This is a genomic window from Streptomyces sp. NPDC020996 (assembly GCF_040641355.1).
In the GTDB taxonomy this organism is placed as follows: Bacteria; Actinomycetota; Actinomycetes; order Streptomycetales; family Streptomycetaceae; genus Streptomyces.
Window position 1 is genome coordinate 1 of sequence record NZ_JBFADM010000070.1, and the last position, 43,391, is coordinate 43,391.

The 43,391-nt window shown below is 73.7% G+C and carries 41 protein-coding genes and 2 pseudogenes; 18 read left to right on the forward strand and 25 right to left on the reverse strand.

Annotated elements, in window-relative coordinates; all coding sequences use genetic code 11:
• Nucleotides 1–70: 70 nt before the first annotated feature.
• Together AB0G63_RS33155 and AB0G63_RS33160 are read left to right on the forward strand one after the other, a co-directional pair.
• Nucleotides 71–349, forward strand: a pseudogene (locus tag AB0G63_RS33155) (daunorubicin/doxorubicin resistance ABC transporter ATP-binding protein DrrA); the annotation flags it as partial.
• Nucleotides 346–1,179, forward strand: a complete 834-nt coding sequence (locus AB0G63_RS33160) for an ABC transporter permease (RefSeq protein ID WP_360758034.1) — start codon at nucleotides 346–348, stop codon at nucleotides 1,177–1,179. The pseudogene AB0G63_RS33155 and the gene AB0G63_RS33160, both read left to right, overlap by 4 nt.
• A gap of 34 nt (nucleotides 1,180–1,213) precedes the next feature.
• Here the strand turns inward: AB0G63_RS33160 and AB0G63_RS33165 are convergent, their stop codons facing one another.
• Entirely contained in the window at nucleotides 1,214–5,062 is a 3,849-nt protein-coding gene (locus AB0G63_RS33165) for a BTAD domain-containing putative transcriptional regulator (RefSeq protein WP_360758038.1), read from the reverse strand.
• Nucleotides 5,063–5,315: 253 nt separating this feature from the next.
• Here AB0G63_RS33165 and AB0G63_RS33170 point away from each other — a divergent pair, with 253 nt between their 5' ends.
• Nucleotides 5,316–6,086 carry a site-2 protease family protein gene (locus AB0G63_RS33170; RefSeq protein WP_360758041.1) on the forward strand — a complete coding sequence of 257 codons (771 nt, stop codon included), beginning with the start codon at nucleotides 5,316–5,318 and terminating at the stop codon, nucleotides 6,084–6,086.
• 73 nt (nucleotides 6,087–6,159) lie between these two features.
• On the opposite strand, the gene AB0G63_RS33175 is transcribed toward AB0G63_RS33170, so the two are convergent.
• Nucleotides 6,160–6,366, reverse strand: a complete 207-nt coding sequence (locus tag AB0G63_RS33175; RefSeq protein WP_360758044.1) for a hypothetical protein — start codon at nucleotides 6,364–6,366, stop codon at nucleotides 6,160–6,162.
• 62 nt (nucleotides 6,367–6,428) lie between these two features.
• Entirely contained in the window at nucleotides 6,429–7,145 is a 717-nt protein-coding gene (gene npdG / locus AB0G63_RS33180) for an NADPH-dependent F420 reductase (RefSeq protein ID WP_360758047.1), read from the reverse strand.
• A gap of 326 nt (nucleotides 7,146–7,471) precedes the next feature.
• Here npdG and AB0G63_RS33185 point away from each other — a divergent pair, with 326 nt between their 5' ends.
• Nucleotides 7,472–8,074 carry a hypothetical protein gene (locus AB0G63_RS33185; RefSeq protein ID WP_360758050.1) on the forward strand — a complete coding sequence of 201 codons (603 nt, stop codon included), beginning with the start codon at nucleotides 7,472–7,474 and terminating at the stop codon, nucleotides 8,072–8,074.
• A 104-nt stretch (nucleotides 8,075–8,178) separates the two neighbouring features.
• On the opposite strand, the gene AB0G63_RS33190 is transcribed toward AB0G63_RS33185, so the two are convergent.
• Nucleotides 8,179–8,793 carry a TetR family transcriptional regulator gene (locus AB0G63_RS33190; RefSeq protein WP_360758053.1) on the reverse strand — a complete coding sequence of 205 codons (615 nt, stop codon included), beginning with the start codon at nucleotides 8,791–8,793 and terminating at the stop codon, nucleotides 8,179–8,181.
• Nucleotides 8,794–8,930: 137 nt separating this feature from the next.
• Between AB0G63_RS33190 and AB0G63_RS33195 the strand changes: the two genes are divergently transcribed.
• On the forward strand, nucleotides 8,931–9,854 hold the full coding sequence (locus AB0G63_RS33195) for an SDR family oxidoreductase (protein ID WP_360758056.1): 924 nt from the start codon (nucleotides 8,931–8,933) through the stop codon (nucleotides 9,852–9,854).
• 122 nt (nucleotides 9,855–9,976) lie between these two features.
• Complete coding sequence (locus AB0G63_RS33200) at nucleotides 9,977–10,960, forward strand: alpha/beta hydrolase (RefSeq protein ID WP_360758059.1); 984 nt, start codon at nucleotides 9,977–9,979, stop codon at nucleotides 10,958–10,960.
• Here AB0G63_RS33200 and AB0G63_RS33205 read toward each other — a convergent pair.
• Nucleotides 10,951–11,634: an XRE family transcriptional regulator gene (locus AB0G63_RS33205; RefSeq protein WP_360758062.1), complete on the reverse strand. Its 684-nt coding sequence runs from the start codon at nucleotides 11,632–11,634 to the stop codon at nucleotides 10,951–10,953. The two genes, AB0G63_RS33200 and AB0G63_RS33205, sit on opposite strands and share 10 nt — an antisense overlap.
• Nucleotides 11,635–11,902: 268 nt before the next feature.
• Here AB0G63_RS33205 and AB0G63_RS33210 point away from each other — a divergent pair, with 268 nt between their 5' ends.
• Nucleotides 11,903–12,535, forward strand: coding sequence for a methyltransferase domain-containing protein (locus AB0G63_RS33210; RefSeq protein ID WP_360758065.1), 633 nt, complete (start codon nucleotides 11,903–11,905; stop codon nucleotides 12,533–12,535).
• Nucleotides 12,536–12,665: 130 nt separating this feature from the next.
• Nucleotides 12,666–13,994 (forward strand): MFS transporter, encoded by a 1,329-nt coding sequence (locus AB0G63_RS33215; RefSeq protein WP_360758068.1) that lies wholly within the window; start codon nucleotides 12,666–12,668, stop codon nucleotides 13,992–13,994.
• A 53-nt stretch (nucleotides 13,995–14,047) separates the two neighbouring features.
• On the opposite strand, the gene AB0G63_RS33220 is transcribed toward AB0G63_RS33215, so the two are convergent.
• Nucleotides 14,048–14,281 (reverse strand): hypothetical protein, encoded by a 234-nt coding sequence (locus AB0G63_RS33220; protein WP_360758071.1) that lies wholly within the window; start codon nucleotides 14,279–14,281, stop codon nucleotides 14,048–14,050.
• A 58-nt stretch (nucleotides 14,282–14,339) separates the two neighbouring features.
• On the opposite strand from AB0G63_RS33220, the gene map reads away from it, so the two are divergent.
• Nucleotides 14,340–15,197, forward strand: coding sequence for a type I methionyl aminopeptidase (gene map, locus AB0G63_RS33225; protein ID WP_360758074.1), 858 nt, complete (start codon nucleotides 14,340–14,342; stop codon nucleotides 15,195–15,197).
• A gap of 76 nt (nucleotides 15,198–15,273) precedes the next feature.
• Here map and AB0G63_RS33230 read toward each other — a convergent pair whose 3' ends face one another.
• Both AB0G63_RS33230 and AB0G63_RS33235 read right to left on the reverse strand, forming a co-directional pair.
• Nucleotides 15,274–15,480, reverse strand: coding sequence for a hypothetical protein (locus AB0G63_RS33230; protein WP_360758075.1), 207 nt, complete (start codon nucleotides 15,478–15,480; stop codon nucleotides 15,274–15,276).
• A gap of 87 nt (nucleotides 15,481–15,567) precedes the next feature.
• On the reverse strand, nucleotides 15,568–16,212 hold the full coding sequence (locus AB0G63_RS33235) for a PhzF family phenazine biosynthesis protein (protein WP_360758076.1): 645 nt from the start codon (nucleotides 16,210–16,212) through the stop codon (nucleotides 15,568–15,570).
• 332 nt (nucleotides 16,213–16,544) lie between these two features.
• Between AB0G63_RS33235 and efeO the strand changes: the two genes are divergently transcribed.
• The 4 genes from efeO to AB0G63_RS33255 are packed head-to-tail and all read left to right on the forward strand — an operon-like array spanning nucleotide 16,545 to nucleotide 20,796.
• Nucleotides 16,545–17,681 (forward strand): iron uptake system protein EfeO, encoded by a 1,137-nt coding sequence (gene efeO / locus AB0G63_RS33240; RefSeq protein WP_360758079.1) that lies wholly within the window; start codon nucleotides 16,545–16,547, stop codon nucleotides 17,679–17,681.
• Nucleotides 17,682–17,690: 9 nt separating this feature from the next.
• Nucleotides 17,691–18,959 carry an iron uptake transporter deferrochelatase/peroxidase subunit gene (efeB, locus tag AB0G63_RS33245; RefSeq protein WP_360758081.1) on the forward strand — a complete coding sequence of 423 codons (1,269 nt, stop codon included), beginning with the start codon at nucleotides 17,691–17,693 and terminating at the stop codon, nucleotides 18,957–18,959.
• Between the two features lie 3 nt (nucleotides 18,960–18,962).
• Nucleotides 18,963–19,835: an iron uptake transporter permease EfeU gene (gene efeU, locus AB0G63_RS33250; protein ID WP_360758084.1), complete on the forward strand. Its 873-nt coding sequence runs from the start codon at nucleotides 18,963–18,965 to the stop codon at nucleotides 19,833–19,835.
• The gene (locus tag AB0G63_RS33255) at nucleotides 19,795–20,796 is read left to right on the forward strand and encodes a hypothetical protein (protein WP_360758085.1); all 1,002 of its coding nucleotides are present in this window, start codon (nucleotides 19,795–19,797) and stop codon (nucleotides 20,794–20,796) included. Before efeU ends, AB0G63_RS33255 begins: the two co-directional genes overlap by 41 nt.
• Before the next feature lie 7 nt (nucleotides 20,797–20,803).
• On the opposite strand, the gene AB0G63_RS33260 is transcribed toward AB0G63_RS33255, so the two are convergent.
• Both AB0G63_RS33260 and AB0G63_RS33265 read right to left on the reverse strand, forming a co-directional pair.
• Nucleotides 20,804–21,055, reverse strand: a complete 252-nt coding sequence (locus tag AB0G63_RS33260) for a hypothetical protein (RefSeq protein WP_360758088.1) — start codon at nucleotides 21,053–21,055, stop codon at nucleotides 20,804–20,806.
• Between the two features lie 146 nt (nucleotides 21,056–21,201).
• Nucleotides 21,202–21,939 (reverse strand): bifunctional DNA primase/polymerase, encoded by a 738-nt coding sequence (locus AB0G63_RS33265; RefSeq protein ID WP_360758091.1) that lies wholly within the window; start codon nucleotides 21,937–21,939, stop codon nucleotides 21,202–21,204.
• 204 nt (nucleotides 21,940–22,143) lie between these two features.
• On the opposite strand from AB0G63_RS33265, the gene AB0G63_RS33270 reads away from it, so the two are divergent.
• On the forward strand, nucleotides 22,144–22,458 hold the full coding sequence (locus tag AB0G63_RS33270) for a pentapeptide repeat-containing protein (protein WP_360758141.1): 315 nt from the start codon (nucleotides 22,144–22,146) through the stop codon (nucleotides 22,456–22,458).
• A gap of 616 nt (nucleotides 22,459–23,074) precedes the next feature.
• On the opposite strand, the gene AB0G63_RS33275 is transcribed toward AB0G63_RS33270, so the two are convergent.
• From AB0G63_RS33275 to AB0G63_RS33290, 4 genes are all read right to left on the reverse strand, one after another.
• Nucleotides 23,075–24,061, reverse strand: coding sequence for a small ribosomal subunit Rsm22 family protein (locus tag AB0G63_RS33275; RefSeq protein ID WP_360758094.1), 987 nt, complete (start codon nucleotides 24,059–24,061; stop codon nucleotides 23,075–23,077).
• 74 nt (nucleotides 24,062–24,135) lie between these two features.
• On the reverse strand, nucleotides 24,136–25,251 hold the full coding sequence (locus AB0G63_RS33280) for a serine hydrolase domain-containing protein (protein WP_360758144.1): 1,116 nt from the start codon (nucleotides 25,249–25,251) through the stop codon (nucleotides 24,136–24,138).
• Nucleotides 25,252–25,262: 11 nt separating this feature from the next.
• Nucleotides 25,263–26,702, reverse strand: coding sequence for a multidrug effflux MFS transporter (locus tag AB0G63_RS33285; protein ID WP_360758097.1), 1,440 nt, complete (start codon nucleotides 26,700–26,702; stop codon nucleotides 25,263–25,265).
• A gap of 427 nt (nucleotides 26,703–27,129) precedes the next feature.
• A complete protein-coding gene (locus tag AB0G63_RS33290; RefSeq protein ID WP_360758100.1) occupies nucleotides 27,130–28,287 on the reverse strand; it encodes a serine hydrolase in 1,158 nt (385 codons plus the stop codon).
• A 200-nt stretch (nucleotides 28,288–28,487) separates the two neighbouring features.
• Here AB0G63_RS33290 and AB0G63_RS33295 point away from each other — a divergent pair, with 200 nt between their 5' ends.
• Both AB0G63_RS33295 and AB0G63_RS33300 read left to right on the forward strand, forming a co-directional pair.
• Nucleotides 28,488–29,951 carry an ABC transporter permease gene (locus AB0G63_RS33295; RefSeq protein ID WP_360758103.1) on the forward strand — a complete coding sequence of 488 codons (1,464 nt, stop codon included), beginning with the start codon at nucleotides 28,488–28,490 and terminating at the stop codon, nucleotides 29,949–29,951.
• Nucleotides 29,952–30,039: 88 nt separating this feature from the next.
• Complete coding sequence (locus AB0G63_RS33300) at nucleotides 30,040–30,810, forward strand: ABC transporter ATP-binding protein (RefSeq protein ID WP_360758106.1); 771 nt, start codon at nucleotides 30,040–30,042, stop codon at nucleotides 30,808–30,810.
• A gap of 28 nt (nucleotides 30,811–30,838) precedes the next feature.
• Here the strand turns inward: AB0G63_RS33300 and AB0G63_RS33305 are convergent, their stop codons facing one another.
• Nucleotides 30,839–31,825 (reverse strand): aldo/keto reductase, encoded by a 987-nt coding sequence (locus tag AB0G63_RS33305; RefSeq protein ID WP_360758108.1) that lies wholly within the window; start codon nucleotides 31,823–31,825, stop codon nucleotides 30,839–30,841.
• A 210-nt stretch (nucleotides 31,826–32,035) separates the two neighbouring features.
• Between AB0G63_RS33305 and AB0G63_RS33310 the strand changes: the two genes are divergently transcribed.
• Both AB0G63_RS33310 and AB0G63_RS33315 read left to right on the forward strand, forming a co-directional pair.
• A complete protein-coding gene (locus AB0G63_RS33310; protein ID WP_360758111.1) occupies nucleotides 32,036–32,590 on the forward strand; it encodes a DoxX family protein in 555 nt (184 codons plus the stop codon).
• 111 nt (nucleotides 32,591–32,701) lie between these two features.
• Nucleotides 32,702–33,064, forward strand: a complete 363-nt coding sequence (locus AB0G63_RS33315; protein WP_360758113.1) for a MazG-like family protein — start codon at nucleotides 32,702–32,704, stop codon at nucleotides 33,062–33,064.
• A 92-nt stretch (nucleotides 33,065–33,156) separates the two neighbouring features.
• On the opposite strand, the gene AB0G63_RS33320 is transcribed toward AB0G63_RS33315, so the two are convergent.
• From AB0G63_RS33320 to AB0G63_RS33365, 10 genes and pseudogenes are all read right to left on the reverse strand, one after another.
• The gene (locus AB0G63_RS33320; protein ID WP_360758116.1) at nucleotides 33,157–34,752 is read right to left on the reverse strand and encodes a cation acetate symporter; all 1,596 of its coding nucleotides are present in this window, start codon (nucleotides 34,750–34,752) and stop codon (nucleotides 33,157–33,159) included.
• The gene (locus AB0G63_RS33325; RefSeq protein WP_360758118.1) at nucleotides 34,749–35,177 is read right to left on the reverse strand and encodes a DUF485 domain-containing protein; all 429 of its coding nucleotides are present in this window, start codon (nucleotides 35,175–35,177) and stop codon (nucleotides 34,749–34,751) included. The genes AB0G63_RS33320 and AB0G63_RS33325 overlap by 4 nt, the downstream gene beginning before the upstream one ends.
• Nucleotides 35,174–35,827 (reverse strand): adenylate kinase, encoded by a 654-nt coding sequence (locus AB0G63_RS33330; protein WP_360758121.1) that lies wholly within the window; start codon nucleotides 35,825–35,827, stop codon nucleotides 35,174–35,176. The genes AB0G63_RS33325 and AB0G63_RS33330 overlap by 4 nt, the downstream gene beginning before the upstream one ends.
• 21 nt (nucleotides 35,828–35,848) lie before the next feature.
• Complete coding sequence (gene acs / locus AB0G63_RS33335) at nucleotides 35,849–37,804, reverse strand: acetate--CoA ligase (RefSeq protein WP_360758124.1); 1,956 nt, start codon at nucleotides 37,802–37,804, stop codon at nucleotides 35,849–35,851.
• An 80-nt stretch (nucleotides 37,805–37,884) separates the two neighbouring features.
• Nucleotides 37,885–38,547: an acetate uptake transporter gene (locus AB0G63_RS33340; RefSeq protein ID WP_360758127.1), complete on the reverse strand. Its 663-nt coding sequence runs from the start codon at nucleotides 38,545–38,547 to the stop codon at nucleotides 37,885–37,887.
• 493 nt (nucleotides 38,548–39,040) lie between these two features.
• Nucleotides 39,041–40,609 carry a cation acetate symporter gene (locus AB0G63_RS33345; protein WP_360758129.1) on the reverse strand — a complete coding sequence of 523 codons (1,569 nt, stop codon included), beginning with the start codon at nucleotides 40,607–40,609 and terminating at the stop codon, nucleotides 39,041–39,043.
• Nucleotides 40,606–40,980: a hypothetical protein gene (locus AB0G63_RS33350; protein ID WP_360758132.1), complete on the reverse strand. Its 375-nt coding sequence runs from the start codon at nucleotides 40,978–40,980 to the stop codon at nucleotides 40,606–40,608. The genes AB0G63_RS33345 and AB0G63_RS33350 overlap by 4 nt, the downstream gene beginning before the upstream one ends.
• Nucleotides 40,973–41,851, reverse strand: coding sequence for a LytTR family DNA-binding domain-containing protein (locus AB0G63_RS33355; RefSeq protein ID WP_360758135.1), 879 nt, complete (start codon nucleotides 41,849–41,851; stop codon nucleotides 40,973–40,975). The genes AB0G63_RS33350 and AB0G63_RS33355 overlap by 8 nt, the downstream gene beginning before the upstream one ends.
• Before the next feature lie 81 nt (nucleotides 41,852–41,932).
• A complete protein-coding gene (locus AB0G63_RS33360) occupies nucleotides 41,933–43,141 on the reverse strand; it encodes a histidine kinase (protein WP_360758138.1) in 1,209 nt (402 codons plus the stop codon).
• 20 nt (nucleotides 43,142–43,161) lie between these two features.
• Nucleotides 43,162–43,391: pseudogene (locus AB0G63_RS33365) on the reverse strand (IS200/IS605 family accessory protein TnpB-related protein); the annotation flags it as partial.

Here is a 43,391-nt window from a genome sequence, read left to right on the forward strand (position 1 = left end):
CGCCCTCCGCCCCTCCGGCGCCCGGGGGGGGGCGCCCCCCCCCCCCGCCCCCCCCCCCCCCCCCCCGCGGCAGCTGCGGCCGCTCGCCGCCGCGCTGGACGGCCTCGGCATCACCGGGCTCGCGACGACGACCGTGGACACCGAGGCCGGAGCCGTGCTGGTGCCGGTCCTCAGCGACGAGCAGCTCACCGCCGTCGTGCAGGCCGTCACCGCGCGCGGCCTCACCCTCTCCTCCATCACCACCGAACTGCCCAGCCTGGACGAGGTGTTCCTGTCCCTCACCGGCCACCGCGCCAGTGCCCCGCAGGACGCCGTGCCCGCCGACACCCGTGAGGAGGTCGCCGTATGAGCACCGCAACCGCCACCGCGACCACGACCGCCACCCCCACCGCGACCGACGCGCGCATTCCGCTGCGCGGTCACCTGCGCCACACCGGCGCCCTGATCCGCCGCAACCTGCTGTGGATCCGGCAGGACCCTGAGTCGATGTTCGACGCCCTGCTGATGCCGGTCGTCTTCACCCTGCTGTTCGTCTACGTCTTCGGCGGCTCGATCGGGCAGGCCCTCGGCGGCGGGCAGGACGGGTACGTGCAGTACGTCATCCCCGGCATGCTGGCGATGACGAGCATGACGCTGGCCCAGGGCGTCGGCACCGGCTTCAACCAGGACTTCCACAGCGGTGTCATGGACCGCTTCCGGTCCCTGCCGATCGGGCGCGGCTCGGTGCTGTTCGCGAAGATCTCGGTGGAACTGGCGCGGATGCTGTTCGCGACGACCGTGCTGATGATCGTCGCCGTCGCCGTCGGGTTCGACATCGACCACTGGGCGGGCCTGCTGGCGACCGTGGGTCTGTCCGCGGTGTTCGCCTCGTCGATCATGTGGGTGTTCCTCACCCTGGGCGTGGTCATGAAGAGCGCGCAGTCCGTGCAGGCGATGGGCTTCCTGGTGCTGTTCCCGCTGCAGTTCGGCTCGTCGATCTTCGCGCCGACCGCGTCGATGCCGGGCTGGCTGGAGACCTTCACCGACTACAACCCGCTGTCCTCGCTCGCCGACGCGGCGCGCGGGCTGATGACCGGCGGCCCGGTGGCGCACGACGTGTGGGTGACCCTCGGCTGGTCGGTGGCCATCACGGCGGTGATGGCGCCGGTCGCCGTCCGCAAGTTCCGCACCAAGGTCTGACCGGCACCGGCACGGCGCGCGTCACACATGCGCGTCACACCAGGGCGGCGGCCTCCTCCGCGGAGAGGCCGCCGCCCTCCGCGTACGCGGCCTCGTAAGCCTCCTCGCCGAGCGCGCCCCGGGTGCGCGCCACGGCCAGCGCGCGGACCTCGCGCTCCGTGAACGTCTGCGCATGGGCGGGCGGCAGCAGGGCGTCGGCGGCGCCGATGCAGCGGGCGGCGTCCCGGGCGCGGCCGCCGTCGTCGACGCGGGCCAGGGCCGCGGCCGCGACGGTCAGGAAGGCCGACCTGAGCGTGGGGGCGATGGCTTCCGCCAGTGGGTCGCCGGCCTTCTCCAGCGCCGCCCGCGCCTTGCGCAGACAGTCCTCGTAGCGGCCGTCGACGGCGTCCACCCAGGCCTCGGCGCCGAGGATGAACGCGTCGAAGGCGACGAAGTGGGTGATCCGGAACTGCTCGCGCAGCAGCCGCAGTTGTTCGCGCGCCTCCGGAATGCGGCCGGTCATGGCGAGCCGCCCCGCGAGGAACAGCCGGGCGGCCGGCATCGCCTCGTTGCCCGAGCCGTCCTGCCGGGCGATCACCTCGCGCAGCAGCCGCTCGCCGCGCTCGCCCTGGCCCGCGTCCAGCAGGGCGCCGCCGAGGCGGGCGTTCAGCACGGCCACCTGGGCGCGGGCGCCGAGCTGCTCGGCCTGCTCGATCGCGGCCTCGTAGTCGGCGGCGGTCCGGGCCCAGTCGCCCATGCGCTCATGGGCCTCGGCCCGCGCGGACAGCGCCTCGGCGACGCCCCACAGGTCGCCGATGCGGCGGTAGACCTCCAGCGCCTCGTCGGCGTCGCGGGCCGCGTCACCCGCGGAGTCGACGCGGTTGGCGAGCAGGTTGGCGCGCAACTGCAGGCTCACGGCGAGCTCCCACTCGAAGCCGGGCGTGGCACGGCAGGTGCGGACGGTGGCGTCCATGACCTCGCGCAGCCGTTCCAGGTCGCCGGAGAGCATGATCGCGAACACCCACAGGGCGCCGGGAGCGCGGCAGGTCTGCGGGAGTCCGGGCTCGTAGGCCGCGGCGATGGCGCGCAGTTTCGCCTGGGCCTCGGGGCTCTGCCAGGCGTCCAGCTCGGTGTCCATGTAGGCGAGGTGGATCAGGTGCACCCCGCGCCAGGCCTCCGCGAGGACCTCGCCGGTCCAGGGCAGCGGGACGTCGGTGCAGCGCTGCCGCACGGGGGCGGCCCGGCGGACCGGCTCGGCGAACGGGTCCGGGCCGAGGGACTGCACCTCGCGGGACCAGTTGCGGCCCTCGATGCGCAGGTCGCGCATCTGCCAGTACCAGGCCAGCGACAGGACCAGGCACAGGGCCTCCTGCTCGGCGCGCTCGGTGACGGCGTGACGCAGGGCGGTGCGCAGGTTCTCGTACTCACGCTCCAGCAGGCCGATGGCGGCGAGCTGGCCGGGGCCGCGCAGCAACGGGTCGGTGCGGCGGGCGAGTTCGCGATAGTACGTCAGGTGGGCGCGCTCCGTCTCCGCGCGATGGCCCGACTCCTGAAGCCGCTCGCCCGCGTACTCGGCGACGGTCTCCAGCAGCCGGTAACGCATCTCGCCCTCGCCCGAGGGGGCGGCCACGACCAGGGACTTGTCGACCAGCGAGCCGAGCGCCTCCAGGGCGGCCGGCCCGCACACGGCCTCGGCGGCGGTGAGGTCGCAGCCGCCCGCGAACACCGACAGGCGGCCGAGCACGTCCCGTTCGTCCTCGTCGAGCAGGTCCCAGGACCAGTCGACTACGGCGCGCAGGGTCTGCTGGCGGGGCAGCACGGTACGGCTGCCGGAGGTCAGCAGCCGGAAGCGGTCGTCGAGCCGGTCGGCGATCTGACGTGGCGTCAGCATGCGCAGCCGGGCGGCCGCGAGTTCGATGGCGAGCGGGAGTCCGTCGAGGCGCCGGCAGATCTCGGCGCAGGCGTCGGGGTCGTCGTCGACGCGGAAGCCGGGCCGTGCGGCGGCCCCGCGCTCGGCGAACAGCCGCAGCGCGACCGGTTCCGGCAGCGGTTCCACCGGCCGCAGCAACTCCCCCGGCACGCCGAGCGGTTCCCGGCTCGTGGCCAGCACCGTCAGTCCCGGGCAGCGTTCCAGCAGCTCCTCGACGAGCCGGGCGGCGGCGTCGACGACGTGCTCGCAGTTGTCGAGGACGATCAGCATGCGCCGCCGGCCGCAGTGCTCGGCGAGCCGCTCGACGGGGTCGTCGTGGCGCTCCGCCCCGGCGCGCATCGCCTCCGCGCCGGCGCCGTACAGCACGGTCTCGCGGGCGCCGAGGGCGGTGAGCACGGCCTCCGGTACGGCGTCGGGGTCGTCGACGGGCGCCAGTTCGGCCAGCCACACCCCGTCCGGGGCCGCGTCCCGTACGGTCTCGGCGGCCTCCTGCGACAGGCGCGTCTTCCCGGCGCCGCCGGCGCCGAGCAGGGTCACCAGCCGGGCTGCGGACAGGTCGCCCCGGATCGCATCGATGTCGGCTTCCCGGCCGACGAAGGAGGTGAGGCGGGCGCGGAGGTTGCCGGGGGGCGGGGAGGCGGGTGTGGCGGGGTCGGCGGGAGCAGGGGGAACGGCGGCCCGCGCGGGGTCCGCCGGGGGACGCACGGGACCGACGGCCGCACGCTCGCCGCCCGTCGCGCGGCCACCGGACGCCACGTCGTCGCCGACCGGGGGCAAAGGAGAGCTGGGGTCGGCCGCCCACGCGGAGCCCGTCAGGGGACGCGCGGCACCCACCGCAGGACCCGCCGGGCCGGACACCGCCTCGTCACCGCCCGGCGCGCGGCCACCGGACGCCACGTCGTCACCGGCCAGGGGCGGAGAGCCGGGGTCGGCCGCCCACGCGGAGCCCCCCGCAGAACCCGCAGCACCCGCCGAGCCGGACACCGCCCGGTCGCCGCGCGAAGCGCGACCGCCGGACGCCACGTCGCCGCCGGACGGCGGCGGAGACGCGGGGGCGGCGGCCCGCGCGGGGCGTGCCGGTCCGCCCGGCAGGCGGCTGCCGGACGGCGCGCGGCCACCGGACGCAGCGTCGTCACCGCCCCCGGGCGAAGAGGCGGGGGCGACGGCCGGCGCGGAGCCCGCCATGGGACGCGCCCGGCCGGACGCAGCGCGGCCGCCGGACGTCGCGCGGTCGCCGTACCCGTCGTCCGGGCGCAGCAACTCCGCGTGCAGTGAACGCAGTTCCGGGCCCGGGTCGGCGCCGAGGCGGTCCGCCAGGAGGTGTCGTACGTCCTCGTAGGCGGCCAGTGCCTCCGCGGTGCGGCCCGCGTCGCGCAGGGCGCGCAGGCGCAGTGCCTGCAGGGGCTCGTCCAGGGGGTGGCCGTCGCACAGGGCGGTCAGCTCGGGCAGGGACTGCTGCGCGTGGCCGAGGGCGAGGGCGGCGGTGTGCCGGGCGCGCAGCGCGTCCAGGCGCCGGGCCTCCCAGCGGGCCGTCTCGGCGGTGCGGCCGGGCAGGTCGGCGAGGACGGGTCCGCGCCACAGGGCGAGGGCGTCGTCGAGAACGACGGCCGCCTTCGCGGGGTCGCCGTCGCCCAGGGCCCGGACCCCCTCGCCGGTCAGCCGCTCGAAACGGTGCAGGTCGACGTCGTCGGGGGCGGCGACGAGCCGGTAGCCGCCGTCCGCGGAGGCGACCGCGTCCGCGCCGAGGGTCCGGCGCAGCCGCCCCACCAGCGCCTGCAGCGCGCCCGGCGCGTCGGCGGGCGGGTCGCCGTCCCACACCTCGTCGACCAGCACGGCCACGGGCACGGTACGGCCGGCCCGGAGGGCCAGCACGGTCAGCAGCGCGCGCAGCCGCGTCCCGCCGACCGGGACGGCGGTGCCGTCGGGGCGGAGCGCCTGGGTGGTGCCGAGGATGCCGTAGCGCACGGGGTCCATAGTCTCCGGAATCTGCGGTGCCGTCGGGGCCGGTCACGGGTTCGGTCACCGGCGCAGCGGGGGGACGGGCCCGGTCGGCCCTCCCCGTCACACCCGGAAACCGTACTCAACTCGTCGGTGGACGCCGCGTCCTGCCGCCCCGCACGCCTTCTCCGAGGCCGCCCGCGGAACCGGGGCCCGCCCGTGGGACGTTGTCCTCACAGGCCCGGTACGGTCGGGCAGTCCCAGCGTGCGCACGAAAGTCGGGAGCCCCATGACCACCGCCGCCACCCGCCGCAGCGATCAGAGGATCAGTCCCGTCTTCCTCGGGATCCTGGCCGTCACCGCGGTCGCGGGATGGGCCACCTGGACGGGGTTCGCCGAGGAGCCGGGCGTGGCCGTGTTCCTGTTCGTGACGGCGGCCTGGGTGGTGTCGCTGTGCCTGCACGAGTACGCGCACGCGCGCACCGCCCTGCACGGCGGCGACATCACCGTCGGCGCCAAGGGGTACCTCACACTGAACCCGTTGAAGTACACGCACGCGCTGCTCAGCGTGGTGCTGCCGGTGCTGTTCGTGATCATGGGCGGGATCGGGCTGCCCGGCGGTGCCGTGTTCATCGAGCGCGGCCGGATCCCGGGGCGCTGGCGGCACAGTCTGGTCTCGGCGGCGGGACCGCTGGCGAACGTGCTGTTCGCGGCGGTGTGCACGGCCCCGTTCTGGCTGGACGCGCTGGACGGCGTGCCGCAGGACTTCCGCTTCGCGCTCGCGTTCCTGGCCCTGCTCCAGGTCACCGCCGCGATCCTGAACTTCCTGCCGGTGCCGGGCCTGGACGGCTACGGGGTGCTCGAGCCCTGGCTGTCGTACAAGGTCAAGCGCCAGGTGGAGCCCTTCGCGCCGTTCGGGCTGCTGTTCGTGTTCGCGCTGCTGTGGGTGCCCTCGGTCAACGCGGTGTTCTTCGACCTGGTCGACGCCGTGCTGCGCGGGCTCGGCGTCAGCGACTTCGACTCCGCCCAGGGCTGGGACCTCTACCACTTCTGGCCGTGAGCCTGCGGAACTGCCACGCCGGCTACCGGCCGACGGCCGACTACCACCCGACCACCGGCCGGTGACCGCCCCGCTACCGCTGCTGGGCGTGGGTCATCCGGCTCCGGCGCAGGTAGTACCAGCCCATGTTGGACGACAGTCCGGCGAGCAGGATCCACACGATCCCCAGCCAGCTGCCGCGCACGAAGGACAGCACCGCGGCGGCCACGGCCAGGACGCACACGGCGAGGGCGAAGAGGGCGAGACGCCGGGCCGGGCCGGCGGGGGACGGGGAGGGCATGGCGGTCGGCTCCTGGAGGGGGACACTGCGGCACTGCTGGTGCCACCAGTGTCCCCCATGCCTCACACGTCCGTGACCCGGAGTCCCGCGTGCGCCTTGTAGCGGCGGTTGACCGAGATCAGGTTCGCGACCAGCGACTCCACCTGGTGGGCGTTGCGCAGCCGGCCCGCGAAGATGCCGCGCATGCCGGGGATGCGGCCCGCCAGCGCCTGGACCGCCTCCACGTCGGCGCGCTCCTCGCCCAGCACCATCACGTCGGTGTCGATCGCGTCGACCTCCGGGTCCTGCAGCAGCACCGCCGACAGGTGGTGGAAGGCGGCGGTGACCCGTGAGTCGGGCAGCAGCGCGGCGGCCTGTTCGGCGGCGCTGCCCTCCTCCGGCTTGAGCGCGTAGGCGCCCTTCTTGTCGAAGCCCAGCGGGTTGACGCAGTCGACGACCAGCTTGCCCGCGAGTTCCTCGCGCAGGGCCTGCAGCGTCGCGCCGTGGCCCTCCCAGGGCACCGCGACGATCACGATGTCGCTGCGGCGCGCGCAGTCGGCGTTGTCGGCGCCCTCGATGCCGTGCCCGAGTTCGTCGGCGGCGGCGCGGGCGCGTTCCGCGGCACGCGAGCCGATGATCACCTTCTGGCCCGCGCGGGCGAGCCGGTAGGCGAGGCCCTTGCCCTGCGGCCCCGTTCCGCCGAGGACGCCGACGACCAGCCCGGAGACGTCGGGCAGGTCCCACGGGTCCTTGGCGGGAGCCTTCGCGGGAGTCTGTGCAGCACTGTCGGTAGAGGTCATGGGCCGACTGTACGGCCGGCCGGGCGGCCCGGGGCGGTCGGGTGAGCCGCGTCACGGGCACCCGCCGCGGGACGATGCGCCGGTACGCGCCGAAGTCACCGGTCTCGTAACGGAGTCCGACGGTGTGCGCGTCGGCGCGGGGCGGGTCGGAGCAGGCGGCCGGCGGCTCGTCGGCCGCGCGGGCGGGACGCCGGCCGCGCGGGCGGGGCGCCGGGTGCGGCCGCCGTCGGGGGAGGCGCGGACGGTCCCCGGCGCTGTCCCCAAGGCGGGCGAATCGCGGGTGAACCGCGGGCCAGGAGTGCGCGGTTGATGCACCATGCGGACACATGGACGCCGTACGTGTCGCCTTGCTCCGTGAAGTGCTCGCCGGGACCGAATGGCTGGGGGCCACCAGACGGTTCGCGGGGTCGCTGCGCGGGTCGGTGGTCTCGCACGGGGGCGGGCTGCTGCTGGTGGGCACGCCGGAGTACGAGCCGTGGCACCTGACCGCCCATCTGGTGGACGAGGCCGCGTGGTCGGGGACGCCGGAGCTGGCGCCGACGTTGGTGCGGCACGACGCGCGCGCGTCCGACCCCGCACACCTGGCGGTCGGGCCGGGGCGGCTGGCCGCGGTGCGGCGGGGCGAGACGCTGCTGGTGGTGTCGCCGGGCGGGCCCGGTGCCCCGCTGCTGGAACGGGTGCACGACGCGCGGCGGGCCGGTGCGACGGTGCTGGCCCTCGGCCCCGGCGAGGGGGAGCTCGTCGCGATGGCGCACGAGTCGCTGGCCGTGCCGGAGGGCTCGGAGCTGGACCTGGACACCGTGCAGCACCTGGTGAGCGCGGCGGCCGGGGACAACTCGCTGCCCGCGCCGCGGGGCCGGCGGCGCTTCCGGGACCGGCTGGCCCGGCTGGCCGACCAGCTGACGGCTCCGCCGCCGGCGCCCTGGTAGGCCCCTGGGGAGTATCGGAACGGGAATCGGCGGAAGCGGGGGTCGGCGGAAGCGGGGGTCGGCGGAAGCGGGGCGATCTTGATTCCGGTTCGGTGATGTGCCTGTTATGCCACGCTCTCCCGGCCTGTGCAGCTCCCGTCGTCGGTCCCGGCGGCATGTCCGGCCGGTGCGGTGAGCTGCCTGGCGGTGTCCAGGGTCTCCCGGATCAGCCGGGCGAGGGCGTGCCGGCCGCGGCTGTCGATCCAGCGCTCGAAGGCGACCTTGAACGCGGCGACCCCGATTTCGGCCGCGAGTGTCGCGGTGGTGGCCTCCAGACCGCGTTCGCGAAGCGCCTGGGCGAGGGTGGAGACGAGTGAGGCCAGTTTGGCCAGTTCGCGTTCCTGCAGTTCGGGGTTGGCGGCGATGACGGCCTGCCGCTGCCGTATCAGTTCCGCACGTTCTTCGAAGACGGGAGCGGCTTCGGTCAGGGCGTGGGCGATCACCTCCAGCGGCGGCAGGGCGTCGGTGGCGGCCGTGGCCTTCGCGAGGACGTCAGCCAGGGCGTTGGGCTGGAAGAGGACTTCCCGCTTGTCGACGAAGTGCCGGTAGAAGGTGCGTTCGGTGACCCCGGCCCGGGCGGCGATCTCCGCCACGGTGGTGGCGTCGAAGCCCTTGTCGTTGTAGAGCTCCATCGCCGCCTTCTCCAGGCGGCCTCGCGCGTCGGGTTTCCATCGGCTCATGCTCCGATCCTACCTATCGATGACAGAATCTGACATCAAAGTGATGACAGAGTCTGACATGGGCGCTACGGTGATGTCACTAACTGACATCAGTGTTCTCCGCCCCCGGTGGGGAGCCCGCAGCAGGAAGGCGCACCATGCGCGTATTCGTCACCGGAGCCTCCGGACACGTCGGCTCCGCCGTCGTCCCCGAACTCCTCGAAGCGGGGCACCAGGTCGTCGGGCTGGCCCGCTCGGACAAGTCGGCCGCCGCGTTGACGGCCGCCGGCGCCGAGGTGCACCGAGGCGACCTCGACGATCTCGACGGCCTCGCCGTGGCCGCCGCCGCGGCCGACGGCGTCATCCACCTGGCCTTCAAGCACGACGCCATGTTCGCCGGCGACTTCGACGGCGCGGTCGCGGCGGATCTGCGCGCCATCGACGCCCTCGGCAACGCGCTCGCCGGCACCGGCAGGCCTCTGGTGACCACGTCGGGAACCATGCTGCTCGCCTTCGCGGGACTGGAAGACGCCGCCACCGAGGCCGACGCGCTCGACGCAGGCCCGCGGATCGACGCCGAGAACGCGGTGGTCGCGCTCGCGGAACGCGGCATCCGCTCGTCGGTCGTCCGGCTCGCTCCTACCGTGCACAGCGCGCTCGATCACAACGGCTTCGTCCCGACCCTCATCTCCATCGCCCGGTCCAAGGGCGTCTCCGCCTACGTCGGCGACGGGGCCAACCGCTGGCCCGCCGTGCACACGCTGGACGCGGCACGCCTGTACCGGCTGGCGCTGGAATCCGCGCCGGCGGGGTCACGGCTGCACGCCGTCGACGACGAGGGGATCACCTTCCGCCGGATCGCCGAGGGCATCGGCCGCGGGCTGAACCTGCCCGCGGTCAGCATCCCGCCGACCGAGGCCGACGCCCACTTCGGCTTCCTCGGTGCCCTCGCCCGGGCCGACAACCCGTCCTCGAGCACGCTGACCCAGGACCTCCTCGGCTGGAAGCCCGTCCAGCCCGGCCTCATCGACGACCTCGGCCAGGGCCACTACTTCGACGCCTCCGCGACCACCCCGCGCTGAGCCGTCCCACCTTCTCCGTCCGCCCGGCCCCCGCGCGTCCGGACGGCCCGGCGGAACCGGCCCGAACGACCCGGCACACCCGCACGACCGGCTGCTGTGCAGCCGCGAGGAGAACGAACGACATGAACACCAAGAACGCACCCGAGCGGATCGACCCCGAACTCGCGGAGGCCCTGAAGGCGGTGCCGATGACGGAGGCGGGGGTGTTCGACCTCAGCGACCTGGAGGGCACCCGCGCCGGCGTCCGCGCCTTCGCCGAGGCGATCGCGGCCCAGATACCGGATGAGCCGTCCGTGTCGGTCGAAGAGGCCGGCGTGGTCCGCCCGGACGGATCCACCCTCCCCATCCGGCTGCTGCGGCCCACCGAGGCAGCCGGGCCGCTTCCGGTACTGCTCTGGTTCCACGGCGGGGGGCAGGTCCTCGGATACGCGGCCCAGGACGATCCCACCCTCAAGCACCTGGTCCTGGAGGTCGGCTGCATCGTCGCCTCCGTCGACTACCGGCTCGCGCCGGAGGCTCCCGCGCCGGCCGCCGCCGAGGACGGACTGCTCGCCCACCGCTGGCTCCGCGGTCAGGCGGCCGCCCTCGGCATCGACGCGGGCCGCATCGCCCTGGCCGGGCAGAGCGGCGGAGGCGGCATCGCCGCGGCCACCGCGCTCATGATCCGCGACCATGGCGAGCCGGCGCCGCTGTTCCAGGCGCTGAGCTACCCGATGCTCGACGACCGCAACACCACCGCTTCGAGTCACGAGGTCACCGACATCGGCATCTGGGACCGCGCGACCAACATCCTGGCCTGGAACCTGATTCTCGGGGACCGCGCCGGCGCCGACGAGGCCCCGCCGTACTGCGCACCCGCACGCGCGACGGACCTCACCGGCCTGCCGCCCACCTTCATCGCGGCCGCCGAACTCGACGTCTTCCGCGACGAGAACCTGAGCTACGCGACCAGGCTCCAGGCCGACGGCGTGCCCGTCGAACTGCACCTGTACCCCGGCGCATACCACGCCTTTGACCTCTTCGCCCCCGAAGCCGCGGTGAGTGCCGCGTACGTCCACGCCTGGCACGGATACCTGCGCCGCCAGTTCTCTGCCCGTCAGCCCTGAGCGGAAGGCTCGCGGCCCGGCCGCGCGGTGCCGGCCGGCAGGCCGCCACCCGGACCTGCCGGCAGCCGGTCGGCGCCTGCTGCGGTGCTCTCGGGCCGCACGGTCCGGGCCCGGAGGTGTGCGCGCTCCCCCTGGCGGCCCAGGAGGCTGAGGATCTCGACGGGGCGCTCGTCGGCGTTGCCGAACCAGTGGGGGGTGCGGGTGTCGAATTCGGCCGCTTCACCGGGCCCCATGACCAGGTCCTTGTCTCCCAGGACCAGGCGCAGGCGGCCGTCGAGGACGTAGATCCACTCGTAGCCCTCATGGCTGGACTGCTCGGGCTCGGGTGAGCGCATCCTGGGCGAGATGATCAGTTTGTAGGCTTGCAGGCTTCCTGCTCGCCGAGTCAGGGGCAGCATGGTCATGCCGTGGCGGGTGACGGGCTCGAGCCGCAGGCGGGGATCGCCGGTCTGCGGCGCCCCGATGAGTTCGCTGATGTCCACGCGCAGCTCGCGCGCCAGAGGGAGCAGCAGTTCGAGGGTGGGGCGGCGCTGACCGCTCTCCAGGCGGGAGAGCGTGCTCAGGGAGATCCCGGTGGACTGGGCGAGGAAGGTCAGCGACAGGTTGCGCTGAGTGCGCAGCCCTTTCAGGCGGGGCCCGACCGCCTCCAGCGTCGCTGCGGTCTCTTCGTCCATGCCCCTACCTTGCCACCGCAGCAAGGTTCTTTGCATGTCGATCCGCGTGGTCCGACCGTGTCAGCAGGCGCCCGCCCCGGTGGTGCGGGCGACGACACAGGACAGGAGACGACGCAATGACCCGAGGCAGCTCGCCCACCGCGGGCGGGCCCGATACCGCGCCGGCGCCGCCGGCCGGCCTCGTCCTCTTCGGTCTGTGGGGACGCCGTATCCCCGCCCCCGAACCCACCCGCGCATGACCCTGCCCCACCGTCCGAAGGAGTCCGTGATGACCGAGAACGACCCGCGTTTCAGTGCCGCCTTCTGGGACCGGCGCTACAGCACCGGCCAGGTGTGGAGCGGTGAGCCCAATTCCGCGCTGGTCGAGGAGGTCTCGCTGCTCGCTCCGGGGACGGCGCTGGAGGTGGGCTGCGGTGAGGGCGCGGACGCCATCTGGCTGGCCGGGCAGGGCTGGCAGGTCACCGGCGTCGACTTCTCCTCCGAGGCCCTCCACCGGGCCGCCGGGCACACCCCCGCCCACCTGGCCGGCCGCACGACCTGGCAGCAGGCGGACATCCGCCGCTGGCAGCCCGGCGAAAGGCCCCGCTACGACCTGGTCACCGCGTCCTTCATCCACTTCCCCCGACCGGTACGGGAATCGGTCTTCGCGGCCCTCGCCGACCGAGTCGCCCCCGAAGGGCATCTGGTGATCGTCGGCCACCACCCCGGCGACCTCGACACCGCCATGCCCCGCCCGGCCGAACCCGGCCTCTTCTACACCGCCGACGACCTCGCGGCCGGCCTCCCCGAACACGAGTGGAAGGTCCTCGCCCGAACCGCGCGCCCGCGCGCGGACACCACGCCCGACGGCACGCCGGTGACCGTCCACGACACCGTCCTCACCGCCCGGCGCACCCGCTGAACAACCCGCACGCGAGCCCACCGGTACCAAGGCCCGGGTAGGGACGGCGGACGACGCGTACCCGTGGACAGATACGCGTGGAGAAAAAGCGTTTGCCCCCGGTCGCCGGCCCGGCCCAGCATGGGCCCTCGTGACCGACGACTCGCCCGGCGGCGCCGCCGAGGCCGCCGAGGGCCCCTCCGGCCTGCGTTCCCTGCTGCCCGACCTCGCGCCGTGGCGGGCCTCCGCCGACTTCCGGCGGCTGTGGGTGTCGGGGCTGATCTCGGGTTTCGGGAGCTTCCTGACGTTCGTCGCGCTGCCGGTGCAGGTGAAGGAACTGACCGGATCCGCGGCGGCGGTGGGGGCGATCGGCGCGGTGGAGCTGGTGCCGCTGATCGTGTGCGGGCTGTACGGGGGTGCGCTCGCCGACGCGCTGGACAAGCGGAAGCTGATCGTCTGGACGGAGGCCGGCCAGGGCCTGCTGTCCGCGGTGCTGCTGGTCGACGCGCTGATGCCGCACCCGGCCGTGTGGCCGCTGTACGTCGTCGCCGCCCTGTCGTCCGCGCTGGGCGCCGTGCAGCGGCCCGCGCTCGACTCGCTGTGGCCGCGGATCGTCGCCCACGAGCACATGCCGGCCGCGGTGTCGCTGAACTCGCTGCGCTGGACGGTCGGCGGGGTGGCGGGCCCGGCGCTGGCCGGCGTGGTGGTGGCGTACGCGGGCCTGGGCTGGGCCTACGGCGCGGACCTCGTCACCTTCGCCGTATCCGTCGTGCTGGTCGTCCGCATAGCCGCCTCGCCCGCCTCTTATGAGGCGGCGAAGCCGTCGCTGCGGGCGATCCTCGAGGGCGCCCGGTACGCGTGGGGCCGCAAGGAGCTGCTCGGCACCTACGCCGTCGACCTCGCCGCGATGTTCCTGGCGATGCCGCTCGCGGTGTTGCCGTTCCTCGCGGACGAACTGGACGCCGAGTGGTCGCTGGGGCTGATGTACGCCGCCCTCCCGGCCGGGTCGCTGGTGGTGAGCCTGACCAGCGGCTGGACCTCGCGCGTCCACCGGCACGGCCGGATGGTGGTCGCTGCGGCGGCCCTGTGGGGCCTGGCGATCGCGGCCGCCGGCGTCGTCGGCGACGTGTGGCTGGTGCTGCTGTTCCTGGCGGTGGCGGGCGCCTGCGACATGGTCAGCGGCATCTTCCGCGGGGCCATGTGGAACCAGACGATCCCGGACGAGCTGCGCGGCCGGCTCGCCGGGATCGAGCTGCTGTCGTACTCGGTCGGGCCGACCGTGGGCCAGGTCCGGTCGGGCGGTTTCGCCGCGTGGTGGGGCGTGCGCGCGTCCGTGTGGTCGGGCGGGCTGCTGTGCGCGGGCGCGGTGGGGCTGCTGGCGCTGTGCCTGCCGAACCTGATGCGGTACGACGTGCGGACGAACGAGCACGCGGTGCGGCTGCGCGCACAGCGCGCGGCAGCCGCACCGGCCGAGGCCTGATCAGGCCAGCAGGCGACCCGATCAGGCCATCGGTTCATCAGTCGCTCAGTTCATCAGTCCTCGGTCGCGCCTCCGCCGGTGGGGGCGTCGTGCCACTTGGGGTCGTTCTCCCACTGGAGGTTGCGCTCGCGCGCGGTCTCCATGGCGTGCTCGGCCTCCTGCCGGGAGGCGTACGGACCGAAGCGGTCCTTGGCCGGGCACTCCGGGCCCTCCTCGACCTTCTTGTGCTCCAGGCAGTAGAACCACTCGCCCGGCTTGCCGACCGTCCGCTTCTTGAACAAGGCCATGACCCGCTCCTCTCGCCAACGACATGTTCCCCCATGCCCGCTGGTTAGACTCGCTGGCATGTCTGGCCAGTCGCTGCTCGTACCAGGGGAGCTCTCTCCCACCCGTCAGGTGCCCGGAAACATCCGCCGCCCCGAGTACGTCGGCAAGCCCGCGCCGACGCCGTACACCGGACCGGAGGTGCAGACCCCGGAGACGATCGAGGCGATGCGCGTCGCGGGGCGGATCGCCGCGCGGGCTATGGCGGAGGCGGCGAAGCTGATCGCACCGGGCGTCACCACCGACGAACTGGACAGGGTGGCGCACGAGTACATGTGCGACCACGGCGCCTACCCCTCGACGCTGGGCTACCGCGGCTATCCCAAGTCGCTGTGCACCAGCGTCAACGAGGTGATCTGCCACGGCATCCCGGACTCGACGGTGCTGCGCGACGGCGACATCGTCAACCTCGACGTGACGGCGTACATCGGCGGGGTGCACGGCGACAACAACGCCACGTACCTGGTCGGGGACGTCGACGAGGAGAGCCGGCTGCTGGTGGAGCGGACCCGCGAGTCCCTCGACCGCGCGATCCGGGCGGTCAAGCCGGGCCGGCAGATCAACGTCATCGGCCGGGTGATCGAGTCGTACGCCAAGCGCTTCGGCTACGGCGTGGTCCGGGACTTCACCGGGCACGGGATCAACTCGTCGTTCCACTCGGGCCTGATCATCCCGCACTACGACAGCCCGCACGCGACGACGGTGATGCAGCCGGGCATGACGTTCACGATCGAGCCGATGCTGACGCTGGGGACGCACGAGTACGACATGTGGGACGACGGCTGGACGGTCGTCACCAAGGACCGCAAGCGGACGGCGCAGTTCGAGCACACGCTCGTGGTGACCGAGACCGGCGCGGAGATCCTCACCCTGCCTTAGGGCCTTCCGGGAGCGCGGGCGGGCGCGAACGGCCGGGCCCCCTCCGCGACGGCGGAGGGGGCCCGGAGCCGGTCCGTCAGAAGTGGCCGGCGCGGCAGTCGGCGCCGCCGTAGAGGATGCCGGCGGTCTCGGCGTGGACCACGCCGAAGTACGGGGTGCAGACCGCGTGGTGGTCGCCGCCGCGGTCGTGCTGCGGCTCCTCGCCGGCGGCGGCGCCGGCCGCGCCCGCGGCGGTCAGGGCGGCACCGAGGGCGACTGCGGCCAGGGCTGAGCGGATACGCATGGGCTTCCTCTCACGACGGCCGGCTGGTCACGCCCAGAGGCAACCGCTCGCCGCCGCGCACACGCGGGACCGCCCGTACGGGCGCCGTCAGCGCTCCAGATACACCCGCCCGCCGATCTCCACCCAGCCGTGCGGCTGCGGGGCGGTGAGGATCTGGGAGCCCGCGCCCTGGGTGATGTTGAGCGCCCGGCCCAGCCGGTCGGTCAGCAGCAGGGCCGCCGCGCCGGTCGCCTCGTCCTCGTCGATGCCGTCGTCCCGGCCGGGGAAGGCGCGCGCCCGTACCCGTCCGGCGGCCTCGTCCTGCCAGGCCCAGGCGTAGATCCACTCCCCCTTCGGCGGCACGGGCAGCGCGTCGACCTCGGCGGCGGTGGCGTACTGGCGCAGGGTGCGCGGCGGGGCCCACTCCGCCCGCGCCTCGATCCAGCTGAACTCCCCGTCCTGGCGGGCGCCCACCACCCCGGCGGGCGTGACCAGTTCGGGCACGTCCAGCAGCCATGCGGCGCCGACGCAGGGGTGCCCGGCGAAGGGCAGACGCAGGGTCGGGGTGTAGATGTCGATGACGCCGCGCTCGGGGTCGTCGACGAACACGGTCTCGCTGAAGCCGAGCTTTCCGGCGAGGTCCTGCCGGTCGCCCCGCTCGGGCAGCACCGATCCGTCGCGCACGACGCCGAGTTCGTTGCCGTAGCCGCCGTCCGGGGCGCAGAAGACGCGCAGCACGTCGTAGTCAGTCACGCGGGCATTGAAGCATCACGTCGCCGGTCTGGCGCACGTCCGGGACGCGGCGCGCACCGGGCCGTGATCCGGTGCGCCGGGCACGCCGTGGCCCGCGGCCGTGGGGCGGGTGTGCCGCCGGTCGGCCGGAAGGACGATCATTGACGCTCTCTTGACTTTCCCTTGGGGTTCGTTTTTGGCCACCGTGACGGTTCCGTGTCTGCGGGCCGCCCATGAGAGCTGAATCACCGCATCGACGGGTAGCAGGCAGGCAAGGCTTAGATAAGTTAGGTGAGCCTCACCATCCTGGGTGAGACGGACCCGCGATTTTCCGCCAGCCTTATGGAGCCTGCATGCGAGCCGCCAGACTCTCCGTCGTCACCGCCGTCGCCACCGCGGCGGCTCTGACCGCCGTCACCGGCTGCACCCAGAAGAGCACAGCGGACGACGCCGGGACGATCGAGGTGACCGCGGCCGACTCGAAGTGCGACACCTCCGTCAAGTCGGTCCCGGCCGGCCAGGTCACGCTGAAGATCGAGAACAAGGGCTCCAAGGCCACCGAGGTCGAGATCGTCTTCCCGGACGACCGGATCGTCTCCGAGAAGGAGAACATCGGGCCGGGCACGAAGTACACGCTGACGGCCGAGGTGAAGGCCGGATCGTACGAGATCGCCTGCCGGCCGGGCATGAAGGGCCACGGCGTGCGCCAGAAGCTCACGGTCACCGGCGGCTCCGCCGCCAAGCGCGACCCGCGCCTGGACAAGGCCGTCGCCGCCTACCGCGCGTACGCGCAGGAGCAGGCCGACGCGACGCTGCCGGCGGTCGAGACGTTCGTGAAGGCGGTCAAGGACGGCGACGTCGAGGCCGCGAAGAAGGCCTACGCCCCCTCCCGCATCGGCTGGGAGCGCACCGAGCCGGTCGCCGAGTCCTTCGGCGACATCGACCCGAAGGTCGACGTCCGCGCCGACGGCCTGGAGGACGGCCAGAAGTGGACGGGCTGGCACCGGCTGGAGAAGGCCCTGTGGCAGGACAAGAAGATCGGCGCCGAGGAGAAGACCCTCGCCGACCAGCTGGTCACCGATCTGAAGGACTGGCAGGAGCGGGTCGGCAAGGCCGAGATCACCCCGACCTCCATGGCCAACGGCGCCAAGGAACTGCTCGACGAGGTCGCCACCGGCAAGGTCACCGGTGAGGAGGAGCGCTACTCGCACACCGACCTGGTCGACTTCAAGGCCAACGTCGAGGGCGCCCAGAAGTCCTACGAGCTGCTCAAGCCGGTCGTGCAGGGCAACGACAAGGCGCTGACCGCCGAGCTGGACAAGCAGTTCGCCGCGCTGAACACGCTGCTCGACAAGTACCGCGCGGACAAGGACTCGTACGACTTCACCCCGTACGACAAGGTCGGCAAGGCCGACCGCAAGGAACTGTCGGACGCGGTGAACGCGCTCGCCGAGCCGCTGTCCACGCTCGCCGCCGCCGTCGTGAAGTAGGGGACGGCCATGACGGACACCCAGGAAGCCACCACCTCGCCGGCCGCCGGCCCGCGGCCCTCCCGGCGTTCGCTGATCGGCTGGGGCGGGGCCGGGCTCGCGCTCGGCGCCGCGGCGGCCGGCGGCGCGGTCGCGCTGGCCCGCGCCGACGACTCCGCCGACGGCACGGACCCGGCCGGCGCCGCCGTCGCCTTCCACGGCGCCCACCAGGCCGGCATCGCCACGCCGGTGCAGGACCGGCTGCACTTCGCCGCGTTCGACGTGAAGACCGACGACCGCGCCGAGTTCGTGCGGATGCTCAAGGAGTGGACGGCGGCCGCGCGCCGGATGACCGCCGGCCAGGCGGTCGGCGAGGGCGCCTACGGCGGGCTCGCGGAGGCGCCGCCGGACGACACCGGCGAGGCGCTGGGCCTGAAGCCGTCACGGCTGACGCTGACGATCGGCTTCGGTCCGTCGCTGTTCGAGAAGTTCGGCCTGGCGGACGAACGGCCCGAGGCCCTGGTCGACCTGCCGAAGTTCCCCGGCGAGAACCTCGACCGCAGCCGCAGCGACGGCGACCTGTGCGTCCAGGCCTGCGCCGACGACCCGCAGGTCGCCGTGCACGCGATCCGCAACCTGGCCCGCATCGGCTTCGGCAAGGTCGCCGTCCGCTGGTCTCAGCTCGGCTTCGGCAAGACGTCGTCGACGACGCCCGACGCGCAGACCCCGCGCAACCTGTTCGGCTTCAAGGACGGCACCCGCAACATCTCCGGCACCGAGCGGGACCGGCTGGCGAAGTTCGTCTGGGTCGGCGAGAAGGACGGGCCCGGCTGGATGACCGGCGGCTCGTACCTGGTCGCCCGCCGCATCCGCATGAACATCGAGACCTGGGACCGCACCTCCCTGCAGGAGCAGGAGGACGTCTTCGGCCGCGACAAGGGCGAGGGCGCCCCCGTCGGCAAGGCGAAGGAGCGCGACGAGCCGTTCCTGAAGGCGATGAAGCCCGACGCGCACGTCCGCCTCGCGCACCCCGACTCCAACGGCGGCGCGACGATCCTGCGCCGGGGCTACTCCTTCACCGACGGCACGGACGGCCTGGGCCGCCTGGACGCGGGCCTGTTCTTCATCGCCTACCAGCGAGACATCCGCGAGGGCTTCATCCGCATCCAGCGCAACCTGGCCACGGACGCGCTCAACGAGTACACCCAGCACGTGAGTTCGGCGGTCTTCGCCGTCCCGCCCGGCGTCCGCGACAGCGACGACTGGTGGGGCAGCACGCTGTTCACGAAGGAGGCCTGAGCCGTGTTCTCCAACTACCTGATCGGCCTGCGCGAGGGGCTGGAAGCCAGCCTGGTCGTCTGCATCCTGATCGCCTACCTGGTGAAGACCGGCCGCCGGGACGCCGTCCGGCCGATCTGGATCGGCATCGGCGTCGCGGTGACGATCGCGCTCGGCTTCGGCTGCGCGCTGGAGTTCGGCTCGCAGGAGCTGACCTTCCAGGCCCAGGAGGCGCTCGGCGGCTCGCTGTCGGTGCTCGCCGTCGGCCTGGTGACGTGGATGGTGTTCTGGATGCGGCGCACCGCCCGGCACCTGAAGGCGGAGCTGCACGGCAGGCTGGACGCGGCGCTGGCGATGGGCACGGGCGCGCTGGTCGCCACGGCCTTCCTCGCCGTCGGCCGCGAGGGCCTGGAGACCGCCCTGTTCGTGTGGGCATCGGTGCACGCGGCCAGCGACGGCACCCCGCGCCCGCTGATCGGGGTGGCCCTGGGCCTGGCCACGGCCGTCTTCCTGGGCTGGCTGTTCTACCGCGGCGCCCTGAAGATCAACCTGGCCAAGTTCTTCACCTGGACCGGCGGGATGCTGGTCGTCGTGGCGGCGGGCGTGCTGGCGTACGGCTTCCACGACCTTCAGGAGGCCGGCTGGCTGCCGGGCCTGACGAACCTGGCCTTCGACGTCAGCGGCACGATCCCGCCGGACAGCTGGTACGGCACGCTGCTCAAGGGCGTGTTCAACTTCCAGCCCGACCCGACGGTCCTCCAGGTCACGGTGTGGCTGCTGTACCTCGTCCCGACCCTCGCGCTCTTCTTCGCCCCGGTAGGGTTCGCCTCCGGGAAGGGGAAGGTGAAGGCAGTCGATGAGCAGGGATCGCAGCCGTCCGAGGCGCCGCGGGCTTGACCGGAGCGCACTGATAGCGGCCTCGGTGACCGCTTTGTCGTTGACGGCGAGCGGGTGCGTGGTGGTGCACGGGGAGCGCGAAGTGATCCCAGCGACCACCCGCGCCGAAGCCGACCGGGCGCTGCGGCAGTTCACGGCCGCGTACAACAAGGCGGACGAGGCGTACGACAGTTCACTTGACGCCGACCATGTCACCGGCGCCCTCGGCGACATCGACGCCGCCCGGCTCAAGGCCGGACATGCGAACAACCCCACCGGCAATCCGGCGCACACCCCGCTGAAGCTGAGCGACGCGACGTTCACCATTCCCAAGAAGGCGGGCTGGCCGCGCTGGTTCGTCGCCGAGGCCCAGGGCAACAAGGGCGGCGACCTGCACTGGCTGCTGGTGTTCACCCGCGCCGGCCTCGACGAGCCGTGGCAGGCGGCGTACCTGACGCTGATCGCGCCCGGCTCGCTGCCCGAGATCAAGAAGGACGCGAACGGCTGGGCCGAGGCGGTGCCCGCGGACTCCGCCCGACTCGCCGTCGCGCCGGCCGACTTGAGCAAGGACTACGCGACGTACCTGAAGAGCGGCGGCAAGACCTTCGCGGCCGGCACGCACACCAGTCAGTGGCGGGCGCAGCGCGCGAAGGCCGCCAGGAAGCCGGGCCTGGCCACCCAGTACATCGACCAGCCGCTGACCTCGGGCGACTACGCCCCGCTGGCGCTGCGCACCGCGGACGGCGGCGCGCTGGTGTTCTTCACGACGCGCCGCTTCGAGAAGCAGACCGCCGCGCCCGGCGCCTCGATCCCCACGCCGAACGAGAGCGTGCGCGCCCTGACGACCGGCGAGATCAAGCAGTCGCTGACGATGGAGTTCGTCTCCAACGAGGTGGCCGTGGACCCGGCGAAGGGCTCGGGCGGCGAGCAGGTGTCGGTGCTCTCCCGCCTGGAGGGGCTGACCTCGGCCCAGGGGTCGTAGGACCTGCTCAGTAGTTGACGCAGGTGATGGTCCAGCCGTTCCACGCGTTGCAGATGTTCAGTTTGATGCCGTTCTGGTTGTACTGGTAGGCGGACCAGTACTGGCCGCGCTGCCGGTTGATGCCGCCGTAGTCCACGCACGTCACGTGGCGGCCGCTCACCGTGCAGCCGTTGACCGGGGCGGCACCGGCCTGCGGTGCCACGGCCAGCAGCGCGGCAGCGGCCGCGGTCGTTCCGAGCGCCATCGTTTTTACGAGCATGGCCCTCTCCCGTCTCGTGAAGGTGGGCCGACCGGCCCCCTCTTGATCACGGTCACCGGCCGGGGGGAGGGCCGCAACGCGGACGATCCGTCCGGGTGGCGGTCAGGCGCTCCGCGTCGACGGTCCGCGTACCTGGGGCCTGCCGCTCAGTGGCGCAGGGGCCAGGGCGCGCCCGTCCGGTCGGACTCCTCGCCGGCGTGGCGGGCGCAGGCGTCGGTGAGGGTTTCCAGGAGGGTCAGCGGTTCGGGCAGCGGGTGCTCGGGGCCGCGTACCCAGTGCACGGCCTGGCCGTCGTCGCCGGGGAGCCGGGCGGGCGGGACGAGGACGTAGGAGCCGCGGCAGTGCCAGCGCAGGCCGGGGTGCTCGTCCATCGTCTCGGGGTGGCAGTCCAGCTCGCAGGGCCACCACTCGTCCTCGTCCTCGGGGGTGCCGCGGGTGAGGGTGAAGAAGAGCATGCGGCCGTCGTCGCTCTCGGCGACCGGGCCCACCTCGACGCCCGAGTCGAGCAGCCGCCGAAGGGCCTCGCGTCCGGCCGCCAGCGGCACGTCGAGCACGTCGTGCACCATGCCGGTCGCGGTGATGAAGTTGGCCTGCGGCTGGTGGCGGGCCCAGCGCTCGATCTGGGCGCGGTCGGTGGTGGACTGCGTCTGCCAGGCGAACGACACCGGGTGCCGGGCCGGGGTGGGACAGCCGACGCGGTCGCAGGAACACCCGTAACCGGGCGCCGGGTGCGCGGCGGGCGCGAGCGGCAGCCCCGCCGAGGCGGCGGCCAGCAGCAGGGCCTCCCGGCCGCCGTCGTCGGCGGTGTCCTTCGGGCCGCGTCCGCGCAGCCAGTGGGAGATCTTGCCCCGCAGGCCGGATTGGCCGCCCAACTCCGCGCTCATCTATCCCCTCGCCTCGCCGTCGTGCGGACCAGCATGCCTCATGCTCCCATCATCCCGCGCTCCGGGGGGCCGGACCGCACATCAGGGACAGTGCGGACGAGACCTGCCCCACACCGCGATCGGGGTGCATGGGGCGCTTTGTCGTGACGTGCGGGACGTGCGGCGCACGGCGGCCGGCAGAGGCGGTCGTCGGCGGACGTGGCCGTGCCGCCCGGCGCCGGGCAGGCCGGGGTCGGCGCCGGGCGTCCTGGGGCCGCGCGCCCCCTGCCTCGCGATCGTCGCGCTGCTCGCCTCCGCGCTGCTCGCCTCCGCGCTGCTCGCCTCCGCGCTGCTCGCCTCCGCGCTGCTCGCCTCCGCGCTGCTCGCCTCCGCGCTGCTCGGCTCCGCGCTGTTCGGCTCGACCGGGCTCGCGGTCACCGCCCTGCTCGCCGGCCCGGTGCCGTCGGCCGGCCTCACCGCCGCACGGCTGCGGCGTCCTTCGGAATGCCGGGCAGGACGGACTGTCCGTCGGGTCCGTGAACGGCCGTCGGCCGACGCCCCCGAGCGTGTCGTCCAGCGCCTGCACGGGGCGCCGACACGCCCGCCGCGCAAGTTGAGGTCGGCCGGCTTCTCGTCGATGAGCGTGGACAGCAGGATCGGCGTACCGGAGCGGCGACCGCCGACCACACCGCGACCGCCAGGCGCGGCGGCCCTCGCCGCACGGCCGCCGACAGGCGCGCGGCGGCCACACGTGCGCCGCCGCTGGTCAGGGGCATGGCGGCCAGCAGGCGCACGCCGCCGGCAGCCGCACCGCCGCCGTCAGGCGCGTGGGGGCCGACATCGCACGGCCGCCGACAGACGCACGGCGGCCAACACGTGCGCCACCGCTGGTCAGGGGCATGGCGGCCAGCAGGCGCACGCCGCCGGCAGCCGCACGCCGCCGTCACGCGCGTGGTGGCCGACAGGCGTGCGGGACCAACAGCGCACGGCCGCCGACAGACGCACGGCGGCCAACACGTGCGCCACCGCTGGTCAGGGGCATGGCAGCCAGCAGACGCACGGCGGCCAACACGTGCGCCACCGCTGGTCAGGGGCATGGCGGCCAGCAGGCGCACGCCATCGGCAGGCGCATCGTTGCCGACAGACGGACCGCCGGTCAGGGGCGCGGGGGCCAGGGGTCGCCCCAGTCCGTGTCTCGGGCGGTTTTGTACAGGTCGCCGTGGCGTTTGGTGATCGTTGTGCGGCGCAGCAGGCCTTCGGGCTCGCAGAGGTCGAGCAGGACCTGGCCCTTGCGGATCTGCGGGCGCCGGACCACCCGGGCGGGGGCGGGCTCGGCGGGGAAGCGGGTGGCGGCGACGTAGGCGAACTTCTCGTCCTCGTAGGCGAGGGAGCCGCCCTTGACCTGGCGGTGCAGGGAGGAGCGGCTGACCCGTGCGGAGAAGTGGCACCAGTCCTGGCCGGGCACGACGGGACAGGCGGCGCTGTGCGGGCACGGCGCGGCGACCTGGAAGCCGGCGGCGACCAGGCGGTCGCGGGCCTCGATCACGCGGGCGTAGCCGTCGGGGGTGCCGGCCTCGACGATGACGACGGCCTGCGCGGCGGACGCGGCGGCGTCGACGAGGGCGGCCCGGTCGGGGCCGGTCAGCTCGTTGAGGACGTAGGACACGGTGATGAGGTCGGCGGGGTCGAGGGTGAGCGCCGCGCCGATGCGGGCGCGCCGCCACTGCGCCCGGCGCAGCTCCGGGTGTGCGGCGGCGAGTTCCCGGCCGAGGGCGAGGGCCGGTTCGGCCCAGTCCAGCACGGTGACGGGGCGGGCGCCCTCCCAGGTCGCGGTGACGGCCCAGGTGGCCGCGCCGGTGCCGCCGCCGACGTCCGCGTGGCTGCCGGGGGTCCAGCCGGGCACGGCCGCGGCGAACGCCGCGAGCGCCGAGCGGACCGCCTCGAAGGTCGCCGGCATCCGGTAGGCGGCGTACGCGACGACGTCCGCGCGGTCGCGCAGGATGGGGGCGTCGGTCGGGGTGGCGCCCCGGTAGCTGGCGATCAGCCGCTCCACGGCCTGGGCGGCCTGCCGGGGCGGGAGGCCGTCGAGGAGGGCGGCGAGGGCGGAGCGGAGGGTCTCGGCCGGGGTTGCGGGGGCGTTCACCGGGAAATTCTCTCAGGTTCCGGGCGGCCAGGTTCCGGGCGACCAGTTCCGGGCAGCCGGGTTCCGGGCGGCTGTCACGTCCCCTTGACGGCCCGCGCCAGCCGGGTGGCCGCCGCCGCCCGGGGCCGGGAGTCGGGCGGCCGCCTGCGGGGGTGGACCGTGTTCGCCAGCAGGATGAGGTAGGTGTCCGTCGCCGGGTCCAGCACCAGGGACGTGCCCGTGAAGCCCGTGTGGCCCGCCGCTCCGCGGCCCGCCAGCTCCCCCATGAACCACGGCTGGTCCACCGCGAAGCCGAGGCCGGGCGGGGTCAGCAGGAGTTCCACGAAGTCGGGGCCGAGGATGCGGGCGGGGCCGTAGGAGCCGCCGGCCAGCAGGGCGCGGCAGAAGACGGCCAGGTCCCGGCCGGTGGAGAACAGGCCCGCGTGGCCCGCCACCCCGCCCAGCGCCCAGGCGTTCTCGTCGTGGACCACGCCCCGCAGCATCCCCCGGTCCGCCTTGGCCCACGGCCGGCGCTGGTCCTCGGTCGCCGCGGCGCCGGGGCAGGGGCCGAACCGGGTCGCCGTCATGCCCAGCGGGCGGGTGATCCCGTCGCGGACGAGGACGTCCAGCCGCCGGCCGGTGATGCGTTCCAGGACGAACTGCAGCAGCAGGAGGTTGAGGTCGGAGTAGGTGTACGTGCCGGGTACGCCGACGGGCGGCTCGGCGCGCAGCATCGCCATCCGTTCCGCGTCGTCGGCGCAGTCGTACAGCGGGAGTTCGGGCCGCAGCCCGGAGGTGTGGGTGAGCAGTTCCCGCACGGTGATGCCGTGCCGGGCGGCGGCGTGGAAGTCGGGGAGGTAGTCGCCCACCCGGGCGTCCATGCCGAGGGTGCCGCGCTCGATCTGCTGCACGGCGGCGACCGCCGTGAACAGTTTGGTGACGGACGCCAGGTCGAAGGGGGTGTCGACGGTGACCGGCACGCGGTCCCGCGGCGGCAGTTCGACGCCCGCGTCGGTCCGCGGGTCGTACGACGTGTACCGCACGGCCCAGCCCGCCGCCTCCTCGACGGCGATCACCGGGCCGCGTCCGGCGACCACGACGACGCCGGCGGCCCACGGGCGCTCGCCGGCGGTGAGGTCCCGGACCTCCTGGACGAGCCGGCTCAGCTCCCGCGGGTCGAGCCCGGCCCGCTCCGGTGTGTCCCCGCGCAGTCTGGGTGCGCTCAGCTCTCCTCCCCCACTCCGTTGTGCGCCCGGGCGGGAAGATGCCCGTCCGCCGTGCCCGCATGCCTGCTCCAGGGACGGCACATTCCCACGAAGCAGGCCGACGCCACCAGTGCGGCCGTCAGCTGGACGACGGCCATCGGCACGGCCGTGTGCTCCCCGGCGATCCCGACGAGCGGGGAGGCGACCGCGCCGATGAGGAAGGAGGACGTGCCGAGCAGCGCGGAGGCGGAGCCGGCGGAGTGCCGGGTGCGCATCAGGGCGAGCGTCTGGGTGTTGGGGAGCGCGATGCCCATGGCCGACATCAGCACGAACAGGGCGGTGGCGACGGGGGCGAGGCCGACGTCTCCGAAGACCCCGGCCGACATCAGCAGCAGGGCGGTCGCGGCGCAGATCACGACGGTCAGCCCGGCGGCGAGCACCCGGTCCAGGCTGACCCGGCCGACCAGCACCTTGCCGTTGAGCTGGCCGACGGCGACCAGCCCGACCGAGTTCAGGCCGAACAGCAGGCTGAAGGTCTGCGGCGAGGCGCCGTAGATCTCCTGGATCACATAGGGCGAGGCCGAGATGTAGGCGAACAGCGCGGCGAAGGTGAAGCCGCCGGTGAGCAGGTAGCCGGTGAAGGGCCGGTCGGCGAGCAGGCGGCGCATCGAGCGCAGGGCCTCGCCCACTCCCCCGCGGTGCCGGTCGGCGGGCGGCAGGGTCTCGGGCAGCCTCGCCCACACCACCCCGCCCAGCAGCACGCCGACCACCGTGAGCACGGCGAACACGCCGCGCCAGTCCGTCACCTTCAGGATCTGTCCGCCGATCAGCGGCGCGACGACCGGGGCGACCCCGGATATCAGCATGAGGGTGGAGAAGAAGCGGGCCATGGACATGCCGTCGTACAGGTCGCGGACGACGGCGCGGGCGATCACGATGCCGGCCGCGCCCGCGAGGCCCTGGACCAGCCGGAGGGCGACCAGGAGCTCCACGGTGGGGGCGAACGCGCACAGGGCGGTGGCGACGACGTAGACCGCGAGGCCCGTCAGCAGCGGGCGTCGGCGGCCCCACCGGTCGCTCATCGGGCCGACCACCAACTGCCCGAGCGCCATGCCGGCCAGGCACGCGGTGAGCGTGAGCTGGACGGTCGCCGCCGGCGCGTGCAGGGTGCGGGTGACCTCCGGGAGCGAGGGGAGGTACATGTCCATCGCCAGCGGGGGCGTGGCGGTGAGACCGCCGAGGACGAGGGTGACGAGCAGCCCGGCGCGGCGCGCGCCCCGGCTCTCCGCCGCCGCGCGCGGTCCGGCCGCCTGTTCGACGCCGGGCGCCGACGTGCCCTGGTCGGCGCCGGAGGCAGACGTGCCGTGGTCGGCGCCGCAGGCAGACGTGCCGTGGTCGACGCCGGAGGCCGACGCCCTCCGATCGACGCCGGGTGTCGACGCCCCCTGCTCGCGCATGTGCCCCTCCCCTGCTGAGCCCTCCCCGTGGCGAGCCCTCTCCGAGTACTCCCTGGGTATTCCTTGGGTATTCCTCAAGTGCTCCCCGGGTGCTCCCTGAGTACTTCCCGAGCGCTCCGCCACCATGGTCCCAGCACCATGGTCTCAGCTCGGGCCGGGTGCGGGCCCCGGCGCCCCGCCTCCGCGGCGAAGGACGCGGCCGTTGCGCAATCTGCACAAGCGGAATTGTCCAGTCCGGCACATTGCGGCCGGTAAGGGCCCTATGCTCAACTCTCCTCCACGGGAACTTCACACTTGGGGCACCCAAGTTCCGTAAGCCATACCGAGGGGGGAGGCGGCAGCCGTTCCGCGGTGCCGGGTGGGGGTGGACTCCGCGTGGGACCGCGGAGTACGCACCGGCGCCCGGAACGGCTGCCGCACACCTGTCTCAGCCCTCGTCGCCCCCGGCGCCCTCGTGGCCCCGGGCGTCGGCGGAACGGCGTCGGCGCAGCGCCCACGCCCCGCCCGCCAGGAGCGCGACCGTCGCGCCGGCGCCCGCCGGCAGCCGCCACGACGAGGCGCCGCCGGACGTCGCGGCCGGAGCGCCGGCCGCCGCCCGGGCCGTCGCGCGGCCGCGTGACGCCTTCGCCCCGCCCGCGCCGGCCGGCTCGGCCAGGGCGCCCACCGGCTGCGCCTGATCCCCCTTCTCGAAGCCCCAGTCGAGCAGCGCGGCGGTCTCCTCGTAGACGGCGTTGTAGCCGCTCCTGGGATGCATCACCGTCACCAGCAGGGTCCGGCCGCCGCGGGTGGCCGCGCCGGTGAAGGTGTTGCCGGCGTGGCTGGTGTAGCCGTTCTTGACGCCGATCAGGCCGGGGTACGTCTTCACGCCCCAGGCGCCGGACAGCAGGCGGTCGGTGTTCTGTATCTGGAACGTCTTCTTGCCGCCCGCCGGGAAGTCGGCGGTCTTCGTGGCGCAGTACTCCCTGAAGTCGGCGTTGCGCAGCCCGTGGTGGGCAAAGAGGGTCAGGTCGTAGGCCGAGGACAGCTGTCCCTTGTGGTCGAAGCCGTCGGGGCTGACCACGTGGGTGTCCAGGGCCCGCAACTCCTCGGCCCTGGCCTGCATCTCGGCGACCGTCCGGGCGAGTCCGCCGTTCATCCGGGAGAGCACGTGCACGGCGTCGTTGCCGGAGCGCAGGAACACGCCCTGCCACAACTGCTCGACGGTGTAGGTGATCCCGGGCTTGATGCCGACGAGGCTGGAGCCCGCCGGGACGTCGGCCAGGTCGGCGTCGGTCACCTTGTACCGCTCGGTCCGCTCGAACTTCCCCAGCACCGTGTCGGCGAACAGCATCTTCAGCGTGGACGCGGGCGCCAGCCGCCGGTGCGCGTTGTACGAGGCGAGCACCTTGCCGCTGCCGTGGTCGGCGACCAGCCAGGCCGCGGCGGTGAGCTTCTTCGGAAGGCCGGTGCCCTGGACTCCGGAGCGGGCGAGCCGTGCGCCGCCGACGACGGTCGCGGCGCGCGCGGGGGCCGCCGCGGCGAGCGGGAGCACGGCCGCGGTGAGGCCGAGTGCGGCGCGCCGGGTGAGCGGTGTGGAAGCGTGCATCCGGGGACGGTACACCGCACCCAACAGGCGTTTCCTGGCAGGAGGCCGTCAACAGGCTGAGAATCGCCTGTCTTACGGAAATCTGATCCAGTACCCCGCTTTCTCAGCCCTGACACATCCGTTACTCAGTCCGGCGCAAAGGTTCCCGCCTAGCTTGTGGCCGCGCCCACAGCGGGCGCCAAGAACCTTCGAGGAACGGGATGTTTGGCATCTATCTCAAGCGCGAACTGGGCCGCAGAAAGAAGGCGGCTCTGGTCATCGCACTGGGTCTGGCGCTCGGTATCGCGCTGGTCATCACCGTCAACTCGGTGTCGGCCGGCATGACTCAGGCGCAGGACAAGGTCCTGAAGTCGCTCTACGGCCTCGGCACCGACATGACCGTCACCAAGGCGCAGTCGGCGCCGAAGGCAGGCAGCTCGCAGGGCCCGAACTTCAAGTTCGACGCCAAACAGAGCAGCAAGACCAAGCAGAGTTCGGACCGGGTGATGACGCAGGGCGGTCAGGCCCTGAAGTCCTCGCTGGTGGAGAAGGTCGCGGCGCAGCAGGGCGTGGCGAACGCGGTCGGCGCGCTGAGCCTGAACGTCACCAAGGTCGACGGCTCCTTCACCCAGGGCAAGGCGCAGAGCTCCACGAGCGGCAGCGGCGGGCAGCAGGGCGGCCCCGGCGGGGGCACGAGCAGCGGCGGCGGCCAGCCGCAGGTGCAGGGCGGCGGCGCCTCCTTCGACGTCAACTCCTACTCGGTGGCCGGCGTCGACGTCACCGACCAGGAACTCGGCCCGCTGGCCGCCATGAAGATCACCTCCGGCAGGACGTTCACGGCGTCGCAGACGAACGCGAAGGTCGCCGTGGTCAGCAAGTCGTACGCCAAGTCCAAGAAGTACAAGGTCGGTTCGACCTTCAAGATCTCCGGCACCAAGTACACGGTCATCGGCATCGCGACGCCCGACAGCAGCGAGTCCACCACCGACGTCTACCTGCCGCTGAAGCAGGCGCAGACCCTGGGCGACGCGAAGAACAAGGTCACCACGATCTACGTCAAGGCGACCGACTCCCAGCAGATCGCCGCCGTGAAGAAGACGATCCAGCAGAACATCTCCGGCACGACGGTCACCACCTCCTCCGACCTGGCGTCCACCGTCTCCGGTTCGCTGTCCACCGCCTCGGACCTCGCCACCAGCGTGGGCAAGTGGCTGTCGGTCGCGGTGCTGGCCGCCGCGTTCCTGGTGGCCGCGCTGCTGACCTCCTCCGCGGTCTCCCGCCGGGTGCGCGAGTTCGGCACGCTGAAGGCGCTCGGCTGGCCCAGCCGCCGGGTGACCCGGCAGGTCGTCGGCGAGTCCATGGTCAACGGCCTGATCGGCGGCGCCCTCGGCATCGCGCTGGGTCTCGCGGCCGCCTACACGGTCACCGCGATCAGCCCGAAGCTGACCGCGCAGCTCGGCAGCACCGGCGGCATGGGCGGCGGTCCGGGCGGCGCCCCGGGCGGCGGCCCCGGCGGGCAGGCTTCCCAGAACACCATGGAGATCGCCCTGTCCGCCCCGGTCTCCCTGACCACCATCGCGCTCGCGGTGGGCCTCGCGGTCACCGGCGGCCTGATCGCCGGCGCCATGGGCGGCTGGCGTGCCTCCCGCATGCGCCCGGCCGACGCCCTGCGCAGCGTCTCGTAGCCCTCCTGGTCCGGACAACCCCTGATCCGGGGCGCCGCCTCCACTCCCCCCGGGACGCGGCGCCCCACCCATACCTTGTGGAGAACCGATGTACAGACTCACCGGCGTCACCAAGCGCTACACGCGGGGCAAGGAGACCGTGGAGGCGCTGCGCGGCATCGACCTCACCATCGCCGACGGCGACCAGCTCGTCATCCAGGGCCCGACGGGCGGCGGCAAGTCGACGCTCCTGCAGATGATCGGCGGCCTGGACCGGCCCTCCTCCGGCAGCGTCGAGCTGGACGGCGTCGACCTCGCCACGATCGGCGAGGCCAAGCTGACCCGGATGCGCGCGGAGAAGATCGGCATCATCTTCCAGTCGTTCAACCTCATCCCGACGCTGACCGCGCAGGAGAATGTGGAGACGGCCCTGGTGCCGCTCGGCGTGAAGCCGGCCGAACGGCGGGAGCGGGCGGCCGAGGCGCTGCGCTCGGTCGGCCTGGGCGAGCGCCTGGGCCACGCGCCCTCGGAGATGTCCGGCGGCCAGCAGCAGCGCGTGGCCATCGCCCGCGCGCTGGTCAAGAAGCCGAAGGTGCTGCTCGCCGACGAGCCCACCGGCAACCTCGACGAGGGCACCCGCGACGACATCATGGCCCTGCTGGAAGGGCTTTGGCACGAGTACGGGCTGACGTTCGTCATGGTCACCCACGACTCCTCCATCGCCCGCCGCGCCCCGCGCCTGGCCACCATCGAGTCCGGCCGGCTGACGCTGACCGAACGCGGCGACGGGCGGCCGCCGGCGCCACAGCAGCACGCCGAGCCGCAGCACGCCGGGCAGGGCTACGGCGGCCAGGGCTACGGCGGCCAGGGCGCCCACTGACGGCCGCCGCCCGGCTCCTGGGGGCCGCTCAGCGTCCGAGTATCCGGTCGACCTCGGCCAGTTGCCCGGCGGTGAGCGGCCCCTTCGCGAGCGCGCCCGCGTTCTGCTCGGCCTGCTCGACGCTGCGGAAGCCGGGGATCGGGACCGCGCGCGGGCTGCGCGCCCACAGCCAGGCCAGGGCGCCCTGGGCGAGGGTGCGGCCGCCGCCGGTGAGGACGTCCCGCAGCGCGTCGACCCGCGCGAGCCACTCCTCGTCCGCCCCGGCCTCCGGCCTGAACCCCCGCAGCCAGGCGGGCGGCGTGTTGCGGATGTCGCCGGCCTCCAGGGCGCGTCCGGCCCGCTGCTTGCCCGTCAGCAGCCCCATGGCGAGGGGGCTGCGGTTGATGCCGGCCAGGTCCGCCGCCTCGCACAGGGCGAACATCTCGGGCGCGTCCTGCAGCACGTTGGCCGCGTGCTGCACGGCCGCGCAGTGCTCCCCCTCGGCGAACACGGCGGCGCGGGCCGGGTCGTCGGTGCTCCAGGCGTAGGCGCGGATCAGCCCCTCCCGCACGAAGTCCTCGCAGGCGTCGCGGAGTTCGGCGGCGCGTCGGGGGTCGGCGTCGGCGAGGTGCAGTTGGTAGAGATCGACGTGGTCGGTGTTCAGTCGCTTCAGCGAGGCGGTCAGCGCGCGGCGGGCGTACTCGGGTGAGTCGTCGCTGCCGGTGAGGGTACGGGTCGCCTCGTCGAAGACGTTGCCCCACTTGGTGGCGACGACGACGTCGCCGCGGCGCCTGCCGAGCGCCCGGCCGAGGACGCGCTCGCTGTGTCCGGCGCCGTAGGTGTCGGCGGTGTCGAAGAAGGTGATGCCGAGGTCGAGGGCGCGGCGGACGGCCCGTACCGACTCGTCGTCGTCGACCTTGCCCCAGCCCAGGGGCTGCCCGGCGGTGTCCTGCCACTCCCCGCCGATGGCCCAGCATCCAAAACCGAGAGCGCTTACCGCGATGCCGCTGCGGCCGAGTGTCCTGTTCGTCTGCATGCCACGGACGGTAGGACTTGGAGCGCACGCGAAGGCAAGGGCCCGCCGCAACCGGATCGCGCCGGGCCGCCCGCCGCAACCGGATCGCGCCGGGCCGCCCGCCGGGGCCGGCCACCCGGACGGCGTCACGGGCGGGCCTGCGGGTGTCAGAAGTGGAACGGTGGATACGCGGAGGGGGAACTGCTGCCGCCCACTGCTCCGGGAGTGACCGTGACCTCGTGCGACCGACGTGATCTGGGACTGTTGCTGCTCCGGCTCGGCACCGGGGGCGTGCTGGCCGCGCACGGCGCGCAGAAGCTGTTCGGCTGGTTCGGCGGGCACGGCATCGAGGGCACCGGGCAGTTCATGGAGTCGGTCGGCTACGCGCCGGGGAAGACTAGCGCGGCGGCGGCCGGCCTCGCCGAGACGGGCGGCGGCACGCTGCTGGCGCTGGGCCTGGCGACCCCGGCGGCGGGCGCGGCGGCGGCCGGGGCCATGGCCGGGGCGGCGGCGGTGAACACGCCCCAGGGCTTCTTCAACCAGAGCGGCGGCTACGAGTACGCGGCGGCGCTGGGGCTGACCTCGGCCGGCCTCGCGGTCGCGGGCCCGGGCCGCCTCTCCCTCGACCACGCGCTCGGGCACGCGCTGGACCGCGGCTGGATGGTCCCGGCGGCACTCGGCGTGACGGCCGCGGTGACGACGCTGGTAGTGGGGGCACGCGCCAAACGGCTGCGCGCGGCGAAGGAGGGCGACCAGCAGGCCCTGTTCGAGACACCCGAGCCGTAGGGGCCGGCGGGGTCGCAGAGGCGGCGGGGCCCCAGAGGCGGCGCGTCACCTGGGGCACCGCGGGCCGCAGCGCGCGGCGTATGGGCGGCGGGTTCGTGGCAGGGTGCGGGTATGACTGATCGGCAGTTGCCCGCGCCCGCGGATCTGTGGGCCTCCATCGACGAGTTGTGGAACTGGCTGGACGCGCACCGCGCCCACGGCGGCGAGCAGGGCCTGCTCCTGCGGATGCTGAAGCTGTCGGAGGAGGTCGGCGAGGTCGCCCAGGCGGTGATCGGCGCGACGGGCCAGAACCCGCGCAAGGGCGTCACCCACACGTGGGACGACGTGCAGGGTGAGCTGTGCGATGTGGTGATCACCGCGCTGGTGGCGCTGCGCACGCTGACGCCGCGGGCGAGGGAGGTGTTCGGGGAGCATCTGGCCCGGGTGGTGGCACGGTCGCTGGGCGGCGGACCGGCCGGAGCGCCTGAGCGGTGAGGTGACAGGACACGGCCCCGGACACCGTCGCCTCGCTGAGACGGTGTCCGGGGCCGCGTCGTTCACGGGGGCCGCGGGTCGCGTGCGTCTGCCTACTCCACGCCGGTCAGGCAGCGCTCCTCGAATTCCTGGTACGCGGCCGGGTCGGTGGTCCGGGAGCTGGTGACCGTGCCGAGCCAGCCGAGGAGGAAGCCGGCCGGGACGGAGACGATGCCCGGGTTCTGCAACGGGAACCAGGCGAAGTCCGCCGAGGGCAGCAGCGACGCCGGGGTGGAGGACACCAGCGGGCTGAAGACGACCAGCAGGAGCGAGCAGCCGAGCCCGCCGTAGAGGGCGAACAGCGCGCCGCGCGCGGTGAAGCGGGACCAGAACAGCGTGTACAGGATGGTCGGCACCACGGAGGACGCCGCGATGGCGAAGGCCAGGAAGGCGAGCGAGGCCGCGTTCCAGTCCCAGGCCAGCAGGGCGATGAGGATGCCCAGGACGCCGACCGCGCCCGCCGACACCCGTGCCACGGCCACCTCCTGGCGGTCGTTCACCCGGCCCTGGCGGAGGGCGTGCGCGTACACGTCGTGGGCCAGCGCGGAGGCCGCCGCCAGCGTGACGCCCGCGGCCACCGACAGGATCGTGGCGAAGACGAGGCAGGAGAAGGCCGCCATCAGCAGGGTGCCGCCCACCGACTGCGCGAGCAGCAGCACCGCGGAGTTGCCGGTGGAGTCGCCGGCCCTGACGTTGTCGGTGCCGACGATCGCGGCCGTGCCCAGGCCCAGGATGCCGACCGCCAGGCAGACGGCGCCCACCAGGCCGACCGTCCACAGCACCGCCGTACGCAGCTGGCGGGTGCCGGCCGGGGACAGCAGGCGCATGACGATGTGCGGGAGGCCGCCCACGCCCAGCGCCATGGACAGCGCGAGCGAGAAGAAGTCCAGCTTGCTGACGGTGCTGGCGCCGAACCGCAGACCGGGCCGCAGATAGGCGTCCCCGTGACCGCTGTTCGCGGCGGCCGCGCCGAGCAGGTCGTCGCCGCTCCACGTGAAGTGCGTCAGCACCAGGACGACGGCCACCGCGACCACGACCACCAGCAGCACCGTCTTGGCGATCTGGATGAACGTGGTGCCGGGCATCCCGCCGACCGCGACGTAGAAGACCACCAGGCAGCCGACGGTGGTCACGCACAGGGCGCGCGCCGCGCTCCCGGGCATGCCGGTGAACTGGGCCAGCAGTGCCACGCTCGCCACGAGCTGGGCCACCAGGTAGAGGATGGACACGACCAGGGCACAGATCCCGACGGCGAGCCGGACCGGCCGCTGCGCGTCCCGCATCCGCAGCGCGACGGTGTCGCCGAGGGTGAACAGGCCGGTGTTGCGCAGCGGTTCGGCGATCAGCAGCAGGACCATGATCCAGCCGATGGCGGTGCCCACCAGGTACAGCAGGCCGTCGTAGCCGGTCAGGCAGACCAGGCCGGTGCTGCCCAGCAGCGTCGCGGCCGAGATGTAGTCGCCGCACATCGCCATGCCGTACCGCAGCGGCGACAGTCTGCGGCTGCCGAGGTAGAACTCGCCGAGCTCGTCGCGGTGCGGACTGGTGATGATGGCCGTGAACATGGTGACGGCCAGGAAGACCAGGAACAGCACCAGCGGCAGCCGCAGTCGGCTGAGGGACATGGCGCCGGCGGCGTAGGCGGTCACCGCTCGCCTCTTCTCGCGTCGGTCCGGTCCCGCTGCGCGCGCACCTCGTCGGCCAGCGGGTCGAACCGGTTGCGCATGTGCCTCTCGTAGCGCCACGCGGTGAGGAACAGGGCGGCGAACAGCGCCAGAGCCAGGGTCAGTCCGAAGGTGAGGTGTCCCAGCAGCGGAACGGCCATCAGCCCGGGCGCGACGCCGGACAGCAGGACGAGCAGCAGATGCCCGCCGATGACGGTGACCGCGGCCGGCACCGCGAACGAGCGCCGGACGCGGCGCAGTTCGCTCAGGTCGCGCAGTTCGCGCGGGTCGCGCAGGTCGCGCAGGTCGCGCAGGTCCGTGGGTGGCGGCCCGGGCCGGGCCGCCGCCGGGGGGACGCCGGCCGGCCCGCGGTGCGCGGCGGGCTGGGGGTAGGGATGGTGGCCGTTCACAGCGCCACCGCCGCGAGGGCCGAGCGCATCCGGTCGGAGACCTCCGCGACCGTCCCCATCGCGTCGACGTGCACCAGCAGGTCCCGGTCCGTGTACCACCGCAGCAGCGGCACGGTCTGCTCCGCGTACACCGCGAGGCGCCGCAGCACGGTCTCCTCGGTGTCGTCGGCGCGCCGGACGAGGGCGCCCTCGCACCCGTCGCACCGGTCCGGGACGCGGGGCGGCGAGAACACCGTGTGCACGGTGGTCCCGCACGCCGGGCACAGGCGCCGGCCCGTCAGCCGCTGCACGATCTCGTCGTCCGGCATGTCGAAGGCGAGCACCGCGTCGAGCACGGTGTCGTCCTCCCCCAGCGCGTCCTGGAGCAGCTCGGCCTGTCGTACGGTCCGGGGGAAGCCGTCGAGCAGGAAACCGTCCGCCGCGTCGGGTTCGCGCAGGCGCTGCGTGACGAGGGCCGTGGTCAGCTCGTCGGGTACCAGCTCGCCTGCCTGGGTGTGCTGCCGGACCAGCTCGCCGAGCTCGGATCCCCGGCCGATCTCGGCGCGGAACAGGTCCCCGCTGGAGATCGCCGGGACGGACAGCAGGTCGGCCAGGACGCGGGCCTGGGTGCCCTTGCCCGCGCCCGGTGGGCCGATCAGAACGATGCGCATCTCAGTTCCTGTGTGTCGTGGTCAGTCTTCGGCCGGGGCGGCCGGCAGCTTCGCCTGGATCAGGTCCATGACGCCGGAGTCGGTGAGCGTGGTGACGTCACCGAGCCGGCGGTTCTCGGCGACGTCGCGCAGCAGGCGGCGCATGATCTTGCCGGAGCGGGTCTTGGGCAGCTCCGCCACGGGCAGGATGCGCTTCGGCTTGGCGATCGGGCCGAGCGTGGCGCCGACGTGGTTGCGCAGTTCGGCGACGAGGGCGTCGTCCTCCTCGATCGCGCCGCGCAGGATCACGAAGGCGACGATCGCCTGCCCGGTCGTCTCGTCGGTCGCGCCCACGACGGCCGCCTCCGCCACCGCCGGGTGCGACACCAGCGCCGACTCGACCTCGGTGGTGGAGATGTTGTGCCCGGACACGACCATCACGTCGTCGACCCGTCCCAGCAGCCAGATGTCGCCGTCCTCGTCGCGCTTCGCGCCGTCGCCGGCGAAGTAGCGGCCCGGGAAGCGGGACCAGTAGGTGTCGATGAACCGCTGGTCGTCGCCCCAGACGGTGCGCAGCATCGACGGCCACGGCTCGGTGATCACCAGGTAGCCGCCGGAGCCGTTCGGGACCTCGTTCGCCTCGTCGTCGACGACGGTGGCGGAGATGCCCGGCAGCGGGGTCTGCGCGGAGCCGGGCTTGGTCTCCGTCACGCCGGGCAGCGGCGAGATCATCATGCCGCCGGTCTCGGTCTGCCACCAGGTGTCCACGATCGGGCAGCGGCCGCCGCCGATGTGCTCGCGGTACCAGACCCACGCCTCCGGGTTGATCGGCTCGCCGCAGCTGCCCAGCACCCGCAGGGAGGACAGGTCGAACTTGGCGGGGAGGTGCTCGCCCCACTTCATGAACGTGCGGATCGCGGTGGGCGCCGTGTACATGAGGGTCACGCCGTACTTCTCGACGATCTCCCAGAAGCGGCCCTGGTGCGGGGTGTCCGGGGTGCCCTCGTACAGCACCTGCGTCGCGCCGTTGGCCAGCGGCCCGTAGACGATGTAGGAGTGCCCGGTGACCCAGCCGATGTCGGCGGTGCACCAGTAGACGTCGGTCTCCGGCTTGAGGTCGAAGACCGCGTGGTGGGTGTACGCGACCTGGGTGAGGTAGCCGCCGGAGGTGTGCAGGATGCCCTTCGGCTTCCCCGTCGTACCGGACGTGTACAGGATGAACAGCGGGTGCTCCGCCTCGAACGCCTCCGGCGTGTGCTCGGCCGACTGCCGGCCGACGGCCTCGTGCCACCACACGTCCCGGCCCTCGGTCCAGCCGATCTCCTGGCCGGTGCGCCGGACGACCAGCACCTTCTGCACGCCGCCGGTGCGGCCGAGCGCCTCGTCCACGGCGGGCTTGAGCGCGGTCGCCTTGCCGCGGCGGAAGCCGCCGTCGGCGGTGATGACCACGCGCGCGTCGGCGTCCTGGACACGGGTGGCGATGGCGTCGGCGGAGAAGCCGCCGAAGACGACCGAGTGCGCGGCGCCGATACGGGCGCAGGCCAGCATCGCGACGACGGCCTCGGGGATCATGGGCAGGTAGACGGCGACCCGGTCGCCCGCGCCGACGCCGAGTTCGGTGAGCGCGTTCGCGGCCCGGGAGACCTCGTCCTTCAGCTCGGCGTAGGTGATCGCGCGGCTGTCGCCGGGCTCGCCCTCGAAGTGGATGGCGACCCGGTCGCCGAGGCCCGCCTCGACGTGCCGGTCGACGCAGTTGTAGGCGACGTTCAGCTTGCCGTCCTGGAACCACTTGGCAAACGGCGGGTTCGACCAGTCCAGCGTCTCGCTGGGCTCCTCGGCCCAGCTCAGCCGACGGGCCTGCGCGGCCCAGAAGCCGAGCCGGTCGGCACCGGCCTGCGCGTACGCCTCGGCGGTGGCGTTGGCGTTCGCGGCCAGGTCGGCGGGCGGCGCGAAGCGTCGCTCCTCCTTCAGCAGGTTGGCCAGGCTCTCGTTGCTCATGATGGCTCCCTCGTGGTCTCTCGGGCGGTCGGCAGGCGGCAGGCGGCAGGCGGCAGACGAGACGGTCGGCGGTCGGCGGATCAGGCCGAGAACGGCCACGTCGGCAGGGACTTGGTCTTCCAGGTGGCGTTGGCCACCCCGGCGAAGGAGCCGTACCAGGCGAGCAGCGCGGTCACCAGGCCGGCCCAGCCGCCCGCCTGGCTCAGCTCCGGAGCCTGTCCCAGCGCTCCGGCAGTGAGCAGCACGAAGGTCACCGACAGCACCGAGAACACGGCGAGCAGCAGGCCGCTGATCCGGGCGGTGACGACCGTCATGTAGACGGTGAAGATCGTCCAGGCGAGCAGGAACAGGCCGGTCGCCTGGTAGGCGTGGGCCGCGGGCAGCTTCGGGGCGATGAACTGGACGTAGGCCGCGAAGGACAGCCAGAACGAGCCGTACGACGTGAACGCCAGCGCGCCGAAGGTGTTGTTCTTGCGGAACTCCCACATGCCGGCGAGGAGTTGGGCGATGCCGCCGTACCAGAGGGCGAGCGGCAGGACCACGGCCTCCAGGGAGCGGTCCGCGATCAGTCCGGAGTTGAAGACGGAGAGCACGAAGGTGGTGAGGGCGAAGCCCGCCAGGCCCAGCGGGCCGGGGTCGGCGATCTGCGGGCGCTGCGCCTCGGGCGCGGCCGGGGCCGGCTCGAGCGGGGCGAGCGGGGCGGCGGTCCGCTCGTCGGTCACGGGCGTCTGGATCTGGGTCATGGCGCGGTCCTCGGGTCGGGGAGCCCGCTCGGCGCGGGTCCTCGGGCGGGGTGCTGCGTGCGCCGCCCGCGGAGGCGGACGGTCACCGAAGCCGGGGCGTGCGGTGTGCGGCTTGCGGTGCACGGTGTGCGGCTGGCGGCTTGCGGTGTGCGGCTGGCGGCTTGCGGTGTGCGGCTTGCGGTGTGCGGCTGGCGGCTGGCGTGTTGCATGTGCGGCTTGCGGTGTGCGGCGCGTGCACGGCGCAGGTACGGCGTGCGGGTGTGCGGGTGTGCGGCGTGCGGGTGTGCGGTGTGCGGGTGTGCAGCGGGCGGCGGCCGGCTCGGGGTCTGGGCCGGGACGCGGTTGCCCGCAGGCTGAGGCGCGGGGCGTCCGGCTGCCGCTCCCGGTCAGGGAGCGCGGCTTGGCGGCCGGGCGATCCGTCGTTGTCTCGCTCTGGCCGGTTACTGTGCGGCACCCGCGGCGCGCCGGGGAGTCCCCGTGCGGGACTTGTCGATCAGTGGTGCCCGTCGCGCGACGGACGGACCCGGTCGCGGGACGAACGGTCGTCCGTCGCCGCCGAGCGGTGGGCGGTACCCGCGTCCAGCGCCTCCGGCAGATGCAGCCGCGCCAGCATCACGGAGGTCCCCGCGGGAATCCTGCCGGGCGTGGCCAGGGACACGCCCACCATGGTCAGGAACGCCGCCGGGACGCTCCACGCGGCGGGCCCGGCGAGCAGGGCGCCGGTCCAGCCCGGCCCGCCCGCATCCAGCAGCGTGACCGTCATCGCCGTCACCGACAGCCCGCCGCCGACCAGCATCCCGGCGACCGCTCCGGCCGGGGTCAGCCGCCGCCACCAGATGCCCAGCACCAGCAGCGGGCAGAAGGTGGAGGCGGCCACCGAGAAGATCAGCCCGATCTCGTGGGCCACGGACACGCCGCTCTCCGACAGCAGCAGCGCGATGGCGCAGGGCGCGAGCACGGCCAGCGCGGAGGCCCGCCGGAAGCCGCGCACGTCGCCGCCGAGGAGGTCCTGCGAGAGCACGGCGGCCACCGACAGGGCCAGCCCGGAGCAGGTGGACAGGAAGGCGGCGAAGGCGCCCGCCACCACCAGCGCCGTCAGCAGCTGGCCGGCGGCGCCCGGCACCAGCCGTCCGGGCAGCAGCAGCACCACGGCGTCCGCCCGGTCGGCGGAGGCCAGGCCGGGGGCGTAGAGCCGTCCCAGTCCGCCGTACAGCTCGGGCAGCAGGTAGAAGGCGCCGAGCAGGCCGAGGACGCCCACCGTCGTACGGCGGGCCGCCCGGCCGTCGGGGTTGGTGTAGAAGCGGGCGATGACGTGCGGCAGGCCCATCGCCCCGAGGAACGTGGCCACCATCAGCGAGTACACGGTGTACAGCGCCTGCCCGCCCTGGCCGGGCTCCGGGCCGGCGGCCGACGTGGGCGCGGGCGCGGCGGGCGGACTGCCGGACGGGTGCCAGACGCCCTGCCAGACGAGCAGCAGGGCGACCGCCGGGACGGCGAGGGCGGCCAGTTTCACCCAGAACTGGACGGCCTGCACGAGCGTGACGCTGCGCATGCCTCCGGCGATCACGCTCACCAGCACGACCGCGGTCACCAGCACCGCCCCCGTCCAGGCGGGCGCGCCCACGGCCGCGTGCAGGGCCAGTCCGGCGCCCTGGAGCTGCGGCACCTGGTAGAGCCAGCCGATGAGCACCACGAAGGCGGTGGCCGTCCGCCGCACCGCCAGGGAGCCCAGGCGCGCCTCGGCGAAGTCGGAGACCGTGTAGGCCCCGGACCTGCGCAGCGGCGCGGCGACCAGGACGAGCAGCACCAGATAGCCGGCCGTATACCCGATGCCGTACCAGAGCATGGTGGAGCCGTAGACCACCAGCAGGCCGGCGATGCCCAGGTAGGAGGCGGCCGAGAGGTACTCGCCGCTGACCGCGGACGCGTTGCGCAGCGGCGATACGGTGCGGGAGGCGACGTAGAAATCGGGGGTGGAGCGGGCCCGCAGCCCGTAGGCGCCGACGGCGACCGTCAGGGCGACGACCAGCAGGACGGCGGTGAGGTTCGCGGCTGTGCTCATGAGCGGTGGACGTGCTCGACGAAGTCGCGCTCGTGCCGCTCGGCCCGGCGCACGTAGCAGGCGCCGGCGGTCACCAGCAGCGCGTACACCGGCAGCCCGAGGATCAGCCAGGGCAGGCCGATCCCCCACAGCCGCACCGAGTGCGCCGCCCCCGGGTGCCCGAGCAGCAGCGGCAGACAGACCAGCGGCAGGCCGACCGCGCCGCACACCAGCAGCGCCAGCCTGAGCTGGGTGCGCATCAGCGCCTTGACGTACACCTCGCCGAGCGGGGTCTGCTCGTGGACGTCGCGCACGGCGGCGTCGCGCCGGCCGGGGCGGGCGGCGCGGGTGCGCGGGTGGGTGACGGTCACCCGCGGGGCCGGCTCAGCCATCGGCGGTCCCTCGTGATCTCGGCGAGCCGGACGGGGGCAGCAGCAGTTCCCGCAGCCTGCGGTTGCTGCGGCGGCTGACCGGGAGCACGGCGCCGGCCACGCGGACCGACAGCCGTCCGGAGTCGGCCAGCAGTTCCTCGATGTGCCCGGTGGCGACGAGGTGCCGGCGGTGCACGCGCACGAACCCGGCGTCCTGCCACTGGTCCTCCAGGCTGGACAGCGGCATCCGCAGCAGGCAGCTGCCGGATTCCAGGTGCAGGCGCACGTAGTCGCCGCACGCCTCCACGTGCCGCACCTCGGAGCGCCGGACGAACCGGGTCACCCCGGACAGCTCCACGGCGATCGTCTCGTCGTCGGTGGGGGCGGGCCGCGCGGGGGCGGGGGGCGCGGCGGGGGCCGGGGCGGCGGGCGGCGCGGTGGCTTCCGGCGCCGCGGGTTCCGGCGCGGTGCCCGCCGGGGACGCGGGGGACGCCGGGGACGCCGTGACCGCTTCCGCCCGCCGCTCGGCGATGCGCCGGACCGTCTCGGCGAGCCGCTGGGCGCGCACGGGCTTGAGCAGGTAGTCCAGGGCGCGCACCTCGAAGGCGTGGACGGCGAAGTCGTCGTAGGCGGTGACGAACACCACCGGCGGCGGTTGGGCGAACCGGGACAGGACCCTGGCCACCTCAAGACCGTCCAGTCCGGGCATGCGCACGTCGAGGAAGACGGCGTCCACGGGCTTGTCCTCGCGCAGCGCGCGGTCCAGCGCCAGCAGCGCGGCGGCGCCGTCCGCCGCGGACTCCACGGGGCCGACGCCCGGGTTCAGGCCGAGCAGATAGACGAGTTCCTCCAGGGCGTGCGGTTCGTCGTCGGCCACCAGGATGCGCAGCATGGGTGAGTGTGTACATTCCCCGCACAGCGGGTCAATCTCCCGGCACGTGTGGCATTCGCCACATACGAGAAGGGGTGCCGCTCACCTGAGCGAACCGAGCCCCTCGCCCGGTCGTTCCCCGACCCCCGCCGGGGCCGTCACCCCGGCCCGGTACTTGGGCACGCGGATGCGTACCTTGGTGCCCGCGCCGGGCGCGGTCTCGACCACCAGCCCGTACGCGTCCCCGTACACCTGCCGCAGCCTGGCGTCGACGTTGCCCAGCCCCACGCCGCCCCCCGACCCGGCGGAACCGGACCTTCCGGCGCCGCCCGCGGTCAGGATCCGCCGCAGTTCCTCCGGGTCCATGCCCACCCCGTCGTCCTCGACGGTGATGTGCGCCTCGGCGCCCGCGTCCCAGGCGAGCACCGTGATCTTCCCGGGCCCGGTGCGGCCCTCGAAACCGTGCCGCACGGCGTTCTCCACCAGCGGCTGCACGCACAGGAACGGCACCGCGACCGGCAGCACCTCCGGCGCGGCCTGCACGTCGACGCGCAGCCGGTCCCCGAAGCGGGCCTGCTCCAGCACCAGATACTGGCCGATCGAGCGGAACTCCTCCGCCAGCGTCGTGAACTCGCCGTGGCGGCGGAAGGAGTAGCGCGTGAAGTCGGCGAAGTCCAGCAGCAGTTCACGGGCCCGCTCCGGATCGGTGCGCACCAGCGAGGCGATCGCGGTGAGCGCGTTGCACGAGAAGTGCGGGGAGATCTGCGCGCGCAGCGCCCGCAGCTCGGCCTCCACCAGGCGGGTGCGGGAGCGGTGCAGTTCGGCCAGCTCCAGTTGCCCGGACGTCCAGCGGGCCACCTCGCCGGTCGCCCGGACCAGGCCCGCCGACACGCCGGGGGCGTACGCGAGCAGCGCGCCCTCGACCCGGTCCTCCACCACCAGCGGCGCGACGACGGCCTCCCGCAGCTCGCAGCCCACCTCGCCGCACCAGACCCGGTCGGCCTTCACCACGGCGGTCCCGCCGCCGGCCAGCACGTCCGCGGCCAGTTCCACCGCCGCCGCGCCGTGGTGCTTCCCGGCGCCGTCCCAGGCGAGCAGCCGCCCGGTGTCGGTGACGGCCAGCGCCGGCACCCCCAGCAGCTCCCGCAGATGCCGCGCGGCCGCCCCGGCCGACGCCTCGGTCAGCCCCCCGCGCAGCGCCGGGGCCGCGAGGGAGGCCCGGTGCAGCGCCTCGAACGCCCCCTGCCCGGCCCGCCCGTCGAACCCGACGTGCCGCCGCAGCCATCGCCGATGACCGAATATGCCCGTCATGGCGAACACGTTAACCGTTCCTAAAGACTGAGCAGGAGTGAGTGCTGTCGCCAGAACTCATGCTCAGCCGGACGCCCCGAGCGGTGTTGGGTGTCCTGGTCGCCCGCGTTCGCTCCGCGTCCGGCGCGCACGGATCGTGTCCGTGGTCCGGGGACGCGGGGGCGGGGTTCCTCACGCCCCGGGGCGCCCGGCCGGGCCTGGGCGGTCCGATGCCCCTGCTCATCACTCCGGTGAGCAGGGGGCGGTGCCG

Bases quoted from the DNA above. Each gene is read 5' to 3' on its own strand.
- AB0G63_RS33160 (WP_360758034.1), top strand. From the start codon at position 346: ATGAGCACCGCAACCGCCACCGCGACCACGACCGCCACCCCCACCGCG.
- AB0G63_RS33165 (WP_360758038.1), bottom strand. From the start codon at position 5,062: ATGGACCCCGTGCGCTACGGCATCCTCGGCACCACCCAGGCGCTCCGC.
- AB0G63_RS33170 (WP_360758041.1), top strand. From the start codon at position 5,316: ATGACCACCGCCGCCACCCGCCGCAGCGATCAGAGGATCAGTCCCGTC.
- AB0G63_RS33175 (WP_360758044.1), bottom strand. From the start codon at position 6,366: ATGCCCTCCCCGTCCCCCGCCGGCCCGGCCCGGCGTCTCGCCCTCTTC.
- npdG (WP_360758047.1), bottom strand. From the start codon at position 7,145: ATGACCTCTACCGACAGTGCTGCACAGACTCCCGCGAAGGCTCCCGCC.
- AB0G63_RS33185 (WP_360758050.1), top strand. From the start codon at position 7,472: ATGGACGCCGTACGTGTCGCCTTGCTCCGTGAAGTGCTCGCCGGGACC.
- AB0G63_RS33190 (WP_360758053.1), bottom strand. From the start codon at position 8,793: ATGAGCCGATGGAAACCCGACGCGCGAGGCCGCCTGGAGAAGGCGGCG.
- AB0G63_RS33195 (WP_360758056.1), top strand. From the start codon at position 8,931: ATGCGCGTATTCGTCACCGGAGCCTCCGGACACGTCGGCTCCGCCGTC.
- AB0G63_RS33200 (WP_360758059.1), top strand. From the start codon at position 9,977: ATGAACACCAAGAACGCACCCGAGCGGATCGACCCCGAACTCGCGGAG.
- AB0G63_RS33205 (WP_360758062.1), bottom strand. From the start codon at position 11,634: ATGGACGAAGAGACCGCAGCGACGCTGGAGGCGGTCGGGCCCCGCCTG.
- AB0G63_RS33210 (WP_360758065.1), top strand. From the start codon at position 11,903: ATGACCGAGAACGACCCGCGTTTCAGTGCCGCCTTCTGGGACCGGCGC.
- AB0G63_RS33220 (WP_360758071.1), bottom strand. From the start codon at position 14,281: ATGGCCTTGTTCAAGAAGCGGACGGTCGGCAAGCCGGGCGAGTGGTTC.
- map (WP_360758074.1), top strand. From the start codon at position 14,340: ATGTCTGGCCAGTCGCTGCTCGTACCAGGGGAGCTCTCTCCCACCCGT.
- AB0G63_RS33230 (WP_360758075.1), bottom strand. From the start codon at position 15,480: ATGCGTATCCGCTCAGCCCTGGCCGCAGTCGCCCTCGGTGCCGCCCTG.
- efeO (WP_360758079.1), top strand. From the start codon at position 16,545: ATGCGAGCCGCCAGACTCTCCGTCGTCACCGCCGTCGCCACCGCGGCG.
- efeB (WP_360758081.1), top strand. From the start codon at position 17,691: ATGACGGACACCCAGGAAGCCACCACCTCGCCGGCCGCCGGCCCGCGG.
- AB0G63_RS33255 (WP_360758085.1), top strand. From the start codon at position 19,795: ATGAGCAGGGATCGCAGCCGTCCGAGGCGCCGCGGGCTTGACCGGAGC.
- AB0G63_RS33260 (WP_360758088.1), bottom strand. From the start codon at position 21,055: ATGCTCGTAAAAACGATGGCGCTCGGAACGACCGCGGCCGCTGCCGCG.
- AB0G63_RS33265 (WP_360758091.1), bottom strand. From the start codon at position 21,939: ATGAGCGCGGAGTTGGGCGGCCAATCCGGCCTGCGGGGCAAGATCTCC.
- AB0G63_RS33285 (WP_360758097.1), bottom strand. From the start codon at position 26,702: ATGCGCGAGCAGGGGGCGTCGACACCCGGCGTCGATCGGAGGGCGTCG.
- AB0G63_RS33290 (WP_360758100.1), bottom strand. From the start codon at position 28,287: ATGCACGCTTCCACACCGCTCACCCGGCGCGCCGCACTCGGCCTCACC.
- AB0G63_RS33295 (WP_360758103.1), top strand. From the start codon at position 28,488: ATGTTTGGCATCTATCTCAAGCGCGAACTGGGCCGCAGAAAGAAGGCG.
- AB0G63_RS33300 (WP_360758106.1), top strand. From the start codon at position 30,040: ATGTACAGACTCACCGGCGTCACCAAGCGCTACACGCGGGGCAAGGAG.
- AB0G63_RS33305 (WP_360758108.1), bottom strand. From the start codon at position 31,825: ATGCAGACGAACAGGACACTCGGCCGCAGCGGCATCGCGGTAAGCGCT.
- AB0G63_RS33315 (WP_360758113.1), top strand. From the start codon at position 32,702: ATGACTGATCGGCAGTTGCCCGCGCCCGCGGATCTGTGGGCCTCCATC.
- AB0G63_RS33330 (WP_360758121.1), bottom strand. From the start codon at position 35,827: ATGCGCATCGTTCTGATCGGCCCACCGGGCGCGGGCAAGGGCACCCAG.
- acs (WP_360758124.1), bottom strand. From the start codon at position 37,804: ATGAGCAACGAGAGCCTGGCCAACCTGCTGAAGGAGGAGCGACGCTTC.
- AB0G63_RS33340 (WP_360758127.1), bottom strand. From the start codon at position 38,547: ATGACCCAGATCCAGACGCCCGTGACCGACGAGCGGACCGCCGCCCCG.
- AB0G63_RS33345 (WP_360758129.1), bottom strand. From the start codon at position 40,609: ATGAGCACAGCCGCGAACCTCACCGCCGTCCTGCTGGTCGTCGCCCTG.
- AB0G63_RS33350 (WP_360758132.1), bottom strand. From the start codon at position 40,980: ATGGCTGAGCCGGCCCCGCGGGTGACCGTCACCCACCCGCGCACCCGC.
- AB0G63_RS33355 (WP_360758135.1), bottom strand. From the start codon at position 41,851: ATGCTGCGCATCCTGGTGGCCGACGACGAACCGCACGCCCTGGAGGAA.
- AB0G63_RS33360 (WP_360758138.1), bottom strand. From the start codon at position 43,141: ATGACGGGCATATTCGGTCATCGGCGATGGCTGCGGCGGCACGTCGGG.